The following is a 52,372-nucleotide window of genomic DNA, read 5'->3' as shown; positions in this document are numbered from 1 at the left end:
GAAGTTAAGCCCTTCAGCGCCGATGGTACTGCATGGGAGACTGTGTGGGAGAGTAGGACACCGCCGGACACATATTAGGAAAGGGCCCTGCCGGGTTTACCGGCGGGGCCCTTTCTCATTTATAGGCATTCACGCCCCCGTCCGCCGCCAGGGCTGGGATGGGCTGGTCGGCCGGTGCAGCGGGCTGCGCTCTTGCCGGTCGTGGACATCTACCCGCGTCGAGGAGCAGGTGCTCGCAGGCCGGGCGCGAATTGCGGGTCGGGCGCGATCACATCGCCTGGGCGACCGGGTGGCGGCCCGTATCCTCACCCGGATCCTGCGCCGCCAGGGCTGGGACGGGCTGGTCGGCCGGTGCAGCGGGCTACGTTCCTGCCGGTCGCGGACAACCGCCCGCGTCGGGGAGTAGGTGCTTCGGGCCGGGCGCGAATTGCGGGCCGGGCCCGGTCACGTCGTCCGGGCGACCGGGGTGCCGGTCCGCATTCTCACTCGGATGCTGCGCTGCGAGGGCTGGGATGGGCTGGCTGGGCGGCGCAGCGGCGCCACGCTCTTGCCGGTCGCGGGCATCTGCCCGCGTCGGGGAGTAGGTGCTTCGGGCCAGGCGCGAATTGCGGGCCGGGCCTGATCGCATCGCCCGGGAGACCGGGGTGCCGGTCCGCATTCTCACTCGGATCCGGCGTCGTCAAGGCGTCCCCGTCCCGGCCGGCGGCGAACCGGTCACCGGGCAGCAGATCCGGGCCTCCCGCATGAGCCTGTGGCGTTACGAGCGCCCGGCGCCGGGCGACCTGATCCATCTGGACGTCAAGTAGCTCGGCCGGATCCCTGACGGAGGCGGCTGGCGTGTCCATGGCCGCAGCGAGGCCGTGCGCGGACGCGGGATCGGCTACGACCACGTCCACACCGCCATCGGCGACCACTCCCGGCTTGCCTGCGCCGAGGTCCTGGCCGATGAGGAGGGCACCACCTGCGCCGCGTTCCTGGCCCGGGCCGCGGCGTTCTCCGCCGTCCACGGCATCGTCCCGCATCGAGCAGGTGTTGACCGACAACGCCCGCAACCACCCGGGCCAGCCCCCTTTCGGCAGGCATGCGCCGACCTGGGAGTCCGTCAGAAGTTCACCCGCCTCCGCTGCCTCTGGACCAACGCGTTGGTGGGTGGACGCGCGGGTGCCTTGGATGGGGGCAGGGTGGCGTTTTGGTGGGCTTTTGGGTTGAGTGTTTTATGAGGCGAATGCGCTCGGGAGTGTGGATCTCGCGTCCAACCGTGATTGCTGGATGTGGGGGCGGCGAGCTGGGCGAGGACGATCTGGCGTTGAAGGTTGCAGGAGCGCTCGCTGGTCTTTTTCGGGATCCTGGGGCGGGACTTTCGGCGGAAGGGCCGATGTGGTGGTGCGGGGGCTCTGGGGCAGTGGTTAGCGTTCGAGTTCGGCCAGGTAGTCGGCGGCGGCGTCGAGTTCGTTCTCGTTGAAGACGCGGATTCCTGAGCGTTGGAGCAGCGTCGTGGTGATGCCGGCGCCGGGTATGCGGGTGCCGGTGAACGTGCCGTCGTAGGTGTGGCGGGTGGCGCAGGAGGGGCTGCCCTCCTTGAGGATGGCCATGCGGGCTCCCGCGCGTTCGGCGGTTTCCAGGGCCAGGCGGGCGCCGCGTACGAAGGGGTCGGTGACGTCGGCGCCGGTGTCGGTGCGGACGCCGGCGGTGCCGTCCAGCACGGCGGCGGCCGGGCCGGTGAGTTCGGCCGGGGGACGGGGGACGGGCAGTCCGCCGGATACTTCGGGGCAGAACGGGACCAGGCGGCCCTCGGCGCGCCAGCGTTCGAAGAGCGCGCCGTGCACGGGCTTCGCGGCGCCGTCGTAGCGGACCGGCCGCCCGAACAGGCAAGCGCTCACCAAAATCCGTTCCACGTCTCCAGCCTATGCGGGCAAGCCGGACGGACCTTGCTTGCGCCTCCCGTGACCTGGGCGAATAGTTGAGGGGACCCCGTTCTCAGGGAGTACGGCATGGTTCTTCTCGGCCGCCCTCTGACGGAGGCGCCGCCTCGGGAGCGCCCCCGGGGCTCGGTGCTGGTCTCCTGGATCACCACCACCGACCACAAGGTGATCGGCCACCTCTACCTCGTCACCTCGTTCACGTTCTTCCTGCTGGCAGGACTGATGGCGATGGTGCTGCGGGCGGAGCTGGCCTCGCCGGGCCGGCAGCTGGTGAGCAACGAGCAGTACAACCAGTTGTTCACCGTGCACGGCACGGTGATGCTGCTGCTGTTCGCGACACCGCTGTTCATCGGGTTCTCCAACGTCATCATGCCGCTGCAGATCGGCTCACCGGACGTGGCGTTCCCGCGGCTCAACATGTTCAGCTACTGGCTGTTCCTGTTCGGCGGCCTGATCGTGTTCGCGTCCTTCGTCGCGCCGGGCGGCGCCGCCAGCTTCGGCTGGACCGGCTACAGTCCGCTGAACAGCGAGCTGCGCTCGCCCGGCGTGGGCGCCGATCTGTGGATCATGGGGTTGGTGCTGTCGGGGGTCGGGACGATCCTGGGCGGGGTCAACTTCATCACCACGATCGCCGTGATGCGGGCGCCCGGGATGACGATGTTCCGGATGCCGATCTTCACCTGGAACATCCTGCTGACCAGCCTGATGGTGCTGATCGCGTTCCCGATCCTGGCGGCGGCGCTGCTGGTGCTGGAGTCCGACCGGCGGCTGGGGTCGCACGTGTACGACCCGTCGCTGGGCGGGGCGCTCCTCTGGCAGCACCTGTTCTGGTTCTTCGGTCATCCCGAGGTCTACATCATCGCGCTGCCGTTCTTCGGCATCATCACCGAGGTCATCCCGGTCTTCAGCCGCAAGCCGCTGTTCGGCTACGTCGGGATGGTCGGGGCCACGATCGCGATCGCGGGCCTGTCGATGGCGGTGTGGGCGCACCACATGTTCACGACCGGGCGGGTGCTGCTGCCGTTCTTCTCGTTCATGACGTTCCTGATCGCGGTGCCGACCGGGGTGAAGTTCTTCAACTGGGTCGGCACGATGTGGCGCGGCCGGCTCAGTTTCGAGTCGCCGATGCTGTTCTCGGTCGGGTTCCTGGTGACGTTCCTGTTCGGCGGGCTGACCGGGGTCATCCTGGCCTCGCCGCCGATGGACTTCCAGGTGCAGGACTCCTACTTCGTGGTGGGGCACTTCCACTATGTCGTCTTCGGCACGGTGGTGTTCGCGATGTTCGCGGGCTTCTACTTCTGGTGGCCGAAGATGACCGGGCGGATGCTGGACGAGCGCCTCGGCAAGCTGCACTTCTGGTTCCTGTTCGTCGGCTTTCAGGCGACGTTCCTGGTGCAGCACTGGCTGGGTGCCGAGGGCATGCCGCGGCGGTACGCCGACTACCCCGAGCAGTTCGTCGCGCTGAACCGGGTGTCGAGCGCCGGGGCGTTCATCCTGGGCGTCTCCACGCTGTTCTTCCTCTACAACGTGTACAAGACGACCCGGCACGCGCCGCGGGTGGACGCCGACGACCCGTGGGGGTTCGGGAACTCGCTGGAATGGGCGACCTCGTCGCCGCCGCCCCGGCACAACTTCAAGGTCATTCCGCGGATCCGGTCGGAGCGGCCGGCGTTCGACCTGCACTATCCGAGGCTGCCCGACGAGCATCGCTGAGGCGCGGCGGCCGGGTGTGGTCAGGTGCGGGTTCCCGGCCGCCTGCCGCTACACACCGCCATAGGGTGACCGCATGGAGCGACGGCAACGCGACTGGAACGCCTGGCACGGCGCTTACGACGATCCCTCGTCCGCCCTGGCGCGGCGGTTGCGGATCGTCCAGCAGCGCATCAGGGAAGCGCTCGACGTCGCCCGTCCGGGCAGGATCCGGACGGTGAGCGTCTGCGCGGGGCAGGGGCGCGACCTGCTCGGGGCGCTGCCCGGCCATCCCCGCGGCGCCGACGTCGTGGCGCGGCTGGTGGAGCTGGACCCGGCGAACGTGCGGGTGGCGCGGGCGACGGCGCGCATGTCGGGGCTCGGCGGAATCGAGGTGGTGGAGGGGGACGCCTCGGTCACCGACGCCTACGCAGGTGCGGTCCCGGCGTCGCTGGTGCTGGTGTGCGGAGTGTTCGGCAACATCGGTTTCGCCGACATCGAGCGGACGGTGTCGCTGCTGCCTCAGCTGTGCGGTGAGGGCGCGCAGGTGATCTGGACGCGCGGGCGCGGCGAGGCCGACCGCACGGAGGAGGTGCGCGCCCTGTTCGACGGGCACGGGTTCCAGGAGCGCTGGCTGTCGGGGCCGGAGGAGAAGGACTACGCGGTCGGGGTGCATCGCTTCACCGGCAGGCCGGTCCGGCTGCAGCGGGGGACGCGGCTGTTCACCTTCGTCGGGCACGACGCGCTGCGGGAGGGCGCCCCGGGCTGACCGTGCCGAGCCTTTCCCGTGGGGGCGGGAGAGGCGGTGTGACATTTCTCTGGACGCGCGTTCCGAGGGAACGCGTTTCGGTTCGTGTTCGCTCGACTACACTCGGCCACTGTCATCGTGTCTTGTGCTTGTCCCCGCCCAAGCAGAACGGCGAACCCCCATGCTCTGGTCGGATCTTCCCTCAGCCACCGGGGCCGGGACCGCGTTGCCGCCCGTGCCGGCGGCCGTGATCCCGGCGGCCGTGATCGGCGTCCTCGATCTCCTGCTCGGCAGCCCGTACTCGCTGTTGCCGCTGCTGGCCGCCGTGCCCGCGCTGGCGCTGCTGCGTCCGGCCGAGCCGCGCCGGGTGCTGGTCGTCGCGGTCGCCGTCGCGGTGGCGGCGGTGCCGTCGGCCGTGCAGTACGGGCCGGATCGGCCGGTCTCGGTGTCGACCAGCCTGCTCGCCGCCGCGATCAGCACCCTGATGCTGTGGATCGTCTGCCGCCGCCACCAGCGCGGCGAGCGTGACCGGGCGGAGTTGCGCCGGGTCGCGGACACGATGCGGCGGGCCGTGCTGCGGCCGGTGCCGGGGCGGCTGGGGCCGGTCACGGCGGAGGTCCGCTACCTGGCGGCGGCCGAGCACGCGCCCCGGAGCGCGGTTCCGGGTGCGGGGACGCGGGCTCGGGTGCGGGCGGGGGTGCGGGGGAGGCCGAGGCCGGATGGAGAGGGGGCGGGTGTCGGCGGCGATCTTTACGACATGGTCGCCACCCCGTTCGGCGTCCGGGTGATCGTGGGCGATGTGATGGGCAAGGGCCTGCCCGCGGTGGAGGCGGTCGCTGACGTGCTCGGCGCGTTCCGCGAGCTGGCGCAGCACGAGCGCGACCTGGCCGCGGTGGCGGTGCGGCTGGACGCCTTCCTCGGCACCCGGGGCCGGGAGGAGGAGTTCGTGACCGTGCTCCTGGCCGAGGTGCCTGGGGAGGGCGGGATCGCGCGGCTGGTTAACTGCGGGCATCCGCCGCCGCTGCTGCTGTCGGACGGCGCGGTGGCCTTCGCCGACCTGCCGGCCTACGCCTCGTCGCCGCCGCTGGGCCTGCTGCGGGTCGCGGGCAGCGACGGGCCGGTGGCGCACGCGACCGTTCCGTTCGGCCCGGGTGACGGGCTGCTGCTCTACACCGACGGGGTCGGGGAGGCGCGCGACCCCGAGGGGCGGTTCTATCCGCTGGCCGAGCGGGTCGCGGTGCTGAACCGGCAGGGCCCGCGTGGGCTGGTGCGGCGGCTGGAACGCGATCTGCGCGCCCATGTCGGCGGCGATCCGGGCGACGACGCGGCGCTGCTGCTGGTGCGGATGGAGCCCGTCCCGGTTCCGCTGCCGGGCTCGCCCTACGAGCCCCCGCACGCGCTCACTTGATCATTTCCGCTGGTCGGGGGCGGGAGAAGTCACGCGAAAGTAACAATCCACCCGCGTGAGGCAATCGGTCCGAGTGTCTCGCGGGGATGGAGTAGCGTTCCAACCCAACCGAGTGAGCTGGGTCACAGGAGCGCTGGGGGTCGTCATGCGCGTTGTCCGTGCCACCACCGGCCTGGGGGACTGATGGCGGGGCGCGCACGCCGTGCACGGGCGGCGGTGTCCCGTGCCCGGTCGGTCCGGTCCAGGATCGTGTTGCTGCTCGTCCCGCCCGTCACGGCGCTGGTGGTGGTGTGGGGCTTCGCCGCCGCCGGCACCCTGCAGGACAGCCTGCGGCAGACGCGTGCGCAGACGTTCACCGAGAAGGTGCTGCACCCGACCGACGAGGTGATCGCGGCGCTCCAGGACGAGCGGCGCATGTCGCTGTCCTTCCTCGGGGACGACGCCACCATCGGCCGCGCCGGGTTCGACGCGCAGCGGGCGGTGACCGACCGGGCCCGCGACCGGTTCCGCCGCTCGGCGGCCGACGGCGACACCCGCGGCGCGACCAGGCCCGCCACCCGGCAGCGGATGACCCGGCTGGCCGGCGCCCTGGGCGGGCTGCAGACGCTGCGCATCGCGGTGGACGGCCGTTCGCTCGACCGCGCCCGGGCGCTCGGCCGGTACACCGAGTACATCGAGCTCGCCGCCGAGATCTACGACGAGGTCCACGCGATGGATCCGGAGCTGGTGCGGGCCAACCGGATCCTGCGCACGCTGGAGCGCGCGAGGGAGAGCCTGTCCCGCGAGGACGCGCTGGTCACCGGCGCGCTGGCGGCCGGGCGGCTGAGCCGGGAGGAGCACCTGCAACTGGTGCAGTTCGCCGGGGCGCACCGCGTCCTGTACGACGACGCCGCCCGCGGCCTGCCCACCGCCGACCGCGCACGCTACGAGCAGATCATCGCCGGCGCCGAGTTCCGGCGGTACCAGGACCTGGAGAACCGGCTGATGCGCGGCGGCGCCACCGAGGGGCGCCCTACCGTGGACATCGGGGCCTGGCACACCTCCACCGAGACCGTCGACACGCGGCTGGCCGGGCTGTCGTCCGACCTGCGCTCCGGCATCACCCGGCGGGCGGGGGACGAGGCGGGCACCGTGCTGCGGCGGCTCGGCCTGATGGGCGGGCTGGGGCTGGTCGCGGTGGTCGCGGCGATCCTCATCGCGGTGCGGGCCGGCCGCCGGCTGGTGGTGGAGAGCCGGGACATGGCCGCGGTCGTGACCACGTTCGCCCACGACCGGCTGCCGCTGATCGGCGAGCGGGCGCGACGCGGCGAGGACGTGGCCGCCGGGACCGATTCCGGTCCTGGCGGGGCCGGGCGGTACCGGGTGACCGAGATCGAGCAGATCGACCGGGCGTTCGCCGAGGCCAGGCGGGCGGTGGTCGCGGCCGCCGAGCGCGAGGCCGCGGCGCACCGGCGGCTGAACGAGGTGTTCGTGACGCTGGCCCGCCGCAACCAGTCGCTGCTGCAGCGGCTGCTGCGGATGCTGGAGTCGATGCAGCGGCGCACCGACGACCCCGACGAGCTGGAGCGGCTGTTCGAGCTGGACTCGCTGGCGACCCGGATGCGGCGGCACGCCGAGGGCCTGGTGATCCTGTCGGGGCGGCCGTCCGGGCGTACCTGGCGCAACCCGGTCCGGCTGGTGGACGTGGCGCGCGCCGCCGCGGCGGAGGTCGAGGACTACGCCAGGGTCGAGGTGGTGCCGATGGGCCGGACCGCGCTGCGCGGTCCCGCGGTCGCCGACACCATCCACCTGCTGGCCGAGCTGATCGAGAACGCGGCGGCGTTCTCCCCGCCCGCCACCCCGATCCGGGTGACGGGGCAGGAGGTCGCGCACGGCTTCGCGCTGGAGGTCGAGGACCGGGGGCTGGGCATCGACCGGGAGACCATGGACGGGTTCAACCGGCTGCTGGCCACCGATCCCGAACTGGACCTGGACGACAGCGCCCGGCTCGGGCTGTTCGTGGTGGCCCGGCTGGCGGCCCGGCACGGCATCCGGGTCACGCTGCGGAGCTCGCCGTACGGGGGCGTGATCGCGATCGCGCTGGTCCCGCACGAGCTGGTGGTGGAGCCGGGGGAGGGCGACCGGTCCTCCGGGCACGCGGGGCCTGAGGAGGCGCGGGCGCGCGGCGGGGCCGGGACGGGTGAGCACCGCGCGCTGATCGCGTCCGCGCCGGTTTCGGCGGTCCGGGAGGCGGTCGAGCCGGTCGGCGGTCCCGCCCCGGTTCCCGCGCCGGACTCGTCGCCGACGGCGACGACCGGCGAGGTCCCGCTGCCCACGCGGCGCCGTCAGGCGCATCTGGCGCCGCAGCTCAGAGGCTCGGCGGGAACGGCCGGTCCGGAGCCGGACGAGGGCTCTGGCGGCGTGCCGAGGCCGCGGTCGCCGGAGGCGGCGCGCGACATGATGTCGACGATGCAGCGCGGCTGGCGGCGCGGCCGCGCCGAGGCGGCGGGCGGGTCGTCCGGGGGCTCTGACACCGGCGACGTCTCCGGCGGCGGGGAGTGATGTCCTCCGATCGGCCGGGGGAGCGGCCGGAGGACCTGTGGGTCGACGAGGAGGCCGGGCCCGTCGTCCGGCCCTTCGCGGTGACCCGGGGCCGCACCCGGAGCCGGCAGCGCGGCGGGGACCTCGACCTGATCGCGGTCGTGGTGACGGCGGAGGTGCCGATGCCCGATCCGGTGACGCTGGGGCCCGAGGACGAGCGGATCCTGGAGTACTGCCTGAATCCGGTGTCGGTGGCCGAGCTGGCCGCCGAGCTCGCGCTGCCGGTGGGCGTCGTCCGGGTGCTGCTGGGCGACCTGCTGGAACGGGGCCTGGTGGACGTGCAGCGGCCGGTCGTGTCGGCGGGACGTCCCGACGTGCGCATTCTCAAGGAAGTGATCGATGGTCTCCGTGCGCTCTGACAGGCCGGGGAGCAGGGCCGGAGCCCTGCTTGCCGGGGCGGTGCTGCTGGCGGGGGCGGCGGCCGGATGCGGCGGGTCGCCGGACGCCGCGCCCTCCGGCCCGGTCCCCGGCATCACCGACCGGCCCTGCCCGAAGGCGGTGAACCGGGAGCACGGCTGCGTCTACCTGGGGCTGATCTCCGACCTGAGCTCCACCCAGTTCAGGGCGCTGGGCGTGCCGATGGTGGCGGCGCAGCGGGCGTTCTGGGACCGGGTCAACCGGCAGGGCGGCATCGGCGGGTACGACATCGACGCCCACACCTACGTCCGCGACAACCGGTACGACGTGGCCGCGCACCGCCGCGCCTACGACGAGATCAAGGACAGGGTGCTGGCGCTCGGGCAGAGCCTGGGGTCGCCGACCACCGAGGGGATCCTGGACGACCTGCGCGCCACGCGGACGATCGCCGTGCCCGGCTCCTACCCGTCCAAGTGGGAGTTCGAGAACGTCATCCTGGAGTCGGGTGCCTCGTACTGCTTCGAGGCGATGAACGCGGTCGACTACGCGGCGGACACCTTCCGGGCGAAGAGCGTGATGTCGATCCACTATCCGGGCGACTACGGCGGGGACGCGGCGGCCGGGGCGAAGGCGGGGGCGGCGGCGCGCAAGCTGGGCTACTCCGCCGTGGAGACCGGGCAGGGCGCGGCCGGGCAGGAGGCGGCGATCAAGGCGGTCCTGGCCCGCAAGCCCGATCTGGTGGTGCTGACCACCGGCCCGGCGGAGGCCGCGGCCATCATCGCGGGGACCGTGGAGGCGGGCTTCGACGGCCACTTCATGGGCAACAACCCGACCTGGAACAAGGCGCTGCTGCAGAGCCCGGTCGCCGCGGCGATGAAGTCGCGGTACCTGCAGGTGGCGCCGTGGAAGCCGTTCGCCTCCGACTCGCCCGGCCACACGGCGATGCGGCAGTCGCTGGGGAGGGTGCGGCCCGACGACGCCTACACCTCGGGGTGGGTCCTGTCGTACCCGCTGAAGGCGGTCCTGCAGAGGGCGGCGGCGAACCGGAGCCTGACCCGCGAGGGCCTGTACGAGGCGCTCGGGCAGATCACCAACGTCGACTACGAGGGGATGCTGCCGGCGCGGGCGGGCGACACCTCGGGGACGCCGAACTCGGCGGCGTACCGGGAGTCGGTGATCGCCCGGCCGGACGAGCGGGAGTTCACCGGCGCGAAGGTGGTGACCGACTTCACGGCCGGGCCCACGACCAGGGCGTACCGGCTGGAGACGCCCTGCTACAACCCGGGCGGGACCGCGGGCTCCTGACCCGCGGAGCCGCGGAGCCTGCGGAGGCGGGGCTCAGTTCTTGTCGGCGCGGATGCGTCCGACGGCGAACTGGGCGGCCCGTACCGCCAGGGCGGGGTTGAGGCGGACGCCGCGCCAGGCCGCGCGGCCGTGTGTGGGGGCGACGATGAGCGCCTGGTTGCGGCGCACGCCGCGCATGACGTCGCGGGCCAGCTTCTCGGCGGTGTAGAGGCGGGGGGACGCCTTGGCGATGTCGTCCTTGGCGTCGCCGCTCATCGGCGTCTCGGGGAGGCCGGGGTTGACGTTGGCGAGCAGCGGGGTGTCGACGAAGCTGGGGCACACGACGCTGACCTTGACGCCGCGTCCGGCGGCCTCGGCGCGCAGTCCCAGCGACAGGCCGACCACGGCGTGCTTGGTGGCGGTGTAGGGGATGCCGACGGGCATCGGCACCAGCCCGGCCAGGGAGGCGGTGTTGACGATGTGCCCGGCGCCCTGCTCCAGCATGATCGGGTACGCGGCGTGCACGCCGTGCACCACGCCCTTGAGGTTGATGTCGATGGCGCGGTCCCAGTGGTCGAGGGTGAGCTCCTCGGCCAGCCCGCCGATGGCGATCCCGGCGTTGTTGAAGACGAGGTCGAGGCGGCCGTGCTCGGCGCGCACGCCCTGGTAGACGCCGGTGACGGCGCCGGGGTCGGTGACGTCGAGGGCGGCGGCGGACGCCTTGCCGCGGCCCAGGGTGTTCAGCCGGTCGGCGACCTTCCGGGCGCCGGCCTCGTCGATGTCGGTGACGACCACCGTGTCGCCGCGGGCCACCAGGGACGTGGCGATCGCCCGGCCGATCCCCGACGCGCCCCCGGTCACGATCGCGATGCTCATGGCACTCCACTCCGCGTATTGGATGGTTTGTGTAATTGGGGTGAGTGTAGGGCGCGCGGCGGAGCCGTGAACACACGCTCCCCGCCAACACTTGGCGCCCGGGACGCTCACTCTCGCAACGTCCCGTCCTCCCCGGAGGGCGACGGCACGAGGGCGATAGGTCCCGGAACGGTCAGGCGGCCTTGGCCGCCTTGGCCGGGCCGGCCCCGCGGGCGGCCAGGCTGCGGTCGCGCCGCGCCTTGGGCTCGTCCCAGATGCCCAGCGCCTTCCACAGCAGCCGGTTCACCGGGGTGATCAGGCCCAGCTCGTGCATCAGGTCGCGGACCTTGCCGACCGAGTCGCTGATCTCGTCCAGGTGCACGCCGTCCCGGTACGCCTCGCGGACCACGTCCTTGGGGATGTCGAAGTGCCGCACCATCGGCCCGGGCGGGGACAGCATGATCCGGGCCATCCAGCCGAGGATGAGCGGGCCGGTGACGCCGATCAGCCGGCGCCGGCCGCGGCTCAGGCCCGGCACCCGGTGCTTGAGGTAGTGCCGGGCGAAGGAGATGTGCCGCGCCTCCTCCGCGATGTGGATCCTCATGATGGCCTGCTCGAGCGGGTGCTTGATGTGCCCGCCCTTGAGGCTCTTGCGCTGCACGTAGTCGATCGGGTCCTCGCCGCCGAGCACGAACACGAAGAACAGCTCGGTGCTGACCAGCGGGATCCAGGGCGCCACCTGCGCGACCGCGGTCAGCGCGCGGGGCATGCCGCGCACCGGCAGCCCGGTGCGGTTCACGAACTCCTGGAACATCATCCCGTGGTGACATTCCTCGGTGGTCTCGTGGTAGACGTACCGGAACTCCGGCCGCCCGTTCGGCAGCCAGTAGGCGTAGTTGAGCAGGCCGCGCTTGAGCAGGTTCTCGAACTGCAGGCCGACCTTCATGGCGGTGGCCACCCGCCACAGCCCGATCCGCGCCTGGACCTCCGGCGGCTGGGACCGGTACCACTCGGTGCGGCCGAGCTGGTCGACCTCGCCGAGGATCCAGCGCGGGTCGTCGGGGTCGATGGCGAAGTCGGGGTCGTCCCAGGGGATGTCGGCGTAGGCCTCCCAGTGCTTGTCGACCGACGCCTTGTTGAGACGGTCGATGACGCCCAGGTAGGACTTCTTGTCCTTCACCTGCTCGCGGACTTCCTCGGCCAGGTCGGCAGGGGTCTGGTTCTTCTTCAGCGCGGTCATGTCGTGCGCTCCCTCGGCGTTGGGGGTGTCGGCGGTGCCGGTGCCGTGCCGGAGTCGTTCGTCGTGTCGGTGACGGAGGCGGGGACGGTGCCCTGGTCGGGGACGAGCAGCCGCGCGTAGTCCTTGAGCTGGTTCAGCACGGCGGACTGGTGGCCTCCGGCGTCGCCGTCCAGGGAGTTCTGCAGTGACAGCCCGACCAGCAGCGCGAACAGGCCGCGGATGAGGGTGTCGACGAGGTCCTCGGGGAGCGTCTCGGGGAACAGGCCGTGGAAGACCTCCTTGACGATCCGCACGACCCGTTCGCTGAGGTCGACGCTCAGCACGCGCAGGTCCTCGTCGGTGCGCCCGGCCAGGCCCAATTCCAGCAGCGCCATCGCCGACGGCAGCCGGATGGTGTCCCAGAGCAGGTCGAGCGCGCCGGCGACGTCGCGCCGTTCGGGCGGCAGCTCGGCGAAGGCCCGCTCGTAGTCGGCGCGCAGCCGGTCGAGCAGGTGCTCCAGCGCCGCGGCGACCAGCGCCATCTTGGTCGGGTAGTGGTGCTGCTGCGCGCCGCGGGAGACGCCGGCCCGGCGCGAGACCTCGGTGGTCGACAGCCGAGACCAGCCCAGGTCGGCCAGCGCGTCCGCCGTGGCGTCCAGCAGCCGCTGCCGGGTCTCGGTACGGCGCTGCTCCTGCGTGCGCCGCCCGCCGTGCCGGCGGTGATGCCGCCGCCTGTTGTTCACTGACACGTTTCGACGGTAGGAGCGCGGTAACAAGCAATCAAGCCTGCTTGTATGTTGCCCGCATCACAATTGGACACCGCGTCTGATTCGGGGTCATCCGGGCGGCACGTCGCGAACCCTTGGCGGAACTCCGTCCGGAATACGGCCGAAGCCGGTGATCGTCCGCGGCTATGGTGTATCCATGCAGGTCAACCAGTCGGCCAAACTGACCAACGTCTGCTACGACATCCGGGGACCGGTGCTCAAGCGGGCCAAGCAGCTGGAGGCGGAGGGGCAGCGGATCCTGAAGCTGCACATCGGCAACCCCGCACCGTTCGGGTTCGAGGCCCCGCCGGAACTGCTCCAGGACATGGTCCGCAACCTGCCCGACGCGCACGGCTACAGCGACTCCAAGGGCATCCTGCCCGCCCGCCGCGCCGTCGTGCAGCGCTACACCGAGCAGGGCCTGACCGGAGTGGACGTGGAGGACGTCTACCTCGGCAACGGCGTCTCCGAGCTCATCGTCATGACGCTGCAGGCGCTGCTCGACAACGGCGACGAGGTGCTGATCCCCGCACCCGACTACCCGCTCTGGACGGCCGGGGTCTCGCTGTGCGGCGGCACCCCGGTGCACTACCTGTGCGACGAGGCCGCCGACTGGGCGCCCGCGGTGGACGACATCGAAGCCAAGATCACCGACCGCACCCGGGCGATCGTGATCATCAATCCGAACAACCCGACCGGCGCGGTCTACCCGCGCCCTGTGCTGGACCGGATCGTGGAGCTGGCCCGCCGCCGCAACCTGATCATCTTCGCGGACGAGATCTACGACCGGATCCTCTACGACGACGCCGAGCACGTCTCGATCGCCTCACTGGCCCCCGACCTGCTCTGCCTCACCTTCGGCGGGCTGTCCAAGAACTACCGGGTGGCCGGCTTCCGCTCGGGCTGGGTGGTGCTGTCGGGGCCCACCGAGCACGCCGAGTCCTACATCGAGGGCCTGGACATCCTGGCCAACATGCGGCTGTGCCCCAACGTCCCCGGCCAGCACGCCATCCAGGCCGCGCTCGGCGGCTACCAGAGCATCGAGGACCTGGTGCTCCCCACCGGCAGGCTCTGCGAGCAGCGCGACCGGGCGTGGAAGCTCCTGAACGACCTGCCCGGCGTCAGCTGCGCCAAGCCGCGGGGCGCCCTGTACGTCTTCCCGCGCCTCGACCCGGAGATGTACCCGATCGAGGACGACGTCCGGTTCGCCTTCGACCTGCTGGAGCAGCAGCGGCTCCTCGTCGTCCAGGGCACCGGCTTCAACTGGCCCGCCACCGACCACTTCCGCGTGGTGACGCTCCAGTACGCCGACGACCTGGAGGAGGCGGTCGGCCGCATCGGCGAGTTCCTGGCGACCCGCCGCCGCTGACCCGCGTGAGGCCGCCCGAATCCGGGAAAGGACTGCCGGGTGAGACAGAGCCTGCCGAGGGGGCGATGACCATGAGCGCATCCGGTGGGGCGGACCCGTCCGGCCGCCCGGTCCTGGAGGAGCTGAACCACGAGCAGTGCCTGGCCCTGATCTCGCCGGGCGGCGTCGGCCGGGTCGCCTTCGACGACGGTGAGGGGCCGACGGTCATCCCGGTGAACTACGCCGTGGACGGGGACGCCGTGGTGTTCCGCACCAGCCTGGAGGGGCGCCTCCACCAGTCGCTGGCGACCGTGCTGACCGGCGCGGCGGTGCGGATCGCGTTCGAGGTCGACAGCATCGACCCGGTGCGGCACGAGGGCTGGAGCGTGCTGCTGCGCGGCGGCGGCCAGGAACTGCCCGACCACGAGCGGCCCGCGTCGCCCGCCGTCGAGCCGTGGCCCGGCGGCGAGCGGCCGGTCTACGTCCGGCTGGTGCCGCACCACGTCTCCGGCCGTCGCCTGGGCCACGGATGATCAGCGGCAGCGGATGATGCGGTCCAGGCCCTCCAGCAGGTCCTCGGTCGCGGTGGCCAGGGACAGCCGGATCCAGCCCTCCCCGTGCGGGCCGAACGTCGTCCCCGGCGCCACCGCGACGTGCTCCTCCCGCAGCAGCCGCACCGCCCACGCGGTCACGTCGTCGCCGCACCGGTCGGACACGTCCGCCCACAGGTAGAAGGCCCCCTCTGGGCGCAGGTACGGCAGGCCCGCCCGGTCCAGGACGGCGGTGGCGGCCTCGCGCCGCTCCCGGTAGGCGTCGCGGGCGGCGGCGGTCTGGTCCTGCGGGCCGGTCAGCGCGGCCAGCGCGCCGTACTGCGCGGGCGCGTTCACGCACGCGACCAGCGGCTCCTGCAGCTTGGCGCACACCGGCGCCAGCTCCGGCGGCGCCAGCAGGTAGCCGACCCGCATCCCGGTCATCGCGTAGGTCTTGGAGAAGCTGAAGCAGCTGATCACCCGGCCGTCGGTGTCGAACCGGGCGGGGCTGACATGCGGCCCGTCGAAGGTGATCTCCTCGTAGCACTCGTCGGAGACCAGCCACAGGTCGTGCTCGCGGGCGAACTCCACCAGCCGCTCCACGGTCGCGGCGGGCAGCACGGTGCCGAGCGGGTTGGACGGGGAGTTCACCACGATCGCGCGGGTCCGCGGGGTGACCAGCCGGGCCAGCTCGTCCACGTCCGGCTGGAAGCCGTTCTCCGGGCGCAGCTCGTACCGGACCGGCACGCCCTGCAGCAGCTGGACGAGCATGGTGAAGTTGGGCCAGCCCGGGTCGGGGATCAGCACCTCGTCACCGGCGCTGACCACCGCGCTCATGCCGAGCTGGAGCGCCTGCATGCCCCCGGCCGACACGATCACCCGCTCCGTCTCGGCGGCGGCGAGGCCGTTGCGCTCGCGCAGCTTGGCGGCGATCGCGTCGCGCAGCTCGGTCACCCCGGCGTTGGGGACGTACCGGGTGCGGCCCTTGGCGTAGGCGTCGGCGGCCGCGTCCAGGACGTGCGGGGGCGTGGCGAAGCTGGGCTCGCCCACGTGCAGCCCGATGACCGGGCCGGGCAGCCGCCAGGCCATGTCCATGATCGCGCGGATCCCGGACCGGGGCATCCGCTCGGCGTTCGGTGCGATGGGCGGCATCAGGCCTCCTTCGTGGGTGGATTCGTGGGTGGTGCGAGGGCGGGGAACAGGGACAGGGCGGTGCCGCCGTGCAGGGCGGCGCGCTCGACGGCCGAGAGCCCGGGCAGCGTGTGGCCGGCGAGCCGCAGCAGCGCGGCGTGCCCCGGCACGTCCCGCGTCCACGGGTAGTCGGACGCCCACAGCATCCGGTCCGCGCCGAAGGCGTCGGCGAACGCGCGCACGACGCCGTCCAGATCGGCGTACGGCGGCTCCTCCCGGGACAGCGCGTACTGTCCCGAGAACATCAGGTGCACGTTCGGGTGCCGGGCCAGGCCGAGGACGGTCTCCACGACCGGCGGCGGGAACGGGTCCTCGAACCAGGGGCGGCCGTGCTCGTCCACGCGCATGTCGTGCGGGGCGAACCCCAGGTGGTTGAGCACGATCCGCAGGTCGGGCACGACGTCGGGCAGTTCGCGCAGGAGCGGGAGCTGCGCGGGCGGGACGTAGCTCCACAGCGGCAGCCCGAGCCCGGCCAGCTCGCGCAGCACCGGCAGCATCGGGCTGTCGGCCAGCGGCCGCCCCGGCTCGCCGAGCCACTGCGTGCGCAGCCCGGAGAAGCCCTGCGCGAGCCGCTCGCGCAGGGCTTCTAACGGGGAACCGGTTCCCGGGCGCCTTCCCTGGATCTCCGGGCCCGCCACCGCGACCGCCGCGAACCGCCCCGGATGGGCGGCCAGCGCCTCGGCCACGTACTCGTCCTCCGGGCCGAGCGGGACGAGCAACGCCCGCTCCACCCCGGAGGCGGCCAGCACGCCCAGCAGGTCCTCGACCGGGGCGTCCCGCCCGGCCGGGGCCAGCTCGTCCACCACCCGGCGCCGCAGCGCGGCGGGACGGAAGACGTGCAGATGGGCGTCGACGATCATCACGCCGCGGCTCCGCGCCGGGCCGCGGCGAGCTGCGCGGCGACCGCCGCCGCCCGCTCCGCGATGCCGGGCAGGTCGCCGGGACCGGGCGCGGCCGGGACCAGGTCGGAGCCGAGCCCGACCGCCACCGCGCCGGCGGCCAGCCACTCGCCCACCGCGTCGTGCCGGATCCCGCCGGTCGGGATGAACGCCGCGTCCCGGAACGGGCCGCGCAGCGCCCGCAGGTAGGGGAGCCCGAGCGCGCCCGCCGGGAACAGCTTGACCAGCCGCGCGCCCGCGTCCAGCGCGGTGGCGACCTCGGTCGCGGTCCCCGCGCCCGGCAGCGGCTCCAGCCCGGCGCCCAGCACCGCCCGGATCAGCCCGGAATCGGTGTGCGGGCTGACGCAGTAGCGGGCGCCGCTCGCCGCGGCCTCCTCGACCTGCTCGCGGGTACGGATCGTGCCCGCGCCCAGCAGCGCGTCGGCGGGCAGCGCGGTACACAGGGCGCGCAGCGCCGCCGGGCCGCCCGGATGGTCGAAGGTGACCTCCATGGCCTTCAGGCCCGCCTCGTACAGGGTCGTGCCGACCTCCACCACGTGCCGGTGGTCGGTCATCCGCAGGATGGCGATCGCGCCGGCGAAGCCGCCGCCGTCCAGGGTCGGGGTCATCGCAGGATCCTCCGTGCCTCGGCCCCGCGGCGCGCCAGGTCCGCCGGGCGGATCCGGCAGGCGTCGCCGGGCATGGTGTGCTGGAACGCGCCCGCCCAGGCCGCCTTGTCGGCGAGGGTGGCGCCGTCGTCCCCGGCCAGCCGGGCGGCCAGCAGCACGCCGAGCGCGGCGTCCCCGGCGCCGAACGCGTCGACCACGTCGGCCTCGTGGACGCCGCCGGTGACCTCCTCGGCGGCGGTGACGACGGTGACCCGCGCGGCGACCCGCCGCCCGGGGAGCTGGTCGGTCCGGCGGAGCACGACCAGTTCGTGGCCGAACTCCCCGATCGCCCTGTGGGCCAGTGCCGTCGCGCTCTCGTCCTCGCGCGCCGACGGCAGCAGCCGCAGCAGGTCGCCGCGGCCGGCGAGCAGCACGTCCACGTGGGGGAGCACGCCGCGCAGCACCGGCACGGCCTCGTCCCACGTCCACAGCCTGGCGCGGTGGTTGACGTCGAACGCGGTGACCGCGCCGCTGCCGCGCCCGGCCGCCAGCAGCGCGGTCGCGGCCGCGGCGGGCCCGGCGCCCAGCGCGCAGGTGATGCCGCTGGTGAGGACGGCCCCGGCCCCGGTCGTCAGGGCCGTCCAGTCGAAGGTGTCGGGGGTGAGCCGCCGCATGGCGGTGCCGGAGCGGTCGTACAGCACCTCCGAGGGCCGCGGCGGGACGCCCTGCTCGACGAAGTACAGCGCCGCGCGGGCCCCGGGATCCCAGTCGACCTGGACGTCCACGCCGAACGCGCGGGCGTGCGCGGCCACCCGGTGGCCGAGCGGGTTGTCGGCCAGCCGGGAGATCCAGGTGGCGCGCAGGCCCAGCCCGGCCGCGGCGATCAGCGCGTTCATCTCGGCGCCGCCGACCTCCACGTCCAGCCCGGTGGCGTGGTCCAGCCGCTGGTGGCCGGGCGGGGAGAGCCGCAGCAGGGACTCGCCCAGCCCCACGATCCGGGGCGGGCCGTGGGCGGGGGCGGGGGCGTCAGTCATCGCTGGTCCTCGGGACGAAGAGCGCGGCGGCGGCGAGGATCACCACGCCGCGGATCAGGTCGGAGGCGGTGGCGGGGAACTGCAGCAGCGTGAACGAGCTCTCCACCAGGGCGAGCAGGGCCACGCCGCCGAGCGTCCCGGTGAGGCTGGCCCGGCCGCCCAGCAGCGACGCGCCGCCCACGACCACGACCGTGATGGCCGACAGCTCCAGGCCCTGGCCCGCGCTGGGGGAGCCGATCGTGGCGCGCGCGGCCAGCATCACCCCGGCCGCCGCCGCCAGCGTGCCCGCGATCACGAAGGCGAGCACCAGGGTGCGGCGCACCGGGACGCCCGCCGAGCGCGCCGCGGCCTGGTCGCCGCCGACCGCGTGCACGTGCCGGCCGAACCGGGTCCGGTACAGCAGCACCGCGACGACCGCCACCGCGACCGCCAGCACCGCCAGGGCCAGCGGGAACGGCCCCCAGCGGCGCATGCCCACGGCCACCAGCGCCCGCGTGACCTGCCCGGCCGGGGTGGTGCTGATCAGGAACGCGATGCCCTGGATCAGGTAGAACGTCGACAGCGTCACCACGAACGCCGGGATCCGGGTCCGCGACACGATCAGCCCGTGCACGGTCCCGATCGCCGCGCCCAGCAGCAGCATCGCCAGGATCGCGGGGATCGTCCGGATCGGGTAGCCGTCGATCAGCATCGCGGTCAGCAGCGCCGACAGCGTCGCGGTGGAGCCCACCGACAGGTCGATGCCGCCGGTCAGCACCACCAGGTGCTGGCCCAGCGCCACCAGGCCGAGCACCACGGTCGCGGTGAGCACGTTGGCGATGTTGGCCGCCGCCCAGAACCCGCCCGGGTTCGCCACGGTCAGCACCGCCACCAGCACCGCGACGATCGCCCAGGCCGCCAGGCCGGTCCGCGCCGCCGCCGCCAGCACGCCCCCGGGCGCGCGCCCGGCGGCGGTACGGCCGGGAAGGGTCACCGCCGTCACGACGCCGCCTCTTCCGTTTCCGTCCCCAGCGCCAGATGCATGATCTGCTCCTCGTTGATCCGGTCGCCGGTCAGCTCGCCGCCCACCCGGCCGTCGCGGCACACCAGCACGCGGTGCGCCAGCCCGGTCACCTCCGGCAGCTCGCTGGAGGCGAACACCACCGCCAGGCCGCGCCCGGCCAGCTCGGCGATGATCTTGTAGATCTCGGCCTTGGCGCCGATGTCGATGCCCCGGGTGGGCTCGTCCAGCAGCAGCACCTTCGGGCCGGTGCGCAGCCACTTGGCCAGGACGATCTTCTGCTGGTTGCCGCCCGACAGCTGCCCGGTGCGCTGGCCCGGACCCGACACGCGGATCCCGAACCGCGCCCGCTCCTCCTCGAACGCGGCGCGCTCGCGGGCGCCCGACAGCCAGCCGCCCGGGGCGACCGACCGCAGGCTCGACAGCGTGGTGTTGGCGCGCACCGGCAGGTCGAGCACCAGCCCCTCGGTCTTGCGCTCCTCGGGGACCAGCACCACGCCCGCCTCCACCGCGGCGCGCAGCGACCCGCGGACCGGGCGGCCCGCGACGGCGACCTCCCCGGCCGAGCGCGGCGCGACCCCGGCCAGGGTGCGCAGCAGCGTGCTGCGCCCCGAGCCCAGCAGGCCCGCCACCCCGACGATCTCCCCGGCCCGCACGGTCAGGTCCAGCGGCGGGACGGACCGCCCCGCCGGCACCAGGCCGCGGACGCGCAGCACCTCCTCGGCGCCAGGCGCGGCCAGGTCGGGGAAGACCGCGTCCACGTCCCGGCCCACCATCTCCCGGACGATCCGGTCCACCGGGTACCCGGCGGCCGGGCCGGTGGACACCAGCCTGCCGTCCCGCAGGACCGTGACGTCGTCGGCCAGCGCCCGCACCTCCTCCAGCCGGTGCGTGATGTAGATGACCGCCACGCCGCCGGCGGTGAGCTCGCGCACCACGGCGTGCAGCGCGTCCAGGCCCTCGCCCGACAGCAGCGCGGACGGCTCGTCCAGCAGCAGCACGCGGCTGCCGCGCACCAGGGCCCGCGCGATCTCGACCAGCTGCCGGGTGGCGGCCGACAGCGTCCCGGCGCGGGTCCGCGGGTCCAGGCCGCCCAGGCCGACGCGTTCCAGCGCGGCGCGGGCGGTCGCGCGCTGCCGGCCGCGGTCCAGCAGCCCGCGGCGGGCGATCTCCTGCCCGAGCATCACGTTGTCCAGGACGGACAGGTCGGGCAGCACGGTCAGCTCCTGGTACACGGCGGTCACCCCGTGCGCGAGCGCCTGCCGCGGGTCCTCCAGCCGCACCGGCTTCCCGCCGATCAGCAGCTCGCCCTCGTCGGGCGGGTGGTCGCCGGTCAGGATGCGCACCAGGGTCGACTTGCCCGCGCCGTTCTCGCCGAGCAGGGCGTGCACCCGGCCCGGCCGGCAGACCAGCCCGGCCCCGTCCAGCGCCGTCACGCCGGGGAACCGCTTGACCAGCCCGCGGGCCTCCAGCGCCGGCGTCTCCTCCGGAGCGCGGGTCGATGACGTCATCTCGGGTCCACCTCCCTCAGCACAGCTTGAGCTTCTTGAGCAGGTCGGACGGCAGCGCCGAGGGCACCGCCAGGTCGTCGCTGCATTCCGGGCGGACGTACCGGTCGATCTGCTCGTGGGTGAACACCGCGGCGTCCACGTTCACCTGGCTCGGCACCTTCTTCCCGGCCAGCGCGTCCAGCGCCACGTCCAGGCACTGCGCGCTCTGCTCGGGCGGGAACGCGCTCAGCGCGAACGGCACGTTCTTCCCGCGGACCGCCTTCAGGAACGCGTTGGTGACGTCCCCGGTGACCGGCGGCACGGGCTTGCCCGCCTGGCTGTACGCCTCGTACACGCCCAGGTTGGTGATCGAGGAGTCCGACCAGATCGCGTCCAGGTCGGGGTGGCGGGCCAGCAGCTGCGCCGCGACGGTCTTGGCCTTGGTCGCCGACCAGTCGGTGTTCTGCTCGGCGACGACCTGGATGCCCGGGTACCGCTCGGCGAAGATCTTCTTCGCCTGCGCCTTCGGCAGCTCGGCCGTCGGCACCCCGGCGATCCCCGACAGCATGGCGACCTTGCCCGTGCCGCCGATCCGCCGGGCGATCCACTCCGCCCACAGCGTGCCCTGCAGCTCGTAGTCGCGGGTGACGGTGCTGACCGCGCCCGACCCCTCGCCGAGCCGGCCCGAGCACACCACGACCGGGATCCCCTGCGCGGCGGCGGCGCGGACCTGTCCGGTGACGGCGTCGCCCATCGGGACCACCACCATCGCGTCCGGGCGCTGCGCCACCAGCTGCTGGACGTTGTCGACCTGCTTGTTCACATCGCCGTTGGCCGAGGCGTACAGGACGTCCACGCCGCGCTGGCGCGCCCGGTACTTGAACGCCTCCTCGTTGGTCAGCGCCCAGGCGTTGGTGGGACCCTGCGCGGCGATCGCGACCCGGTAGCCGCCCCGCGGACGCTCCTTGGCGAACTTGGCGGTGTCGACCTCGCAGACCTGCGAGGCCGCGGGCGACAGGCCGTTCAGGCCGATCGCCGCGCCCGCGCCGCGCCAGGTCTCGGCGTACTTCTGCTGGGCGGCCCTGGCCTGCGGGCCGGTGCAGTCGGCGGCCTCGCCCAGACCGGCGGTGAGCGACTCGCGCTCGGTGCTGCACGCGCCGAGGGCGAGCACGCCCGCCAGCAGCGCCGCCGCCAGCCCGGCGGGCCGGGTCCGGCGGTTCCTCGTCCGGGGGGTCATCCGGAGCCTCCCTGGTCGGTCGTTCCGCGCTGGCGCAGCCAGGTGGCCAGCAGGATCGCGGCGCCCTGCACGGCGAGCTGCCCGCCCGCCCCGGCGCCGAGCTGGATCATCCAGACGATCAGCACGGCCAGCAGCGCCACGCCGATGACGGTGTGGCCGATGTGGCCGCGCCCGCCGGTCAGCGCGACGCCGCCGATGACGGCCGCGGCCAGCGAGTTGAGGTCCAGGCTGCGCGACAGCTGGGCGTCCACGTGCCCGGCGTAGGCGGCGCTGACCAGCCCGGCCAGCACCGCCAGCAGCGCGCTGGCCAGGTAGCCGGCGGCGATCACCCGGCCGGTGCGGATGCCCGACAGCCGGGCCGCCCTGGGGTTGGCGCCGGTGGCGTACAGGCGCCGTCCCGCGCTGGTCCGGGCCAGGATCACCGCGGCCACGACGGCGATGCCGGCGAACAGCCACAGCGGCGTCGGCACGCCCAGGAAGCGTCCGGAGCCGAGCGGCTGCAGCGCCTTGGGGATGTCCCCGGCCGCCGCGCCCTTCGTCCACGCCGTGATCGCGCCCTGCACCAGGACGAACACCGCGAACGTGGCCACGAACGGCGGCACGCCGCGCAGCACCACCAGCCCGGCGTTGACCGCGCCGATCGCCAGCCCGGCCAGCCCGGCCAGTCCGATCGCGACCGGGAGCCGACCGGCGTCGCCATCGCTCTGCGTCGCGATGACGACGGTGGTGAGGCCCATGACCGCGCCGACCGACAGGTCGATGCCGCGGCCGAGCAGCACCAGCGTCTGGCCGACCGCGGTGATGCCGATCAGCCCGGCCTGGAAGAGCACCAGCCGCAGGTTGGCGTCGGAGTAGAAGCCGGGGGTCACCACCGCGGCGATGACCAGCACCAGCGCCAGCCCGCTCAGCGGCATCAGCGTCGTGAGCGAGGCGAGCGACCGGACGCGTCCGGTCGCGGCCTCGCCCGTCGCGGTTCCGGCGCTCATCGCCCCTCCTCCTCTGCGGACGCCTCGCCGGGGCAGAACGCGGCGGCGATGCCCGCGTACAGGCCGACGGCCCGGCGCAGCGCGGCCACCGACACCCATTCGTCGGCGCCGTGCGCCCGGCGCAGCAGGCCGGGGCCGAACGCGGGCAGCACGGGAACGTTCCAGGCCGGTTGCAGGAAGGCGGCGTCGGTCGTCCCGGGGAACATCGCGTCCGGCGGCACGTGCCCGAGCACCCGCCGGGCCGCGGCGCGGACCGCGGCCGGCAGCGGCCCGGCCGGGTCCGCCACCGTCCCCGGCAGCAGGCCCTGCTCGTCGAACTCCACCTCCAGCCGCGCCCCGGTCCGCTCCGCGACCCTCTCCACGAGCGCCGTGACGGGCCGCCGGACGTCCTCGCGGGTCATGCCGGGCAGCAGCCGCACCTCGGTGTCCACGCTCATCCGTCCGGGCAGCACCCCGTAGCCGACCCCGCCCCGGTAGGCGAGCCCGGTGTTGACCGTGGTCTCCCAGCCCCGGATGCCGTACGGGTCGGCGGGGGAGGGCAGCTCGAGCTCCTCGGCCAGGGCGACGGCCGCGCGCGCGGCGTCCACTCCGGCGTTGCGGGTGCCGGGCTCGCCGGAGAGGCTGGAGTGGCCCTGCCGCCCGTGCGCGGTGACGCGCATCCGGGCGATGCCGCGGCTGCCCAGGTGGAGGAGGTCGTAGTCGTCCTCCAGGCCGCCGGGCTCGCCGATGAGCACCGCGTCGGCCGCGGCGAGGCCCTCGGGCGGCGACTCGGCGAGGTACTGGGCGCCGTGGTACGCGCCGTCCTCCTCGTCGGCGGTGAACAGCAGCGACAGCCGTCCCGCCACGGGGGAGCCGTCGCGGACGAGCCCGGACGCGGCCAGCAGCATGGCGGCCAGTGCGCCCTTCATGTCGGCCGAGCCGAGCCCGTAGAGGCGGTCGCCGTCCAGGTCGGCGCCGAGCGGGTCGACGCTCCAGGCGGCGTCGCCGATCGGCTTGGTGTCCATGTGGCCGCACAGCACCAGGTGCCGGCCGCCGGGACCGAAGTCGAGGGTGAACAGCAGGTTGGGACGCGGACCGCCGCGCCCCAGGACGCGCGGAGCCGGAAGCCCGGCCGCCCGCGCCATCTCGGTGAGCGCCTTGGCGACCTCGCTCTCGTCGCCGCCCGGGTTGGGGCTGGGCACCCGCACCAGCGCCCGGGTGAGCTCGACGACGTCGCCGGCGACGTCCCCGGCGGGGGCGGCGGGGACGGCGGTCACTTGTAGCGCTCCGCCCAGTCGTTCCCCTGCCAGGTGGTGATGTTCACCGGGTCGAGCCGGAACAGCCAGCGCGGCTTGTCCAGCGTCGGCTCCAGGTAGCGGGGGCCGTTCTCGCCCAGGTAGCGCACGCTCATCCGCTCGGCGACCGGCAGCCACTGCCCGTTCAGGCAGGGCTCCTCCACCAGGACGGCGCGCGCCTGCGCCACCACCTTGCGCTGCGTGCCGGCCTCGTCCACGGTGATCGCGCAGCGCGGGTCGGCGGCGAGGTGGCGGGCCCAGGCGGCGCGGGACCGGGGCACCACCCAGAACGCGGCGCCGTCCCACTCGTGCCAGCACGGCACCACGTACGGCCAGCCGTTCTCGTCCAGGCACGCCAGCCGCGCGATGTGGCCCTCGGCGAGGAAGGCCGAGACCTCGTCCTCCGCCAGCCTGCCCACCTTGCCGCGCCAGCTCTCGCCGCCGCCGGCCGGGGACGTCTCGCTCATGACACCTCCTGATTCTTCGATGCGGGATGGTGGCCGAGCCGCGCCGACAGCGTCGCGGCGGCCGCGACGACCAGCTCGGCGACGGCCGGCAGGTCCGCGCTGGCGAACCGGTAGGCGGGCGCCGACACCGACATCGCCGCGGCGACCCGCCCGGTGTGGTCGCGGATCGGGGCGGCGACGCAGCGCACGCCGTCCTCGTTCTCGATCTCGTCGATCGCGTACCCGCGCTCGCGGGTGGTCTCGAGCTCGGCCGCCAGCGCGTCCGGCTCGGTGATGGTGTTGGGGGTCTTGCGCACCAGCGGCCCGTCCAGGCAGCGCCGCCGGGTCTCGGCGTCGGCGTGCGCCAGCAGCACCTTCCCTATCCCGGTGCAGTGCAGCGGGTTGATGGTGCCGACGACGGCCGCGGGCCGGACCGCCTGCGGGCTGTCGACCTTGGCCACGTAGAGCACCTTGTCGTCCTGCTCGATGCCGAGGAAGCAGGTCTCCCGGGTGCGGGCGGACAGGTCCGCCATGAGGTCGCCGGCCAGGTCGCGGATGTCCAGCCGGTCGAGGAAGCGCTGCCCCCAGACCGCCAGCCGGGGGCCGAGGTCGTAGAGGCCGGCGGCGTCGGCGCGCAGGACGCCCGCCTCCAGCAGCACCTCCAGCAGCCGGACGACGGTGCCGCGCGGGACCCCGCTGGCCTCGACCAGGTCGGTGAGCCGCCGCGGCCCTTCGGCGGAGATGAGGTCGACCAGCCCCATGCCCTTCACCAGGGCCTTGGCCGTTCCGGTCGCCGAGGCCGCCGTCGCCGCGGGAGCGGTCGCCTCCGGTTTGGACGCGACGTCCATTCTTGTTCTGGACATGGCGTCCATTCCTAGCAGCACCGGTCTGACCTGCGCAAGTGGAAGTTTTCAGGCAGGGGCCGACGCGACCGGGCGCGGCTCGTTCGCCGCGCGCGGTGGAACGGAAGTGAGTTAGGCGTCGCCGGAGGATGCGGAGGAGGCGGCCGCGTCGAGGCGGCGCAGCGCGTTGCGGACGACCTCGGCGTCCGTCGTCGGCCAGAACGGCGGCAGCGACGCCTTGAGGAAGCTTCCGTAGCGGGCCGTGGCCAGCCGCGGGTCCAGGACGGCGACGACGCCGCGATCGTCCATCGAGCGCAGCAGCCGCCCGGCGCCCTGCGCCAGCAGCAGCGCCGCGTGCGTCGCGGCGACCGCCATGAACCCGTTGCCGCCGCGCGCCGCGACCGCCCGCGAGCGGGCCGAGTTCACCGGGTCGTCCGGGCGCGGGAACGGGATCCGGTCCATGATCACCAGTTGCAGCGACGGGCCCGGGACGTCCACGCCCTGCCACAGCGACAGCGTGCCGAACAGCGAGGTCCGCTCGTCCTCGGCGAACTGCTTGACCAGCAGGGACGTGGAGTCCTCGCCCTGGCACAGCAGCGGGTGGGTGAGATGGTCCTTCAGCTCGTCGGCGGCCTGCCGCGCCGCCCGCATCGAGGAGAACAGCCCGAGCGTGCGGCCGCCCGCGGCCTCGATCAGCTCGGTGATCTCGGTCAGGTAGGCGTCGGCCAGGCCGTCGCGGCCCGGCTGGGGGAGGTGGCGGGCGACGTAGAGGATCCCCGACCTGGGGTGGTCGAACGGCGATCCGGCGTCCAGGCCGGACCAGACGATCTCCTTCTCCCCGTCCTTCTTCCCGTCGTCCTCGGTAGCGGTGCGGGCCAGGCCCTCGGCCGCCGTCTTCGCGTCCCGGGGCGTCCCGTCGCCGGCGTTCCCGGCGGTGTCGAGGGGTGGCAGGCCCCACTGCCGGGCCAGCGGCTCGAACGACCCGCCCAGCGTGAGCGTCGCCGAGGTGAGGATCGCGGTGCGCCGCTCGAACAGCGTCGTGCGCAGCAGCCCGCCCACCCCGATCGGCGCCACGTGCAGCGACGGCGGGCGCTTGGGCCTGCCGTCCTGGACGAACGGCTTCTCCACCCACACCACGTCGAACCGCGCCGAGATCTCCGGCTGGAACGACTCCAGCAGCCGCACCGCCGTGTCGTGCAGGTCCTCCAGGGCCGACCGGGCGGCCTTGCGCGCCGCCATGGTGCCGGCGTCGGAGTCCTTCTTCTCCGGGCCGATCGCGGTCAGGCAGGCGTGCGCGGCGTCCCGCACGACCGCGAGGGTGTTGCCGAGCGCGGGGGACAGCACGTCCATGCGCCCGCCCGGCAGCTCCTCCAGCAGCAGGCCCAGGCCCTCGGCCGACTCCTTGAGCCGGTCGGCTCTACCCATTACGCCGCCCGAACCCACCTCCTCCTCGATCAGCCGTCCGCAGCGGCGGGCCGCGGTCTCGACCGCGGCGGCGCTCAGATCGCCGGTGGCGACCGAGGTGACCCGGTCGACCAGCTCGTGCGCCTCGTCCACGATCACCAGGTCGTGCTCGGGCAGGACCTGGAAGTCCTCCAGCGCGTCGATCGCCAGCAGCGCGTGGTTGGTGACCACCACGTGCGCCTCGCCGGCCTCGGCGCGGGCCAGCTCGGCGAAGCACTCGGTGCCCTGCGGGCAGCGCTGGGCGCCCAGGCACTCCTTGGCGGTCACCGAGACCTGCCGCCACGCCTGCTCGTTCACGCCGGGCACCAGCTCGTCGCGGTCGCCGGTGGTGGTCTCGTCGGCCCACTCGTTGAGCCGCTTGACCTGGCGGCCCAGCGCGGACAGCTGCTGCGGGTCGAACAGCCCGCCGCCCTCGGGCTCCTCCGGGTCGTCCAGCGCGCCGGTCTGCACCTTGTTGAGGCAGAGGTAGTTGCGGCGGCCCTTGAGGATCGCGAACTTCAGCTCCCGGCCCAGCAGCGGCCCGAGCGTCTCGGCCAGGCGCGGCAGGTCGCGGTCGACCAGCTGCCGCTGCAGCGCGATCGTGGCCGTGGACACCACGACCGTGGTGCGCCTGTCGACCGCGTGCCGGATCGCCGGGACCAGGTAGGCCAGCGACTTGCCGGTGCCGGTGCCGGCCTGGGCGGCCAGATGCTCCCCGGCGGCGATGGCGCGCTCGGCGGCCAGCGCCATCTCCACCTGGCCGGGGCGTTCGGCCCCTCCGATGGCCTCGACGGCGGCGGCGAGCAGCGTCGCCGTGTCCGGAATCTGGGTGTCGCTGCCGGTCAGCAGATCAGGGGCGGGCACGTCGCCCAACGCTACCGGTCGCGGGGACCGCGCGCGTCCCGGGTGCGTGAGAGGGATCACGCCGTCACGGGGAGCGGAGTGGGCGCTCCCTCCCCAATAATGCAAGCGGCCGCTTACGGGGCGCGACCGTGAGCAGGCACCCAGGGGGTTCCATGTCCGATGCCGCTCTCTCCGCACGCTCGCGGGCGCTCTACGCCGCCCTCGGCGCGGGCGCCCTGGCCGCCGCCGTGACCACCGCGGCCGTCGCCGCCCTCCCCGGAGACTCCGGCGCCACCCGCTACACCGCCGCCTTCGGCCGCGCCGGGCAGGGCCTGGACGCCCGCTCGGACGTCAAGGTCCGCGGCGTCACCGTCGGCACGGTCGAGTCGGTGGGGCTGGAGCCCGACGGCCGGGTCCGCGTCCGCCTGCGGGTGGAGCGCGGCGTGCGGATCCCGCGCGACGCCAGGGCGCGGATCGACCCGGTGTCGATCTTCGGGCCGAAGGAGATCTCGCTCGACCTCGGCCCCGCGGCCGGGCGCGGCCCGTACCTGGCCGACGGCGGCACCATCACCCGCACCCAGGACCCGGCCGACCCCGCCGACACGGCCCGGCCGCTGTACGACACCGCCCGCGCCATCGACCCCCAGGACATGGCCACGATCGTGCACACCCTCGCGCAGGGCACGGCCGGGCAGGGGCCGGCGCTGCGTCGCACCATCGGCAACGGCTCCCGGGTGATCGACGCGGCACACGCCGACCGGGCCGTCATCAACGGCCTGATCAACGACCTCGGCGGGCTCGGCGGCACCCTGCAGAACCGCGGCGGGGCGCTCGTGGGCACCGCCCGCGACGCCGGGGCGCTGTCGGCGAGCCTCGGGGACCGTCCCGACAAGGTGACCCGGCTCCTCGACCAGGCCGCGCAGGTGTCGTCCCGGGTCGGCGACGACCTCCAGGGGCACGGCGACGACCTGGGGCGGATCGTGGACGGCGCGGGCCGCACCGCGAACGTCGCCGCCGCCCGGAGCGGCGAGCTGCTCATGCTGGTGGACGCGCTCAACGGGTTCTTCGACGGGCTGGCCAGCGTCATGACCGCCGCCGGCCCCGAGGGCACCCGGCCCGCCGTGCTCAAGGGCACGCTCCCGCTGGACGCCTGCGCGATCGTCGCCGATCTCTGCGGCCCGGCCGGATCCGGGGTGCCGAGCAGTCCCGCCGGTCGGCGAAGATAGGGGCCGTGTCTGCCGAAAGAGAAGTCCTGACCTGGGAGATGTTCGGTACGGCCGGTCGCGCGCTGGCCCAGGAGATCGCGGACGACGGCTACCGTCCCGACCTGATCCTGTCCATCGCGCGCGGCGGGCTGTTCGTGGCCGGTTCCCTCGGTTACGCGCTGGACGTCAAGAACCTGCACGTGATGAACGTGGAGTTCTACACCGGCGTGAACGAACGCCTCGACCTGCCGGTGATGCTCCCGCCCGTGCCCAACGCCGTCGACCTGTCGGGCGCCCGCGTCCTGGTCGCCGACGACGTGGCCGACACCGGGGCCACGCTGAAACTGGTCCGGGACTTCTGCGCCGACCACGTGGCCGACGTCCGCTGCGCGGTGATCTACGAGAAGCCGCACTCCGAGGTCAAGTGCGAGTACGTGTGGCGGCACACCGACCGGTGGATCAACTTCCCGTGGTCGACGCTGCCGCCGGTGGTCGAGGGCGAGGACCAGGTCCTGGACGCCTGACCGGCGGCATCGGCGGCGGCGCTAGCCGCGCGGCTGGAGCCGGACGGCGGCCTTGGGACGCAGCGGCAGCCAGACCAGCCGTATCGGGACCGGCGCGGGCTGCGGCGGGACGGTGCGGAGCCGGGCGTCGGTGAGCCGCCGTCCGGCCAGCCACCGCCGCACGTGCGCCGGGACCTCCCGGCGCCGGGACATCCGCGTCCGCGCCAGCAGCAGCGCCACCGACGCCGCCATCGCGGCCAGCCAGCCCGCGTGGATCGCGGCCAGGTCCTCGGCGTCGAAGGACTCCTCGAAACCCGCGCGCAGCACCGCGCCCGGAGTGATCGGCGGCGGGCTCGCCGCGATCTGCGGCGAGGCGACCGGCGGCAGCGCGACCTGCGGGAGCGGGATCCCGGCGACCGCGTTGAACGAGGAGTTGGTCAGCGGCGGCACGTCCGAGGGCAGGTCCGACAGCGAGATCCCGGGCGGCAGCGCCCCGGACGAACTGGTGAGGATCAGCGTGTAGCTCCTGGAGACGGTGACGGCCTTGGACGCCGACACCGACGCCTTGAGCTTGATCGTCCCCGGCCGGGCGTTCGACGGCGCCGTGACGGTGGCCGCCGCCGTGCGGCCCCCGCCGCCGACGCTGCCCATGCCCTGCGCGGACGGGCTCACCGAGGCGCCGCTCGCCGACAGCCGCAGCACCGTGCCGTGGGCCGTGGCCTTCGCGGCGGCCACCTTGACCGTCACCGCGACCGTCCCGCCGGGCTTCACCGTCGAGGACGACGTCGACAGCCACATCGACAGCACCGGGTTGCTCGTCCCGGGGCCGCCTCCCGGCGGTGGGTCCGTCGGCGGGGGCGTCGTGGGCGGGTCCGTCGGAGGATCGGTCGGCGGGTCCGTCGGGGGATCCGTGGGGGGATCCGTCGGAGGGTCCGTCGGAGGGTCGGTCGGGGGGTCCGTGGGCGGGTCGGTCGGCGGGTCGGTCGGAGGATCCGTGGGCGGGTCGGTGGGGGGATCGGTCGGCGGGTCGGTGGCCGTCCCGCCGGTCGGGGACTCGCCGCTCGGACTGGGCTCGGGTTCGGCGATGACCGGTGGCGCCGCGGCCACCGCGAAGACCGCCGCCGCACCGAGCCCGGCCAGCAGGGAGCCGCCCGCCGATCGTGAGCGCACCTGCACGCACCTCCACGCAATCGCCGACCATGTCGTTCAAATGCACCGTGGTTCCGAATAGGCATGGGAGCACGGAACGAATGGTCGAATCAACCCTGACCGAACAGAGTTATTCGCGGATGCGCAATCGCCGTCGGTGGTTATCACCGGGTTCGCATTCTGGCCTCCATGGGCAGCCCGCCGTCCAGGGGTCCGCGGCCCTCGGCGGGCACCCGGCCGTCCGCCGGCACCCGGCCGCCGCGGCCGAGATCGAGCGCGGTCATCGCGATCTCGCGCGGCCCGGTCTCGCGCGGCCCGGTCTCGCGCGGCCCGGTCTCGCGCGGCCCGGTCTCGCGCGGTCCGGCGGCGCGGGGCGCCGCGTCCAGCGGCTCGGCGTCGGGCTCGGCGTCGTGCCTGGAGGCCGCCGGGTCCTGGAGGCCGGGGGCGTCGGCGTCGGCGCGGCGGCGCAGCCACATCGCGCGCAGCACCACCTCGATCGCGAACCGCGAGTCCGGCTCGGTGAGCCGCTCGCCCAGCGTGCCCTCCAGCTTGCGCATCCGGTACCGCACGGTCTGCGGGTGGACGTGCAGCTCCTCGGCGATCTCGGCGGCGGTGCCGCGGGTGGTGAGCCAGGTCCGCAGCGTCTCCAGCAGCCGGTGCCGCTGCCCGGTGTTGAGCGCCGCCATCCCGGCCAGGTTGCGCCGCGCGATCTGGTCGATCAGCGCCGGGTCGTTCAGCAGCCACAGCGTGATCAGGTGGTCCTCGCAGCGGGTCACCGGGCCGTCGTCCAGGATCCCCGAGTCGACCATGGCCAGCGCCTGGCGGGCCCAGCGCAGCGAGTCGGCGCAGCCGCCGGGCGGGACGCTCACGCCGGAGACGGCGCGGCCCTCCGGCAGCGCCTCGGCCAGCATCCGCTGCCGGTCGGCGGTCATCCGCCCCGGCACCAGCAGGTGCGGCTCGGGGTCGGTGAAGTCGGCCAGCACGTCGCGGTCCAGCGCGGTCCGCACCACCCGGGAGCCCGGCGGCACGGCCACCAGCGTCATCTCCTCCGGGACGTCCCACTCGGCCGGCTCGGCCAGCTCCTCGATCGCGCGCCGGGACGCCGCCGGGCGGCGCAGCAGGAGCCGCAGCAGCCGCCGCCGGTGCTCCTCCAGCTCCTCGGCGGGCAGCGCGTCCAGGTAGCCCTTCAGCGCCAGCGAGGCCAGCTCGTCGATGTAGGCGAACAGCGCGTCGGCCAGCTGCGCCATCACGGCCGAGGACAGGTTGCGCTGCGGACCGACCCGCATCACGCGCCGCCAGGCGACCTGCGCGCCGATCCGGAACGCCGCCTGCAGGTTGTCCAGGGTCCGGCCCTCCTGCGCCTCGAAGCGGCCGAGCCTGCGGTAGGTGTCCTCGTGCCGCTCGCGCGGCAGCGACGGGTCGGCGATCTGCTCGACGAAGTGGGCCAGGGCGCGCTCGACGCCGATCTGCAGGGCCTGGACGTAGGGACCCTGGATCGGCCGCCCGTACTCGGGGATCGACCGCCGGATCTCCTCGATGATCTCCGTGGCCAGGCTGGGCAGCTCCGGCCGCATCATGGCGGCCAGATGCCTCGGCAGGGGGGCCGACAGCTTCACCAGCCCGCCCGGTTCGAGCGTACGCGTCATCGGTGCACCTCCGAGAACGCCGAGATCATGGGAGCGTTCCCGCGCCGCCGGCGGGGCCGCCGGCGACTGTGACCTCGGGGTACGGCATGTGACCCGGGAGGAGCGCGCCGAGCGGGGGACCCCTGCGCGCCCCCCGGCAGGAATGTTTGTGAGGTGAAGCACACTGAACGTAGATCAGAAGGGCGTCGTTTTACGGTAAAGAATCGGCAAAACCGCCCTGCGTCATCACCTTGACACAATTGGTGATTCACATCGTCGTCAGCGCAGCGACGGGCTCCGTTCTCTCAGCCGGCCCGCGCGCAGCACCGCTTCCAGCGCAAATCTCGATTCCGGGTCGGTGAGCTGCTCTCCGAAAGCCTCGGTGATCTGCCGGAGCCGGTACCGGACGGTCTGCGGATGCACCTGGAGCCGCTTGGCCGTCTCGACCGCGTTCCCCTGCGTCTCCAGCCACGCGCCCAGCGTCTCGGTGAGCCGCAGCCGCTGCGTGGCGCCCATCCGGGCCAGCACGGCCAGCCGCCGCCGCGCGACCTGGTCCAGCAGCGCGCCGTCGGCCAGCAGCCACAGCTCCAGCAGATGGTCCTCGGCCGCGGTCAGCCCGGCGTCCTCGACGATCCCGGTGTCCACCAGCGCCAGCGTCCGCCGCGCCCAGCGCAGCGAGTCGGCCGCCTCGCCCGGCGGGACGGTCAGCCCGGTCGCCGCCCGCCGCTCCGGCAGCGCCGCCAGCAGCACCGCGCGCCGGTCCGCGTCCAGCGGGCCCGGCAGCACCAGATGCGGCTCGGCGCCGCCGAGGTCGGCCAGCACGTCGTCGCCCAGGGCCGCGCGCACGCACCGCGCCCGTGGCGGCAGCGCCACCGGCGTCACCTCCGCGGGCAGGCTCCACCCGGCCGCGTCCGCGGCCCGCTCCAGCGCCGCCCGGGACGGCCGGGGACGCTCCACCAGCATCCACAGCAGCCGCCGCTGCAACTCGGCGCGCTCATCGTCGGTGCGGGACCGGGCCTCCTCGAACCCCTCCACCGACAGCGAGGCCAGCTCGTCGATGTAGGCGAACAGCGCGTCGGCCAGCTGCGACATCACCGTGGACGACAGCCCGTGCCGGCGGCCGACCTCGGCGACGCGCCGCCAGGCCACCTGGACGCCGGTCCGGTAGGCGGCCTGGAGCGCGTCCAGGCTCCGGCCCCGGTACGCCTCGCTGCGGCCCAGCGCCCGGCACAGCTGGTCCCGGCGGTCGCGCGACTCGTCCGAGCCGGAGATCTGGTCGACGAAGGTGCGCAGCGTCTGCTCCACGCTCGCCCGCAGCTCCAGCCGCGCGCCCGAATCCGGCGGCTCCCCGTACTCGGGAATGGTTCTGCGGATCTCCGACATGATGTCCTCGGCGAGCGAGTCCAATTCCGGCCGCAGAACGGTGGCTATCCGCGGTGGAAGCCGTCCCGGACGCCGATCCCGCCCGGCGGAATCGTGGATGCGCGCCATCGTCGATGCTCCTTCCCGCCACCGCCGGCCGCGCGGCGCCACGGGTGGCGGCGGGGAGCCTCCCGGCTGCGGTAGGGCCATTACGGTCAGCGATATCGCGTGCATTCCACCCGCGGGGCCGGCGCATTCACCGGTCCCCGGGGTGATCTACGACGCGTCAAACGTAACCCAATCGGGCCGGTCGTGCACCGATCCATGGAAGGTTTCCCCGGGGGAGCGCGAATGATCGCACCGAGTGGTCATTGACCAGCGGTGATGATGTGCACGGAGCGTGGCGGGAGACCGCCCGGTCACTCACTTCAAGACAGAACGATCGACGTTTTCATCATCGGGTGACAAGAAATCGAGGGCGCTCAAGATTTTCCGATATCAGCCCTTGTCGGACGCGAAGTCGGCACTTAGTTTACTCATCGGTAGGAGGCGCCGAAGCGGAACGGGGCAGGTTACCAGAAACCTCCGCCCGGTTACCCGGATACGGCGAAAACTCCCCGGCCGATCCTGCCGGCCGATCCTGCCCGGCCGCAGTTTCACATCCAAGGAGCCGCCCAGAGAAGGAGTCTTGCCACCCCGTCCCCGGATCCCACCCCAACGAGTACCGAGTACCGGCACCCACCGGGTACAACCCCCCTCTCGAAAGGGCACATCCAATGCGCAAGTCCATCCGCACGGGACTCATCGCCGGCGCGATCGCCGCCGCCGGAATCGGCCTGACCGCCGCTCCCGCCGCCGCGGCCGACGCGAGCTGGACCGTCACCGGCGCCTCGGGCTACGCCTACGGCTACTCCGACGACACCCAGCTCAGGGTTCCGCGCAGCGGCGCCGTCCTGAAGTGCGTCGACGCCGAGGCCGACGCCACGATCAACAACGGCAGCTACAGCAGTACGGTCGGCACGATCGACAGCACCACCTGGACGACCTGCACCGGCCCGTTCGGGCTGACCTTCAACGTCACCCACGGCGGCACGTGGAACATCAAGGGCGTGCAGCCGACCGCGGACCCGGCCGTCAACGTCGGCTCCATCACCAACATCAGCGCGTCGATCTCCGGCCCGGCCTGCAGCGCGACCTTCACCGGCGGCGTGCCCGGCTACTACCGCAACGCCACCGGCACGCTGTCGGTCGACCCGACCGCTCCCAACCCGGGCAACGTCTCGCTGGTCGCCTCCGGTGTCACCGGTTGCCTCGGCATCATCCAGAACGGCGACACCGCCCAGTTCACCGGCAACTTCGAGATCGACCCCAACACGATCGACCTCACCTACGTCCCCTGACGGCGGTGAACACCGTGTGACCCGGGATCAGTCCCGAACGGCCGCCGCGCGGAGCCAGGCCCGTCCACCGCGCGGCGGCCGCACCCGTTTCCGAGGGCACCGCCCGCCGGTGCTTCCCCTCTGATAGAAATCCGGCGGCGGTTGTCATCGGTTTATAAAGGTGTCGCCGGCGGGCCTCGCGGCGATTGGCTTCCTTGTCGGAGTTGTGCGCCGCCGTCTATGCTACTCGTCCGTAGCAATGACTCTGTGAAACTGTCATCGTCATTTCTTCCGGTGCTGTCGTCGCAGGAAGCGGCCGGTGCAGCCGTGCTCGGGGAGCGAAACACGCGGCCGCCGGCGCGCACCTCCTTTTCTCGTACGGATAGGCGGATATGAAGAACGGCGCGCGTTGGGCATCCCGCAGGTCCGTCCGCACGGCGGGAATCGCCGCGGTGATGGTATTGGCGGGCCTGATCCCGGGGGCCGCCGCGGCCGTCGGCAGCCAGCGGGCGGACGTCTCGCTCAGGTACGCCTGCCAGTTCCCCTCCGGCGCCGAGCAGGTCGCGGTGCGCGTCCAGGGCACCTTCCCCGGATCGGTCGAGCCGCGCTCGCAGATCCGGGTGCAGGGGGTCTCGGTCACGACGACCCTGCCGGAGAAGGCCGTCGCGGGCCTGGGTGAGGGCGCGACGTCCGTCGAGGGCGTCGCCGGCTTGGACGTCCTGGTCACCGAGGGGCGACGGCCCGGCAGCGCGACGTGGCAGGGCCTCACGATCCCCGGTACGAAGGTGCCGGGACAGGGCTCGCTCAGCCTGGAGGCCGCCGGCGCCGTCCCGCCCGCCACGATCGGGACCGAGGGCGACGCGGTGTTCTCGGCGGGGGCCCTCTCCCTCCGGCTGACCCTCAAGGGAGCGGGCGACGGCGCCGCGGCCCCGGCCCCGCTGACGGTGGCGTGCACGCCGAACCTCGGCCAGGACAGCACGCTGGTGACCGTCCCGGTCACCGGGTCGCCGGACGCCGCCGACCCCGCGCCGTCCGCGAGCCCGGGAAGCGGCGGGGCCCCGTCGCGCACCCGCGCGGCCCCGGGCGAGGAGTGCCCGGACCCGATGCCGGAGGGCGGGTACAACGAGAAGTTCGTGCACCTCTTCCCGCCGGTACCGCCCGACCACGTCCACGTGTCCGACCCGATCGCCGGGTGCGCGTTCCTCTCCGGTAAGTCCAACGTGAACAAGCTCAAGGGCGCCAGCCCGATCGCCGGCCGCGCCTCGGTGATCGTGGGGCAGGACCTCTACAACTATCCGGACCCCCCCACCGGTGAGCAGCTCACCCAGGCTCGGCACATCGCGGTGGCCCACCTGGACACGCTGGAGTCGACCTTCCTCACCTTCGGGTTCATGCCGACGACCGCCAAGATGGAGATCACCCAGATCGGCAACATGAACCTGGCCTCGGTCGGCCCGGCGACGGTCTCCACCCGGCCCACCATCACCAACACCTGGGCGGAGGCGACGATCCGCGTCCATGACGTGCGCGTCAACGGCTCGCCCATGGACGTGGGCCCGAACTGCCGGACCGAGAAGCCCGTGTACCTGCCGCTGACAGGCCGGAGCGACAGCGACCCGCCGTACGACGTCGCCCAGGGCGGACGGCTCGTCGGCAGCATCGACATCCCCGGCTTCAGCGGATGCGGCGTCGGCGAGGACCTCGACCGGCTCCTCACCGCGTCCATCTCCGGCAAGGGGAACTACATACAGCTGACCCAGGGGCCGGTGTGCTTCCCCGCGCTCGGGAGCACCCGCATCAACCCCTGTCCCCCGACCCCCGGCTACGGGTACTCCATCAAGCCGGGCGGCGAATGGACCGCCACGTCCGGACCGGTGTCGATCCAGGCGGGCAGGACGGGCAACGCCGTCGTCCAGTGCTCGTCCACCACGATCCGCGGCCGCTTCGAGAGCGGGACGCTGATCCGGCCGGACGCCATGGGCGAGGTGACCGGTGTGACGTTCCGCGGCTGCGAGGGCAACGCGACCTTCGGGGGCGAGGACTTCACCGTGGAGGTCGGCCGCCTGCCCGCGAAGATCACCGACAACCGCGCCGGGATCGACCCGGCGACGGGCGACTTCACCGGCGCCTTCGCCGACTGGTCCTTCCAGGTGTCGTCGGCGTCGTGCAGCTTCGAGATCTCCGCGTCCAACCAGGCGCTGCCGGCGTTCACGCACTCCCGGAGCAAGAACGAGATCTCCGTGCCGGGGCTGGGCTCGGGAATGCAGGTCAGGAACAAGAGCGCCACCTGCGCCAGGTTCGCGGGGCCGCCCCAGTTCGTGGAGCCGATCGTGTACCCGGGGATCCAGCAGGACATCAGGTACGGCCAGACGTTCGAGTGATCCGGCGGGACGGGAGCCCGCGGCCGACGCCCATCGGGGCGTTCCGGCCACGGGCTTCTTTGTGCCGCGGGCGCCTTCGCCGCTGCATACGGGCCCGTGCGTCTCAAGCCCCGGTGACCGAGGTTTGCCGGCGGACCAAGCCCGGACGCTCGAAGCTCGCACGCCCGGACGGCCGCTGCTGGACTGGGCGCGTGAGGCACCGCCCTGAGCTGCCGGGACCGGGGATCGGGCGGCGGGCTCCGCATGGTGAAAAGGTCGGCGCGCACGTCAGAAAGCCCGCCACCCTGGAGGGTGGCGGGCCCCTGCTGTGCGCGGCGCGGGCGCGGGCTCGGAATCAGCCGATCTTGGCGAGTTGCTGGGCCACCGCCGGCGGGACGGTCGGCGTCCCCAGCTTCACCGAGATCGTGTTGTCCGGCCCCGGCACCGTGAGGTTGATCAGCGGCGTCGCCAGGATGCAGTTCTGGAACTCGGGGATCGTGTAGGTGCCCGTCAGCGTGCCGCCCTGCAGGACGTTCCAGTCGTCCCCGGACACCAGGTTGATCGTCGCGGGGGTCTTGGTCTTGCAGTTGTCGCCGACCGGCGTCGGGATGCCGGCGACCTTGAGGTTGGACAGCTTGAGGGTCACCTTCGAGGTGCTGGTGACCTTGCCGGTGTTGAGGTCGATCGTCCCGGTGGTGGGGGCCGCCTCGATGAGGGTGGTCGTCACGCTGACCGGGATGACGCCCCACTGCTTGAACTCGCCCTGGGCCGGGGGCATCACCAGGTTGGCGGTCAGACTGCCCGTGCCCAGGTCGAGGCTCGACTTGAGCGTGCCGGGCCCGAGGTTCAGCGAGGAGTTGGTCGCCTTGATGAAGGTGGTGCCGGTCGCCGGGTAGTCGACCTTGAGGATCGGCTCGGCCTGCGCGGCGGAGGGGACGGCGAGGACGGCGCCGGCGGCCAGCCCGGCGGTCGCGAGCGTCGCGAAGCGGCGGGCCTTGCTGCGAAGGGACGGGCGCACCATGAATTGCCTCCTGGGGCGGGACGGAATTCGGCCGGCACGGGGCGCCCCGGTGTCGTCGCGCCTTGGTGGCGATCGCTTGTGGCGGGCCGCCGACCGGCCGCCCCGGGTGCGGGCACCCGGGTGGAAAGAGAAGATGGTCGGGGTGCGGTCATGCGGGTCACGGCATTTCCGCGAATCGTTTCAACGGACTGAACATTACTTCTGCGCGGAATGGGTGACAAGGCTTGGTGCGGGCAATTTCCCGCGCTCCGGGAAAGCGGCTCCAATCATTGTCATCGCAATATAAGTGCGCGCTTTGCTTTGTGTGTGGATGATAGGTGGAAGCGGAGGTGCGGCGGATCCTCCCTGGTCGGCGGGCGGGCCGGTGGGACGGCGCCGTACTGGCCGCTTTGGGCCGCGGTGGAATCACTGACCGTGAATGCTGCCGCACATTCCGGTGACCGTCGTGAATAACCGAGCCGAGCCGACCGCCGGCGTGGACCGAGAGCTCGCCGGCGACGGTCGGCCAGAGTCGGCTCCTCCGCGTCGACCGAGCGCCGGCCCGCGGTACGGGGCCGGCGGGTGCGGCTCAGAGTGGAGGGTCGACGGTGTAGTCGCCTCGCCATTCCAGCAAGTCGCCGTTGGTGACGAGGCCGAAGCAGCTGACGACGCCGGAGGCGATGAGCGTGACCTTGTCGGGATTGGGCTGCAACGCGGCGAGCGCCATGGCGGCGCCGGCGCTGTCATAAATCCCCGGCGATCCACCGGTCACCGTTATCGAGCAGGAGACACCGCTGAAATGGAGCGAGATCTGGGTGATGGATATGGTGGTGAGGCTGGACGGTGGATATGATGTGAGGGTTTTGTACTTCCATATCCCCGTGGCCTGGGCGTTCAGACTGAAGTTGAGCGAGTCTGTGCAGTTGGTGAAGGCTTCGGTCTCGAGGTTCACGGCATTGAAGGTGGGCCAGCCGACCATCTCGTGCTCCTGGCAGGTGATGATGCGCTGGCGGGTGCGCAGATTCCAGAGCCCCATGTTGGTGGAGAAGAAGGTCACGTAGTCGGCCGCGCGCGGGGCGCTCTGCGCGTGTGCGGGCGGAGCCGTGAGGGCGGTGGCGAGCAGGGCCGCGACCAGGACGAGGCGCCTGACGGTCGATCCGATCATGTCTTCTCTCCCGCGTCAGGGCGTGTGGGTGAGGGTGTACGGCGGGTCGGTCGCGTAGCGCGCCGTCCAGTTGGCGACGCCGCCGTTCTGGATGAGCCCGAGGCAGCCCTGGACGTTGGAGAAGGTGAGTCCGACGCCGTCGGGGTTGGAGCCCGCCGAGTCGAGGGAGAGCGTGCCGTCGGTGTTGTCGTACCGGCCCGGAACCCCGCCGATGATCGTCGCGGTGCAGCCGAGGCCGGAGAGGATGAGGTGGACGCCGGTGATCGAAACGTGGTTCACATCCGGGTCGGCCGTGGGGGCGACGGCGTTGTACCGCCACTGGCCGACGACCGTCACGGCGAACGAGCTGAACGGGAGGCCGCAGTTCGTCAGGGTCTGGTCAGTGATGGAGCCGATGTCCGGGCCGGGGTGGCTCGTCGTGTCGTCCATAGGTCCCGACATCTCGTGATAGGCGCAGGTGAACCTCGCTCCGGAAGCCGGCACCGTCCACGTGAGATCGGACGACCCGTAAGTGACCCATCCGCCGGCACCGCTGACCGTCCATCCGGCCGCGTACGCGGGGGAGGCCGTCAGGGCGACGGCCGCGGCGACTCCCGCCGCCAGTGTGAGCAGGCGCTTGAACATCGGCCGCATCATGCGTGGCGTTCCCTTCGGGACGGGTGAAACGATGTGCCGGGCGGTCAGGGGGTGCTGGAAAGGCCATATACGGGATCAGTCAGATACGCGGCGTCCCACTCCATGGTTCTTCCGTTCGCCAGCATCCCGGTGCACCCCGTGACATCGGAGGCCACGAGCTCGTGGCCGCCGGGGTTGGGCGCGTTCAGATCCATCTCGAGGTAACCCGTGTCGCTGTGGTAGTAGCCCGGTGCCCCGCCCGAGATCGTCGCTTCGCAACCCGGGCCGCTGACCTCGAGTTCGATGGCCGTCACGGAAATGACGCTCACGTCCGGATTCGCGGTCGGCGCCACCGCGTTGTACTCCCAGAAGTTCTCCGATGTCACAGCGAACTGTCCGATGGACGGGTGGAAGCACGTGCCCCAGTCGAAGTTCTCGAGAACGCCGATTCCCGGCCCGGGGTGCCCGGACGTGTCGTTGAGTTCGCTCGCCATGAGCTGCTGGTCGCAGGTGAAGGCGACATTGGTCTGGACGTCCCTCAGGTAGGGCTGGCCACTGGAGGCGTAGAAGACCAGGCCACCGGCCCCGCTGACCGTCCAGGTCGCGGCGTGGGCCGGAGTCGCCGTGAGGGCGACGATCCCGGTGACCGCCGCGGCCGACGTGAGAACGCGTTGACGGAATGACCGCACCATGATCTCTTCTCTCCCGAGGAGTGCCAGGACCGCGCGAGACGGCCCGGGTGCACCGACGGTACGACGCCCGGTTTATACCGACAAGGGAGATTTCTAGAGGTGCTCGAAATTGTTCCGACCGCTCAAGCGCTTATCACCAGCTGCCAAGAACGCGGGCACACGGATGGCAGCTAAATTGCGCGAAGGTGCAACCGGAACCGGATGCCGTGATCCCCGCGGGGTGGTCCCGGCGGTTCATCGGGAAGCCGTCCGGGTGCGGCGGTATTCGCCGGGGGGCGTGCCGAAGTGGCGGCGGAAGGACAGGTGGAAACCGACGGCCGAGCGGTAGCCGACCCGTTCGGGGAGCACCCCCAGCGGCAGCGCGGTCTCGTCCAGGAGCCGGGCCGCCTCGCGCATGCGCCGGCCGTTCAGATGCCGGGCCGGGGCCTCGCCGACGAGGCGGGTGAACGTGGTCGCGAACGCCGACCGCGACATGTTCGCCTCCCGGGCCAGCGACGCGAGCGTCCACGGTTCGGCGAACCTGGTCTGGATCGCCAGCAGGGCCCGGCCGATCCCCGGATGCCGCAGCGCCCGCAGCGCGGGCGAGGTGTCGCCGAGCCTGCCGAGCGCCACCCGCAGCGCCAGCACGAAGACCAGCTCGAAGGCGCGCAGCGCCACCAGCCGGGCGCCGGGCGCGCCGTCCCGTGCCCCGCCGGCGAGCCGGTCGAGGGTCCCGGCCAGCAGCGGCTCGTCGGCCAGCATCTCCCGATCGAGCACCAGGATCTCCGGCAGCGCGCGGTAGAGCGGCGACACGGCGGTCTCGTCGTAGTGCAGCCCGCCGCACAGCAGCTCGGTCGCCGGGCCCGGGCCGTCCACCCGCAACTCCGTGGCCGTTCCGGCCGGGCGGCCTGGGAGCAGCAGGTCGAGCGGGGTGGTGGGACGGCCGGGACGGTCCGCCAACTCGTGCGCGGCGCCGTACGGGAAGACCGCCAGCTCGCCCGCGCGCAGGACGACCGGCTCGGACGGCCCCGGCATCGTGATCGCGCACTCGCCGGAGTGCACGTAGTGCAGGATCGCGTTCCGCTCCTGGTCGCCGCGCAGGCCCCAGGGCGCGTGGACCGTCCACCGGCTGGCGAACACGCCCTCCAGGCGCAGCGGCGCCAGCCACTCGCCCAGCAGGTCGCCCTCCGGGGCGGACGTCTCCCGCACTTCCACCGTCACAGACGATCCTTAATCAAAGCCGGATCTTTGCGTATAGAACGTACAGGAGAAGCAGCGGCAGCCTGAACGCATGAGCGATATCTATCTGGTGATCGGCGCGGGCGGCGCGCAGGGCGGGGCGGTCGCGCGGCGGCTGCTGCGGGACGGGCACCGCGTCCGTGGCCTCGGCCGGAGCGTGCGCGGGCCGTCCGGCGTCGAGTGGGTGCGCGGCGACCTCGCGGACGCCGCAGCCGTACGGGCCGCGTTCGAGGGGGTGACGCGCGCCTCGGTGACGCTTCCCATGGAGTTCGACCCGGCGGCGGTGGCCCGCTTCGTGGACAACATCGTCGCGGCCTCGGCCGATCTGGAACGCCTGGTGTTCAACACCGGCAACCGCGTCCCCGCCGTGCGGACGGGCGTCGCCGCGTTCGAGTCGAAGCGGGCCGCGGCCGAGGCCCTGCTGGCGTGCGGCGTCCCGGCCGTGGTGCTGCGTCCGCCCGTCTACCTGGACAATCTCGCCGCTCCGTGGGCGCGGGAGGCCCTCGCCGGCGGCGTCCTTCCCTATCCGCTGCCCGCGGCCCACCGGGTCGCGTGGCTGGCCCATGACGATCTCGGGGCCCTCACGGCCGCCGCGTTCGACCGCCCTGCCCTGGCCGGAGCGGCGGTGGACATCGGCGGCAAGGAGGCGGTGACGGGACCGGAACTGGCGGCCGCCTTCACCTCCGTCCTCGGCCGGGAGATCCGCTACGTACCCGTGGACCCCGACGCCTTTGAGGAGGGCTTGGTGCCGCTGCTCGGCGCGGAGGCCGCGGCGGGCGTGGCGAGCACGTACCGATGGCTGGCCGCCCCCGAGGCCGCCGGCCTCTACGAAGGCGACCCCGCCAAGCTCGAAGCGCTCTTCGGCGTCGAGCTGACACCGCTGCGCACCTGGATCGGGCGGAACGCCGCGTGAACGCCGTGGACGAGGTCGTGCTGCATCACCGCTTCATCGAGAGCTGGCTGCGCGGCGAGGCGGAACCGTCCGCCGTCGCGTCCTTCCTCGGCAGGCACGCGCCGGACTTCACCTGGTACGACCCGGACGGCGCCGTCAAGACCCTGCCCGACCTGGCGGCCATGATGGAGGCGGCCCACGGCGCGTCCCCGGGCCTCGTCCTGGAGATCCGCGAGCCGCGCGTCCTGCTGGACGAGACGCGCGGCGGCGGCATGGTCGTGGCGGCCTACGAGGAGCACCAGCGGACGCCCGTCTCCTCCGACGCCCGCCGCGCCGTGGCCGTCTTCGCGCCCGCGCCCGGCGCCCGCAACGGCCTGCTCTGGCGCGCCCTGCACGAGGTCTGGATCGTCTGAGACCCGGCTTGGCCCGCGCTTTACGGGCACCGATGAATCCGTGCCTCCGGTCGGGTCACAACCAGGAACGTACAACGAGGAGGTTCCATGGGAGTGACCCCGGCCATCGGCAGCATCCTGCTGGCCAGCAGGGAGCCGGAGCGGCTCCGGGCCTGGTACGAGCGGGCGTTCGGGATCAGGGCCGACGCCGACGGGTTCCTGTCGTTCGGCGAGGTCGGCGTCCTGATCGACGGCCGCGACGACGTGGCGCCCCTGGCCGCCGAACCCGCGCGGATCATCATCAACCTGCACGTCGACGACGCGCGGGCGATCGCGCGCCACCTGGACTCGCTGGCCGTGGCCTGGGTCGCCCCGCTCGAGTACCGGGAGGGGGCGGGCGCCTGGTTCGGGACGGCGCTCGACCCGGACGGCAACCTGCTCCAGATCATCGAGCTGACGCCCGCGTACTGGACCGCCCGCCGCGAACGCGAACGCGCCGCCGGGCGCGCGGCGGCGGGCCCGCTGGCCGACGCCGCCGTCTCCGCCCGGCTGCCCGCCCAGGACCTCGACCGGGCCAGGCGCTTCTACGCCGAGAAGCTCGGTCTCGAACCGGCCGAGACCCGTCCCGGCGGGCTGCGCTACCAGTGCCGGAATGGCTGGTTCTCGGTCTTCCAGTCCGCGGGCGGGCCGTCCGGGACGCACACGCAGATCGCCTGGGAGGTCGACGACATCGAGGAGGTGGTCGCCGAGTTGCGCCGCCGCGGGGTCGAGTTCGAGGACGTGGACGCTCCCGGGCTGCGCACCGTCGACGGGATCGCGCAGGTCAGCGGCAACTACCCGTCGGCGGGCGGGGTCGGTGAACGGGCCGCCTGGTTCCGCGACAGTGAGGGCAACATGCACGGCATAGGCCAGACCATGCGCTGACCCGGGGCCGCCCACCAGAAGCGTCCTGTGCTCCGTCCCCTCCCCCCTCTGGAGAAGGGGGGAGGGGACGGCCGCCGAACCGTCATGCTCGCCTCCCCCCCGAACGTCAACGCCTCACAGCATCAGCCCCCGAGATCGCGCTTCCGTATCACTCCCATCCCAGTACGAACCACCGATCCTTGCGCTAAGTTTCCATCCGGACGCTCTACGTGACCTTGTGGTGGCCGGTGCTGCTCTGTTCGGTACGGCGTCACCACCGCTGCAACCCCACGAGGGGACCTGTGATGACGGCGCCGTTCGACCGGGACGACCTCCGCGAGGTGTTCGCCGCGCTTGAAGTGGCTCCCGGTTTCCGGGCGGAACTGGTAGATGGGGAGATCATTGTTTCGCCGAGCCCGGATGGGCAGCACGAGACGATCGTGGTGGCGGTGGACGACTGGGTGCGGAACGCCCACGGGCTCCGGCTGCATCGCAACTTGACGCTGATCAGCCCGGAGGGGGAGTACGTGCCCGACGGCATCGCGGCGCCCAAAGGGGCGTTCGCGGGGCGTGAGTGGCACAGCAAACCCGAGGGCGTTCTGATGGTGCTGGAAGTCACCTCCAGGGACGGCCGGAGCCTCAAGGGCGCCGAACGCGACCGCGGTCCCAAGCGCCGCGGGTACGCCGCCGCCGACATTCCGCTCTACCTGCTGGTCGACCGGCTGGACGGCAAGGTCACCATCTTCTCCGAGCCTCGCGGAGGCGACTACACCCACAGTTCCTCGGTCGTGGTCGGGGAGGCGCTGGCCATTCCGGCGCCGCTCGAGGGCGTGCTGCCGACGGATGAGTTCTGAGGGGGTCAGCGGGGGCGTAGTTGGGTCAGGTGCGAGTGGGTGCCGGAGACTCTCACTTGTTGTAGGTGGACGGCTGTCAGCCCGTTCTTGAAAGCGGAGGTCAGGGCGCCGGGGTCGGGGATGAGGACGACGGCGATTCCCTTGGGCGCGAGTACGCGGCGCAGTTCCGACCACAGGCGGGCGGGGTCGCGGGCGAGAAGGCCGGACGGGTTCACCTGGGTTCCCCACGGCGGGTTGGAGATGACGCGGTCGATGCTCGCGTCCTTGAGAGGGAGGGCGCCTGCGTCGGCCCGGCGCAGGTCGACCCTGGGTAGGCCCTTGAGCCCCTTGGCGTTGGCGCGTGCGGCCTGGAGAGAGGCTTGTGCGGCGTCGAATCCGCGGTAGCGGGCCGCCGGTTGCAGGTGGGCGGCCTCGATGAGGAGTGTGCCCGCGCCGCAGCACGGATCCAGGACGATGTGGCCCGGGTCGATCTCGGCCAGGTGGGCCATGGCGGCGGCCACGGGCGGGTGCAGCGTGCCGGGGATCGTGTGGCGTTTGTACGCGCGGCGGTGCAGCGGGTGGTCTGCGATGCGCAGCAAGAGGGTGGCGTGGGTGCCGTCAAGGGTGAGCCGCCACCCGCTGTAGGCGGGCGGGGGTGCGCTGCCGTTCCGCCTGGAGTGGTAGGGGACGTTCAGGCGGGAGGCAAGGGCGGACCCGACGGCGTCCTCGGCGTCGTGGCGGTTGTAGTTGCGGCGTCCGAGGAAGGACGCGGACACCTCGACCCCGGTGATGGTCGGTGCGTGCCGCAGGTCGGCCTGGGCCGCCAGGTCGGTGAGCGCTGTGTTCAGGTCGGTCTTGGACGGGCCCGGGTCGGGCATGCGGGCGGCCAGGACGAACACGTCGTCGGCGGTGCGCAGGTCGGTCGCTTCAAGCGCGGAGTGCTGCGCGCTGAAGTGCACCTCGCGATGGCCGAGACGGGTGATCGTGCCGAGCCCGTTGCGGAGGATCTCGGCGGCCAGGGCGGGCTCCAGCCCGCGGACGCACCGCGCCACCAGGCAGGGGGCGGTGGAAAAGGGCGCACGGGTGCGCATGGTGATCGTTCTTCTCCCACGTCGGGACCCGGGACGGCGCCGCGCCGCCCCGCATCGCCGGCGGCGGGGGTTCCTCGCCTCGCCGGCGGATCCTCAACGCAGGAAGAAGAAGGTCATGGCGGGATGCTAGCACCGCTCCGGGCGCCCCGTTCACCGGCCCGATGGGCGGAACGTTCCCGTTCGTGGCCGTCACATCGAGATCGCCCGGTGTTCTCCGCGGCGCTCCGCGTGCTCGCGGAGCATTATGCGCGGTGATTTGAACTGCGTTCTGTACTCGATCTAGAAAATGCCGATCGGGCCGAGCGTCATTCTGTTGCGCACGCCTGCTCCGTGACCAGGTTAGTCCTTTCCCGGGGCGGTGGAGGCGCCTGTGCGGGAGCCCGTGGTGGCGCGTGGACCTGGGTCGATGGCAGGGCTTCCGGTCGGGCGCGCACTTGGAGATAAACCCTCTGGTAGGCATTGTCAATCGGTGACAACGAAGTCACAGGCCGATATTGGATTCACCGGTGTTGCTTGCGTCCGTCATGCCGCACAAGTAGCGTACCCGCCAGTAGGGAAGGCGTGGCGAACGGTTCCCCGGCAATCGCCGTTTCGGTGCGCGATTCAACGCGCGGGCGATCGCCGATATATGCGGCCGGAATGGGGAGTTCCTTCGATGTTCGAGTCCGCGGAATGGGCATAGAAGTCGTCGTCGAGGGGCTGACCAAGTCCTTCGGCCGGCAGACCATCTGGCGGGAGGTGTCGCTGACGCTGCCCGCCGGCGAGGTGAGCGTGCTGCTCGGGCCCTCGGGCACCGGCAAGACCGTCTTCCTCAAGTCGCTGATCGGGCTGCTCAAGCCCGAGCGCGGCCGGGTGCTGATCGACGGCGTCGACATGGTGAACGACCCCGACCGCAAGGTCTACGAGACGCGCAAGCGGTTCGGCCTGATGTTCCAGGACGGCGCCCTGTTCGGCTCGATGAACCTGTTCGACAACATCGCCTTCCCGCTGCGCGAGCACACCCGCAAGAAGGAGTCGGAGGTCCGGCGGATCGTCCTGGAGCGGATGGAGATGGTGGGCCTGGCCGGCCAGGAGCGCAAGCTGCCCGGCCAGATCTCCGGCGGCATGCGCAAGCGGGCCGGGCTGGCCCGGGCGCTGGTGCTGGACCCGCAGATCATCCTGTGCGACGAGCCCGACTCCGGCCTCGACCCCGTCCGCACCGCCTACCTGTCCCAGCTGCTCATCGATCTGAACGCGCGGATCGACGCGACGATGCTGATCGTCACCCACAACATCGAGATCGCCTCGACCGTCCCCGACAACATCGGCATGCTCTTCCGCCGCGACCTGGTCACCTTCGGGCCCCGCGAGGTCCTGCTGACCAGCGAGGAGCCGGTGGTCGCGCAGTTCCTGCGGGGCAACCGGCACGGCCCGATCGGGATGAGCGAGGAGAAGGACGCCTCCGAGCTGGCCGCCGAGGCGCGGCTGGCGCGGCCGGCGTCCGGGGTGCCCGAGATCGTCCCGCAGCTGGAGCCGAGCCCCGGCATGCCCGAGCGCAGGGCGGTCACCCGGCGCCGCGAACGCGTGATGACCATGCTCGCGCAGCTTCCCCCCGCAGCCCAGGAGGCGATTTTGAACAGCCTGCTGCCCCCCGTGAGGGGAGGCCGCCCATGAACGACTCGTCCGGCGGCCAGCGGCGCCCCCGCGGGGGGTGGTCGTGATGGTGTCGCAGTCCGGGGTGCCCGGTGCCGGGGCCCTGCGCGAGACGGGACGGCTGTTCGCGCTCGGCGCCACCGTGCTCACGCAGATGTTCCGGCGCCCCTTCCAGGCCCGGGAGCTGGTGGAGCAGTTCTGGTTCATCGCCTCGGTCACGATCCTGCCGACCGCGCTGGTGTCCATCCCGTTCGGCGCGGTGATCGCGCTGCAGGTCGGGTCGCTGGCGCAGCAGCTGGGCGCGCAGTCGTTCACCGGCGGCGCCAGCGTGCTCGCGGTGATCCAGCAGGCCAGCCCGATCATCGTGGCGCTGCTGATCTCCGGCGCGGGCGGCTCGGCGATCTGCGCCGACATCGGCTCGCGGACGATCCGCGAGGAGATGGACGCGATGGAGGTCATGGGCGTCTCGCCGATCCAGCGGCTGATCGTGCCGCGGGTGCTGGCGGCGATGCTGGTGGCGGTGCTGCTGAACGGCCTGGTCTCGGTCGTCGGCGTCCTCGGCGGCTACTTCTTCAACGTCATCCTGCAGGGCGGCACGCCCGGCGCGTACCTGGCGTCCTTCTCCGCGCTGGCGCAGCTGCCCGACCTCTACATCAGCGAGTTCAAGGCGCTGCTGTTCGGCTTCATCGCCGGGGTCGTGGCGGCCTACCGCGGGCTCAACCCCAGAGGCGGGCCCAAGGGCGTGGGGGACGCGGTCAACCAGTCGGTCGTGATCACCTTCCTGCTGCTGTTCTTCGTCAACCTGGTGCTGACCGCGATCTACCTCCAGGTCGTCCCGCCGAAGGGGGCGTGAGGGGATGGTCTCGACCGGTTCCCGCCTGCGCCGTCCCGGATCGTGGTTCGCCTGGCTCGACCAGCCCGGCGACCAGCTCGGCTTCTACGTGCGGGCGCTGCTGTGGACGCCGCGCGCGCTGCGCCGCTACCTCAAGGAGGTGCAGCGGCTGCTGGGCGAGGTCGCGTTCGGGTCGGGCGCGCTGGCGGTGATCGGCGGCACGGTCGGCGTGATGTTCGCGATGACGCTGTTCACCGGCGTGGTCGTCGGCCTCCAGGGGTACGCGGCGCTCAACCAGATCGGCACCTCGGCGTTCACCGGGTTCGTGTCGGCCTACTTCAACACCCGGGAGATCGCGCCGCTGGTGGCCGGGCTGGCGCTGTCGGCGACGGTCGGCGCGGGCTTCACCGCCCAGCTCGGCGCGATGCGGATCAACGAGGAGATCGACGCGCTGGAGGGCATGGGCATCCCGTCGCTGCCCTACCTGGTCACCACCCGGATCATCGCGGGCACGGTGGCGATCATCCCGCTGTACGGGATCGGGCTGCTCAGCTCCTACCTGGCGTCCCGGCAGGTCACCATCTGGGTGAACGGGCAGTCGGCGGGCACCTACGACCACTACTTCAACGTGTTCCTGTCGCCCACCGACGTGGTGCTGTCGTTCCTCAAGGTGCTGATCTTCAGCGTGATGGTGATCCTCGCGCACTGCTACTACGGCTACCGCGCGAGCGGCGGCCCCGCCGGCGTCGGCGTGGCGGTGGGCCGCGCGGTCCGCACCGCGATCGTGCTGATCAGCGTGACCGACTTCTTCCTCAGCCTGGCGATCTGGGGCGCCACGACGACGGTGAAGGTCGCCGGATGAGCGCGCCGAGGGAGGTGACCGGCGATGCGTGAAGGCCCCCTGGCGACGGTGTCGCGGCGGCTGCAGGGCGTGGTGTTCCTGCTGGTCCCCGCGCTGCTGGTGTGGCTGGCCGTCGCGATCTACCAGAAGCGGTTCACCGACGCGACGATGGTGACGCTGCGCACCGGGTCGGTCGGGAACGAGCTGCACCGGCACGCCGACGTCAAGGTGCGCGGCGTGGTCGTCGGCGAGGTCCGGGAGATCACCGCCGACGGCTCGGGCGCCCGGCTGACGCTGGCACTCAAGCCCGAGACGGTGCGGCGGATCCCGCGGAACGTGTCCGCGCAGATGCTCCCGACCACGCTGTTCGGGCAGCGGTTCGTGGCGCTGATGATCCCCGCGCAGCCGGCGGCGGACCGGCTCACCGACGGCAGCGTCATCACCGAGGACCGCACGGCCAACGCGGTGGAGCTCCAGGAGGTCCTCAACAACACGCTGCCGCTGCTGACCGCCGTCCAGCCCGCCAAGCTGTCGGCGACGCTGACCGCGATGTCGCAGGCCCTGGAGGGACGCGGCGACGAGCTGGGCCAGACGCTGGTCACGCTCGACGCGTACCTGAAGAAGTTCAACCCCGACCTGCCCGCGCTCAACCGCAACATCCACGAGCTCGTCGCGTTCAGCCACAACTACGCCGACGCGACCCCCGACATCCTGGACGCGCTGTACGACTTCACCGCGACCAGCCGCACCGTCGTCGACCAGCGCCGCAACCTCAGCGAGCTGTACTCCACCGTCACCTCCGGGGCGCAGGACCTCACCACGTTCCTGCGCGAGAACTCCGCCAACATGATCCAGCTGGCGTCCACGAGCCGCGGGTCGCTGGAGGTGCTGGCGCGGTACTCGCCCGAGTTCCCCTGCGTGTTCTCGATGCTGAACGACTTCATCCCGGAGATGGACCGGGCGCTGGGCAAGGGCACGGACCGGCCCGGCCTGCAGGTGGACGTCACCTCCGTCCCGTCCAAGGGCCGCTACATCCCGGGCAGGGACACGCCGCGGTACACGGCGGGCGGCGGGCCGCGCTGCTACCCCGTCCCGTACGACCCGTCCGGCGGCGCGGCGGCCCGCGGCCAGGCCGCGCCCCCGGGACGCGCCGCGCCGGTCGCGGTCACCCCCGGCGGCCTCGGCCTGCCCAACTCCCCGCAGGAGAACGCCCTGGTGAACGAGCTGGTCGCGCCCGCCCTGCGGGAGGTCCCGCAGTCCCTGCCCGACTGGAGCAGCGTCCTGGTCGGCCCGATCTACCGGGGGGCGAAGGTGAGCGTCCGGTGAGGATGAACCTCAAGGGCCTCGGCGGCCCGCTGGTCAAGTCGATCCTGTTCGTGGTCGTGACCGTCACCGCCACCGCCGTGCTGGCCATCAGCATCGCCAACACCGGCGTCGGCGACGCCGACCGCTACAGCGCGCGCTTCACCGACGTGGCCGGGCTGAACGAGGGCGACAGCGTGCGGATCGCGGGCGTGCGGATCGGCCAGGTCACCGACATCGGCGTGGTGAACCGGCGGCAGGCCAGGGTGGCGTTCACGGTGCAGAAGGGGCGCCGGCTGCCCGCGTCCACCACCGCGACGATCAAGTACCTCAACCTGGTCGGGCAGCGCTTCATCGAACTGGACCGGGGCACCGGGACGCCCGGCGCGATCCTGCCGCGCGGCGGCACCATCCCGGTGCAGCGCACGACGCCCGCGCTCAACCTCACCCAGCTGTTCAACGGCTTCCAGCCGCTGTTCCAGGCGCTGTCGCCCACCGACGTCAACCAGCTCGCCGGGGAGATCATCCAGGTGCTGCAGGGCGAGGGCCCCACGATGGACTCGCTGCTGCGCACGGTGGCGTCCCTCACCAGCACCCTGGCGGGCAAGGACCAGGTCATCGGGCAGGTCATCGACAACCTCAACGACGTGCTGGAGACGATCAACGCCCGCGGCGACCAGCTCGCCGACCTGATCGTCACGCTGCGCAGGCTGACCTCCGGGCTGGCCGCCGACCGCAGGCCGCTCGGCGAGGCGATCGGGGCCATGTCGGAGCTGACCAACAGCACCGCCGGACTGCTGCAGGTCGGCCGGGCGCCGCTCGAGGACAGCATCGCCCAGCTGGGCCGGCTGTCGGACAACCTCGCCGACGAGTCCCCGACCCTCGACCGCTTCCTGGGGACGCTGCCCGGCAAGAGCGCCACCATCGCGCGGCTCGGCTCCTACGGGTCGTGGATGAACTTCTACATGTGCCAGGCCACCATCACCGGCGCCCGCTACACCGACGGCAGCAAACCGCCCACGGGCGTCCCGATGGACGAGAGGGACGCGCTGAGATGCCAGGAGGAGCGATGAGCGGCCCCGCGCGGCCGGCGCCGACCGCGCTGCCGCCGCTGAAACGCGCCCGCGCCGGGTTCCTGCGCGGCAGGCCCATCAAGGAGCGCAACCCGATCGGCGTCGCCGTGGTCGGGCTGGTGATCATCCTGGTGCTGGGGACGCTCGCCTACCGCGCCGACGACCTGCCCGTCATCGGCGGCGGCACCACCTACACCGCCGACTTCCGCGAGGCGGCCGGGCTCCGGCCCGACGACGAGGTGCGCGTCGCCGGCGTCAAGGTCGGCGAGGTCACCGGCGTGGAGCTGGACGGGCCCAAGGTCAAGGTCACCTTCCGGGTCAGGGACACC

The 52,372-nt window shown here is 72.8% G+C and carries 48 protein-coding genes, 1 rRNA gene and 1 pseudogene (1 of these 50 running past the window's edge); 25 read left to right on the top strand and 25 right to left on the bottom strand.

Features of this window, described 5'->3' with window-relative positions; all coding sequences use genetic code 11:
- The 3 genes and pseudogenes from rrf to ACFPZN_RS56720 form a co-directional block, all read left to right on the top strand.
- Positions 1-69 (top strand): 5S ribosomal RNA (gene rrf, locus ACFPZN_RS56780); the annotation flags it as partial.
- 575 nt (positions 70-644) lie between these two features.
- Complete coding sequence (locus ACFPZN_RS21630) at positions 645-806, top strand: hypothetical protein (RefSeq protein ID WP_378283878.1); 162 nt, start codon at positions 645-647, stop codon at positions 804-806.
- A gap of 78 nt (positions 807-884) precedes the next feature.
- Positions 885-987 (top strand): annotated as a pseudogene (locus tag ACFPZN_RS56720) (IS481 family transposase); the annotation flags it as partial.
- 419 nt (positions 988-1,406) lie between these two features.
- On the opposite strand, the gene ACFPZN_RS21625 reads toward ACFPZN_RS56720, so the two are convergent.
- Entirely contained in the window at positions 1,407-1,895 is a 489-nt protein-coding gene (locus tag ACFPZN_RS21625; RefSeq protein ID WP_378283877.1) for a 2-thiouracil desulfurase family protein, read from the bottom strand.
- A 96-nt stretch (positions 1,896-1,991) separates the two neighbouring features.
- On the opposite strand from ACFPZN_RS21625, the gene ctaD reads away from it, so the two are divergent.
- The 6 genes from ctaD (at position 1,992) to ACFPZN_RS21595 (ending at position 10,009) form a co-directional block, all read left to right on the top strand.
- A complete protein-coding gene (ctaD, locus tag ACFPZN_RS21620) occupies positions 1,992-3,635 on the top strand; it encodes an aa3-type cytochrome oxidase subunit I (protein ID WP_378283876.1) in 1,644 nt (547 codons plus the stop codon).
- 73 nt (positions 3,636-3,708) lie between these two features.
- Positions 3,709-4,380: a class I SAM-dependent methyltransferase gene (locus ACFPZN_RS21615; protein WP_378283875.1), complete on the top strand. Its 672-nt coding sequence runs from the start codon at positions 3,709-3,711 to the stop codon at positions 4,378-4,380.
- Positions 4,381-4,594: 214 nt separating this feature from the next.
- On the top strand, positions 4,595-5,767 hold the full coding sequence (locus ACFPZN_RS21610) for a PP2C family protein-serine/threonine phosphatase (RefSeq protein WP_378283874.1): 1,173 nt from the start codon (positions 4,595-4,597) through the stop codon (positions 5,765-5,767).
- A gap of 249 nt (positions 5,768-6,016) precedes the next feature.
- Positions 6,017-8,308, top strand: a complete 2,292-nt coding sequence (locus tag ACFPZN_RS21605; protein ID WP_378283873.1) for a sensor histidine kinase — start codon at positions 6,017-6,019, stop codon at positions 8,306-8,308.
- Entirely contained in the window at positions 8,308-8,706 is a 399-nt protein-coding gene (locus tag ACFPZN_RS21600) for a DUF742 domain-containing protein (protein WP_378283872.1), read from the top strand. The genes ACFPZN_RS21605 and ACFPZN_RS21600 overlap by 1 nt, the downstream gene beginning before the upstream one ends.
- On the top strand, positions 8,687-10,009 hold the full coding sequence (locus tag ACFPZN_RS21595) for an ABC transporter substrate-binding protein (RefSeq protein WP_378283871.1): 1,323 nt from the start codon (positions 8,687-8,689) through the stop codon (positions 10,007-10,009). Before ACFPZN_RS21600 ends, ACFPZN_RS21595 begins: the two co-directional genes overlap by 20 nt.
- Before the next feature lie 33 nt (positions 10,010-10,042).
- Here the strand turns inward: ACFPZN_RS21595 and ACFPZN_RS21590 are convergent, their stop codons facing one another.
- The 3 genes from ACFPZN_RS21590 to ACFPZN_RS21580 form a co-directional block, all read right to left on the bottom strand.
- On the bottom strand, positions 10,043-10,864 hold the full coding sequence (locus ACFPZN_RS21590) for an SDR family NAD(P)-dependent oxidoreductase (protein WP_378283870.1): 822 nt from the start codon (positions 10,862-10,864) through the stop codon (positions 10,043-10,045).
- A gap of 172 nt (positions 10,865-11,036) precedes the next feature.
- Positions 11,037-12,083 (bottom strand): AurF N-oxygenase family protein, encoded by a 1,047-nt coding sequence (locus ACFPZN_RS21585; RefSeq protein WP_378283869.1) that lies wholly within the window; start codon positions 12,081-12,083, stop codon positions 11,037-11,039.
- A complete protein-coding gene (locus tag ACFPZN_RS21580) occupies positions 12,080-12,811 on the bottom strand; it encodes a TetR/AcrR family transcriptional regulator (RefSeq protein ID WP_378283868.1) in 732 nt (243 codons plus the stop codon). Before ACFPZN_RS21580 ends, ACFPZN_RS21585 begins: the two co-directional genes overlap by 4 nt.
- 175 nt (positions 12,812-12,986) lie before the next feature.
- Here ACFPZN_RS21580 and ACFPZN_RS21575 point away from each other — a divergent pair, with 175 nt between their 5' ends.
- Together ACFPZN_RS21575 and ACFPZN_RS21570 are read left to right on the top strand one after the other, a co-directional pair.
- The gene (locus ACFPZN_RS21575; RefSeq protein ID WP_378283866.1) at positions 12,987-14,198 is read left to right on the top strand and encodes a pyridoxal phosphate-dependent aminotransferase; all 1,212 of its coding nucleotides are present in this window, start codon (positions 12,987-12,989) and stop codon (positions 14,196-14,198) included.
- A 71-nt stretch (positions 14,199-14,269) separates the two neighbouring features.
- A complete protein-coding gene (locus ACFPZN_RS21570; protein ID WP_378283865.1) occupies positions 14,270-14,710 on the top strand; it encodes a pyridoxamine 5'-phosphate oxidase family protein in 441 nt (146 codons plus the stop codon).
- On the opposite strand, the gene ACFPZN_RS21565 is transcribed toward ACFPZN_RS21570, so the two are convergent.
- The 12 genes from ACFPZN_RS21565 to ACFPZN_RS21510 form a co-directional block, all read right to left on the bottom strand.
- Positions 14,711-15,859: a pyridoxal phosphate-dependent aminotransferase gene (locus ACFPZN_RS21565; RefSeq protein ID WP_378283864.1), complete on the bottom strand. Its 1,149-nt coding sequence runs from the start codon at positions 15,857-15,859 to the stop codon at positions 14,711-14,713.
- Entirely contained in the window at positions 15,859-16,758 is a 900-nt protein-coding gene (locus tag ACFPZN_RS21560; protein WP_378283885.1) for an amidohydrolase family protein, read from the bottom strand. Before ACFPZN_RS21560 ends, ACFPZN_RS21565 begins: the two co-directional genes overlap by 1 nt.
- Positions 16,758-17,405: a bifunctional 4-hydroxy-2-oxoglutarate aldolase/2-dehydro-3-deoxy-phosphogluconate aldolase gene (locus ACFPZN_RS21555; RefSeq protein ID WP_378283863.1), complete on the bottom strand. Its 648-nt coding sequence runs from the start codon at positions 17,403-17,405 to the stop codon at positions 16,758-16,760. Before ACFPZN_RS21555 ends, ACFPZN_RS21560 begins: the two co-directional genes overlap by 1 nt.
- Positions 17,402-18,418 (bottom strand): sugar kinase, encoded by a 1,017-nt coding sequence (locus ACFPZN_RS21550; RefSeq protein WP_378283862.1) that lies wholly within the window; start codon positions 18,416-18,418, stop codon positions 17,402-17,404. The genes ACFPZN_RS21555 and ACFPZN_RS21550 overlap by 4 nt, the downstream gene beginning before the upstream one ends.
- Positions 18,411-19,400: an ABC transporter permease gene (locus ACFPZN_RS21545; RefSeq protein ID WP_378283861.1), complete on the bottom strand. Its 990-nt coding sequence runs from the start codon at positions 19,398-19,400 to the stop codon at positions 18,411-18,413. Before ACFPZN_RS21545 ends, ACFPZN_RS21550 begins: the two co-directional genes overlap by 8 nt.
- Positions 19,397-20,929 carry a sugar ABC transporter ATP-binding protein gene (locus ACFPZN_RS21540; RefSeq protein WP_378283860.1) on the bottom strand — a complete coding sequence of 511 codons (1,533 nt, stop codon included), beginning with the start codon at positions 20,927-20,929 and terminating at the stop codon, positions 19,397-19,399. Before ACFPZN_RS21540 ends, ACFPZN_RS21545 begins: the two co-directional genes overlap by 4 nt.
- 16 nt (positions 20,930-20,945) lie before the next feature.
- Complete coding sequence (locus ACFPZN_RS21535) at positions 20,946-22,145, bottom strand: substrate-binding domain-containing protein (RefSeq protein WP_378283859.1); 1,200 nt, start codon at positions 22,143-22,145, stop codon at positions 20,946-20,948.
- Positions 22,142-23,131 (bottom strand): ABC transporter permease, encoded by a 990-nt coding sequence (locus ACFPZN_RS21530; RefSeq protein WP_378283858.1) that lies wholly within the window; start codon positions 23,129-23,131, stop codon positions 22,142-22,144. The genes ACFPZN_RS21535 and ACFPZN_RS21530 overlap by 4 nt, the downstream gene beginning before the upstream one ends.
- Positions 23,128-24,387, bottom strand: a complete 1,260-nt coding sequence (locus tag ACFPZN_RS21525) for a M20 family metallopeptidase (RefSeq protein WP_378283857.1) — start codon at positions 24,385-24,387, stop codon at positions 23,128-23,130. Before ACFPZN_RS21525 ends, ACFPZN_RS21530 begins: the two co-directional genes overlap by 4 nt.
- The gene (locus ACFPZN_RS21520; protein WP_378283856.1) at positions 24,384-24,872 is read right to left on the bottom strand and encodes a pyridoxamine 5'-phosphate oxidase family protein; all 489 of its coding nucleotides are present in this window, start codon (positions 24,870-24,872) and stop codon (positions 24,384-24,386) included. The genes ACFPZN_RS21525 and ACFPZN_RS21520 overlap by 4 nt, the downstream gene beginning before the upstream one ends.
- Positions 24,869-25,714, bottom strand: a complete 846-nt coding sequence (locus tag ACFPZN_RS21515; RefSeq protein WP_378283854.1) for an IclR family transcriptional regulator — start codon at positions 25,712-25,714, stop codon at positions 24,869-24,871. Before ACFPZN_RS21515 ends, ACFPZN_RS21520 begins: the two co-directional genes overlap by 4 nt.
- 111 nt (positions 25,715-25,825) lie before the next feature.
- Positions 25,826-28,000 carry an ATP-dependent DNA helicase gene (locus tag ACFPZN_RS21510; protein WP_378283853.1) on the bottom strand — a complete coding sequence of 725 codons (2,175 nt, stop codon included), beginning with the start codon at positions 27,998-28,000 and terminating at the stop codon, positions 25,826-25,828.
- Between the two features lie 152 nt (positions 28,001-28,152).
- Here ACFPZN_RS21510 and ACFPZN_RS21505 point away from each other — a divergent pair, with 152 nt between their 5' ends.
- Positions 28,153-29,205 carry an MCE family protein gene (locus ACFPZN_RS21505; protein WP_378283852.1) on the top strand — a complete coding sequence of 351 codons (1,053 nt, stop codon included), beginning with the start codon at positions 28,153-28,155 and terminating at the stop codon, positions 29,203-29,205.
- A 5-nt stretch (positions 29,206-29,210) separates the two neighbouring features.
- Positions 29,211-29,708: a phosphoribosyltransferase gene (locus tag ACFPZN_RS21500; RefSeq protein ID WP_378283851.1), complete on the top strand. Its 498-nt coding sequence runs from the start codon at positions 29,211-29,213 to the stop codon at positions 29,706-29,708.
- Positions 29,709-29,729: 21 nt separating this feature from the next.
- On the opposite strand, the gene ACFPZN_RS21495 is transcribed toward ACFPZN_RS21500, so the two are convergent.
- The 3 genes from ACFPZN_RS21495 to ACFPZN_RS21485 all read right to left on the bottom strand — a co-directional run bounded on the left by ACFPZN_RS21495 (position 29,730) and on the right by ACFPZN_RS21485 (position 33,952).
- Complete coding sequence (locus tag ACFPZN_RS21495) at positions 29,730-30,857, bottom strand: hypothetical protein (protein ID WP_378283850.1); 1,128 nt, start codon at positions 30,855-30,857, stop codon at positions 29,730-29,732.
- A 143-nt stretch (positions 30,858-31,000) separates the two neighbouring features.
- Positions 31,001-32,482, bottom strand: a complete 1,482-nt coding sequence (locus tag ACFPZN_RS21490; protein WP_378283849.1) for an RsbRD N-terminal domain-containing protein — start codon at positions 32,480-32,482, stop codon at positions 31,001-31,003.
- 258 nt (positions 32,483-32,740) lie between these two features.
- A complete protein-coding gene (locus tag ACFPZN_RS21485) occupies positions 32,741-33,952 on the bottom strand; it encodes an RsbRD N-terminal domain-containing protein (protein WP_378283848.1) in 1,212 nt (403 codons plus the stop codon).
- Between the two features lie 647 nt (positions 33,953-34,599).
- On the opposite strand from ACFPZN_RS21485, the gene ACFPZN_RS21480 reads away from it, so the two are divergent.
- Together ACFPZN_RS21480 and ACFPZN_RS21475 are read left to right on the top strand one after the other, a co-directional pair.
- Positions 34,600-35,223, top strand: a complete 624-nt coding sequence (locus tag ACFPZN_RS21480) for a hypothetical protein (protein ID WP_378283847.1) — start codon at positions 34,600-34,602, stop codon at positions 35,221-35,223.
- A gap of 434 nt (positions 35,224-35,657) precedes the next feature.
- Positions 35,658-37,583, top strand: a complete 1,926-nt coding sequence (locus ACFPZN_RS21475; RefSeq protein WP_378283884.1) for a DUF6801 domain-containing protein — start codon at positions 35,658-35,660, stop codon at positions 37,581-37,583.
- A 334-nt stretch (positions 37,584-37,917) separates the two neighbouring features.
- Here the strand turns inward: ACFPZN_RS21475 and ACFPZN_RS21470 are convergent, their stop codons facing one another.
- The 5 genes from ACFPZN_RS21470 to ACFPZN_RS21450 all read right to left on the bottom strand — a co-directional run bounded on the left by ACFPZN_RS21470 (position 37,918) and on the right by ACFPZN_RS21450 (position 42,234).
- Entirely contained in the window at positions 37,918-38,583 is a 666-nt protein-coding gene (locus ACFPZN_RS21470; protein WP_378283846.1) for a hypothetical protein, read from the bottom strand.
- Positions 38,584-39,151: 568 nt separating this feature from the next.
- Positions 39,152-39,727, bottom strand: a complete 576-nt coding sequence (locus tag ACFPZN_RS21465; protein ID WP_378283844.1) for a hypothetical protein — start codon at positions 39,725-39,727, stop codon at positions 39,152-39,154.
- A 15-nt stretch (positions 39,728-39,742) separates the two neighbouring features.
- Positions 39,743-40,351: a hypothetical protein gene (locus ACFPZN_RS21460; protein WP_378283843.1), complete on the bottom strand. Its 609-nt coding sequence runs from the start codon at positions 40,349-40,351 to the stop codon at positions 39,743-39,745.
- A gap of 56 nt (positions 40,352-40,407) precedes the next feature.
- Positions 40,408-41,034 carry a hypothetical protein gene (locus tag ACFPZN_RS21455; protein ID WP_378283842.1) on the bottom strand — a complete coding sequence of 209 codons (627 nt, stop codon included), beginning with the start codon at positions 41,032-41,034 and terminating at the stop codon, positions 40,408-40,410.
- Between the two features lie 234 nt (positions 41,035-41,268).
- A complete protein-coding gene (locus ACFPZN_RS21450; protein WP_378283841.1) occupies positions 41,269-42,234 on the bottom strand; it encodes an AraC family transcriptional regulator in 966 nt (321 codons plus the stop codon).
- A gap of 70 nt (positions 42,235-42,304) precedes the next feature.
- Between ACFPZN_RS21450 and ACFPZN_RS21445 the strand changes: the two genes are divergently transcribed.
- From ACFPZN_RS21445 to ACFPZN_RS21430, 4 genes are all read left to right on the top strand, one after another.
- Positions 42,305-43,165, top strand: coding sequence for an NmrA family NAD(P)-binding protein (locus tag ACFPZN_RS21445; protein ID WP_378283840.1), 861 nt, complete (start codon positions 42,305-42,307; stop codon positions 43,163-43,165).
- The gene (locus tag ACFPZN_RS21440; protein WP_378283839.1) at positions 43,162-43,557 is read left to right on the top strand and encodes a DUF4440 domain-containing protein; all 396 of its coding nucleotides are present in this window, start codon (positions 43,162-43,164) and stop codon (positions 43,555-43,557) included. The genes ACFPZN_RS21445 and ACFPZN_RS21440 overlap by 4 nt, the downstream gene beginning before the upstream one ends.
- 87 nt (positions 43,558-43,644) lie before the next feature.
- Positions 43,645-44,460, top strand: a complete 816-nt coding sequence (locus ACFPZN_RS21435; protein ID WP_378283838.1) for a VOC family protein — start codon at positions 43,645-43,647, stop codon at positions 44,458-44,460.
- A gap of 284 nt (positions 44,461-44,744) precedes the next feature.
- Entirely contained in the window at positions 44,745-45,293 is a 549-nt protein-coding gene (locus ACFPZN_RS21430) for a Uma2 family endonuclease (RefSeq protein ID WP_378283837.1), read from the top strand.
- Between the two features lie 5 nt (positions 45,294-45,298).
- Here the strand turns inward: ACFPZN_RS21430 and ACFPZN_RS21425 are convergent, their stop codons facing one another.
- Positions 45,299-46,363, bottom strand: a complete 1,065-nt coding sequence (locus tag ACFPZN_RS21425) for a methyltransferase domain-containing protein (RefSeq protein ID WP_378283836.1) — start codon at positions 46,361-46,363, stop codon at positions 45,299-45,301.
- A gap of 672 nt (positions 46,364-47,035) precedes the next feature.
- On the opposite strand from ACFPZN_RS21425, the gene ACFPZN_RS21420 reads away from it, so the two are divergent.
- The 6 genes in view from ACFPZN_RS21420 to ACFPZN_RS21395 are tightly spaced (at most 46 nt apart) and all read left to right on the top strand, a layout consistent with a single transcriptional unit that may run on beyond the window.
- Positions 47,036-48,016, top strand: coding sequence for an ABC transporter ATP-binding protein (locus tag ACFPZN_RS21420; protein ID WP_378283834.1), 981 nt, complete (start codon positions 47,036-47,038; stop codon positions 48,014-48,016).
- Between the two features lie 46 nt (positions 48,017-48,062).
- On the top strand, positions 48,063-48,848 hold the full coding sequence (locus ACFPZN_RS21415) for an MlaE family ABC transporter permease (RefSeq protein WP_378283833.1): 786 nt from the start codon (positions 48,063-48,065) through the stop codon (positions 48,846-48,848).
- Between the two features lie 4 nt (positions 48,849-48,852).
- Positions 48,853-49,689, top strand: a complete 837-nt coding sequence (locus ACFPZN_RS21410) for an MlaE family ABC transporter permease (protein ID WP_378283832.1) — start codon at positions 48,853-48,855, stop codon at positions 49,687-49,689.
- A gap of 24 nt (positions 49,690-49,713) precedes the next feature.
- Positions 49,714-50,994, top strand: a complete 1,281-nt coding sequence (locus tag ACFPZN_RS21405) for an MCE family protein (RefSeq protein WP_378283831.1) — start codon at positions 49,714-49,716, stop codon at positions 50,992-50,994.
- A 2-nt stretch (positions 50,995-50,996) separates the two neighbouring features.
- Positions 50,997-52,043: an MCE family protein gene (locus ACFPZN_RS21400; RefSeq protein WP_378283883.1), complete on the top strand. Its 1,047-nt coding sequence runs from the start codon at positions 50,997-50,999 to the stop codon at positions 52,041-52,043.
- Positions 52,040-52,372: the beginning of an MCE family protein gene (locus ACFPZN_RS21395; RefSeq protein ID WP_378283830.1), read on the top strand. It continues 780 nt past the right edge of the window; only the first 333 of its 1,113 coding nucleotides appear in the window; its start codon is at positions 52,040-52,042; its stop codon lies beyond the right edge, outside the window. The genes ACFPZN_RS21400 and ACFPZN_RS21395 overlap by 4 nt, the downstream gene beginning before the upstream one ends.

The organism is Actinomadura rugatobispora (assembly GCF_042656285.1).
Classification (GTDB): domain Bacteria; phylum Actinomycetota; class Actinomycetes; order Streptosporangiales; family Streptosporangiaceae; genus Spirillospora; species Spirillospora rugatobispora.
This window is presented reverse-complemented; position numbering and strand designations above follow the sequence as displayed.

What these genes read in the sequence shown, in the direction of transcription:
- ctaD (WP_378283876.1), top strand. Translation starts at nt 1,992, where the DNA reads ATGGTTCTTCTCGGCCGCCCTCTGACGGAGGCGCCGCCTCGGGAGCGC.
- ACFPZN_RS21615 (WP_378283875.1), top strand. Translation starts at nt 3,709, where the DNA reads ATGGAGCGACGGCAACGCGACTGGAACGCCTGGCACGGCGCTTACGAC.
- ACFPZN_RS21600 (WP_378283872.1), top strand. Translation starts at nt 8,308, where the DNA reads ATGTCCTCCGATCGGCCGGGGGAGCGGCCGGAGGACCTGTGGGTCGAC.
- ACFPZN_RS21595 (WP_378283871.1), top strand. Translation starts at nt 8,687, where the DNA reads ATGGTCTCCGTGCGCTCTGACAGGCCGGGGAGCAGGGCCGGAGCCCTG.
- ACFPZN_RS21590 (WP_378283870.1), bottom strand. Translation starts at nt 10,864, where the DNA reads ATGAGCATCGCGATCGTGACCGGGGGCGCGTCGGGGATCGGCCGGGCG.
- ACFPZN_RS21585 (WP_378283869.1), bottom strand. Translation starts at nt 12,083, where the DNA reads ATGACCGCGCTGAAGAAGAACCAGACCCCTGCCGACCTGGCCGAGGAA.
- ACFPZN_RS21575 (WP_378283866.1), top strand. Translation starts at nt 12,987, where the DNA reads ATGCAGGTCAACCAGTCGGCCAAACTGACCAACGTCTGCTACGACATC.
- ACFPZN_RS21570 (WP_378283865.1), top strand. Translation starts at nt 14,270, where the DNA reads ATGAGCGCATCCGGTGGGGCGGACCCGTCCGGCCGCCCGGTCCTGGAG.
- ACFPZN_RS21565 (WP_378283864.1), bottom strand. Translation starts at nt 15,859, where the DNA reads ATGCCGCCCATCGCACCGAACGCCGAGCGGATGCCCCGGTCCGGGATC.
- ACFPZN_RS21560 (WP_378283885.1), bottom strand. Translation starts at nt 16,758, where the DNA reads ATGATCGTCGACGCCCATCTGCACGTCTTCCGTCCCGCCGCGCTGCGG.
- ACFPZN_RS21555 (WP_378283863.1), bottom strand. Translation starts at nt 17,405, where the DNA reads ATGACCCCGACCCTGGACGGCGGCGGCTTCGCCGGCGCGATCGCCATC.
- ACFPZN_RS21550 (WP_378283862.1), bottom strand. Translation starts at nt 18,418, where the DNA reads ATGACTGACGCCCCCGCCCCCGCCCACGGCCCGCCCCGGATCGTGGGG.
- ACFPZN_RS21540 (WP_378283860.1), bottom strand. Translation starts at nt 20,929, where the DNA reads ATGACGTCATCGACCCGCGCTCCGGAGGAGACGCCGGCGCTGGAGGCC.
- ACFPZN_RS21535 (WP_378283859.1), bottom strand. Translation starts at nt 22,145, where the DNA reads ATGACCCCCCGGACGAGGAACCGCCGGACCCGGCCCGCCGGGCTGGCG.
- ACFPZN_RS21530 (WP_378283858.1), bottom strand. Translation starts at nt 23,131, where the DNA reads ATGAGCGCCGGAACCGCGACGGGCGAGGCCGCGACCGGACGCGTCCGG.
- ACFPZN_RS21520 (WP_378283856.1), bottom strand. Translation starts at nt 24,872, where the DNA reads ATGAGCGAGACGTCCCCGGCCGGCGGCGGCGAGAGCTGGCGCGGCAAG.
- ACFPZN_RS21515 (WP_378283854.1), bottom strand. Translation starts at nt 25,714, where the DNA reads ATGTCCAGAACAAGAATGGACGTCGCGTCCAAACCGGAGGCGACCGCT.
- ACFPZN_RS21505 (WP_378283852.1), top strand. Translation starts at nt 28,153, where the DNA reads ATGTCCGATGCCGCTCTCTCCGCACGCTCGCGGGCGCTCTACGCCGCC.
- ACFPZN_RS21490 (WP_378283849.1), bottom strand. Translation starts at nt 32,482, where the DNA reads ATGACGCGTACGCTCGAACCGGGCGGGCTGGTGAAGCTGTCGGCCCCC.
- ACFPZN_RS21485 (WP_378283848.1), bottom strand. Translation starts at nt 33,952, where the DNA reads ATGGCGCGCATCCACGATTCCGCCGGGCGGGATCGGCGTCCGGGACGG.
- ACFPZN_RS21480 (WP_378283847.1), top strand. Translation starts at nt 34,600, where the DNA reads ATGCGCAAGTCCATCCGCACGGGACTCATCGCCGGCGCGATCGCCGCC.
- ACFPZN_RS21475 (WP_378283884.1), top strand. Translation starts at nt 35,658, where the DNA reads ATGGTATTGGCGGGCCTGATCCCGGGGGCCGCCGCGGCCGTCGGCAGC.
- ACFPZN_RS21470 (WP_378283846.1), bottom strand. Translation starts at nt 38,583, where the DNA reads ATGGTGCGCCCGTCCCTTCGCAGCAAGGCCCGCCGCTTCGCGACGCTC.
- ACFPZN_RS21465 (WP_378283844.1), bottom strand. Translation starts at nt 39,727, where the DNA reads ATGATCGGATCGACCGTCAGGCGCCTCGTCCTGGTCGCGGCCCTGCTC.
- ACFPZN_RS21460 (WP_378283843.1), bottom strand. Translation starts at nt 40,351, where the DNA reads ATGTTCAAGCGCCTGCTCACACTGGCGGCGGGAGTCGCCGCGGCCGTC.
- ACFPZN_RS21455 (WP_378283842.1), bottom strand. Translation starts at nt 41,034, where the DNA reads ATGGTGCGGTCATTCCGTCAACGCGTTCTCACGTCGGCCGCGGCGGTC.
- ACFPZN_RS21445 (WP_378283840.1), top strand. Translation starts at nt 42,305, where the DNA reads ATGAGCGATATCTATCTGGTGATCGGCGCGGGCGGCGCGCAGGGCGGG.
- ACFPZN_RS21435 (WP_378283838.1), top strand. Translation starts at nt 43,645, where the DNA reads ATGGGAGTGACCCCGGCCATCGGCAGCATCCTGCTGGCCAGCAGGGAG.
- ACFPZN_RS21430 (WP_378283837.1), top strand. Translation starts at nt 44,745, where the DNA reads ATGACGGCGCCGTTCGACCGGGACGACCTCCGCGAGGTGTTCGCCGCG.
- ACFPZN_RS21425 (WP_378283836.1), bottom strand. Translation starts at nt 46,363, where the DNA reads ATGCGCACCCGTGCGCCCTTTTCCACCGCCCCCTGCCTGGTGGCGCGG.
- ACFPZN_RS21420 (WP_378283834.1), top strand. Translation starts at nt 47,036, where the DNA reads ATGGGCATAGAAGTCGTCGTCGAGGGGCTGACCAAGTCCTTCGGCCGG.
- ACFPZN_RS21415 (WP_378283833.1), top strand. Translation starts at nt 48,063, where the DNA reads ATGGTGTCGCAGTCCGGGGTGCCCGGTGCCGGGGCCCTGCGCGAGACG.
- ACFPZN_RS21410 (WP_378283832.1), top strand. Translation starts at nt 48,853, where the DNA reads ATGGTCTCGACCGGTTCCCGCCTGCGCCGTCCCGGATCGTGGTTCGCC.
- ACFPZN_RS21405 (WP_378283831.1), top strand. Translation starts at nt 49,714, where the DNA reads ATGCGTGAAGGCCCCCTGGCGACGGTGTCGCGGCGGCTGCAGGGCGTG.
- ACFPZN_RS21400 (WP_378283883.1), top strand. Translation starts at nt 50,997, where the DNA reads ATGAACCTCAAGGGCCTCGGCGGCCCGCTGGTCAAGTCGATCCTGTTC.